This window comes from Nocardia vaccinii NBRC 15922 (genome assembly GCF_001613305.1).
GTDB lineage: Bacteria > Actinomycetota > Actinomycetes > Mycobacteriales > Mycobacteriaceae > Nocardia > Nocardia vaccinii.
This window is the reverse complement of record NZ_BDCC01000053.1, coordinates 115,343-171,237: the sequence shown is the minus strand read 5'-3', so window position 1 is coordinate 171,237 and position 55,895 is coordinate 115,343. Positions and strand designations below refer to the sequence as shown.

At 66.2% G+C, this 55,895-nt stretch carries 60 protein-coding genes (2 of these 60 running past the window's edge); 45 read left to right on the top strand and 15 right to left on the bottom strand.

Going from position 1 to position 55,895, the window contains the following annotated elements; all coding sequences use genetic code 11:
• From pyrG to NV1_RS29575, 14 genes are all read left to right on the top strand, one after another.
• Positions 1–77: the 3' end of a CTP synthase gene (gene pyrG, locus NV1_RS29640; RefSeq protein ID WP_067898609.1), read on the top strand. 1,651 nt of this gene lie to the left of the window's left edge; only the last 77 of its 1,728 coding nucleotides appear in the window; its start codon lies beyond the left edge, outside the window; the stop codon is at positions 75–77.
• 61 nt (positions 78–138) lie between these two features.
• Positions 139–816 carry an NUDIX domain-containing protein gene (locus tag NV1_RS29635; protein ID WP_067898772.1) on the top strand — a complete coding sequence of 226 codons (678 nt, stop codon included), beginning with the start codon at positions 139–141 and terminating at the stop codon, positions 814–816.
• Positions 817–978: 162 nt separating this feature from the next.
• Complete coding sequence (gene xerD, locus NV1_RS29630) at positions 979–1,905, top strand: site-specific tyrosine recombinase XerD (RefSeq protein WP_067898769.1); 927 nt, start codon at positions 979–981, stop codon at positions 1,903–1,905.
• 373 nt (positions 1,906–2,278) lie between these two features.
• Positions 2,279–2,452, top strand: coding sequence for a CsbD family protein (locus NV1_RS29625; protein WP_067898606.1), 174 nt, complete (start codon positions 2,279–2,281; stop codon positions 2,450–2,452).
• 437 nt (positions 2,453–2,889) lie between these two features.
• Positions 2,890–3,492: a hypothetical protein gene (locus NV1_RS29620; RefSeq protein ID WP_067898603.1), complete on the top strand. Its 603-nt coding sequence runs from the start codon at positions 2,890–2,892 to the stop codon at positions 3,490–3,492.
• A gap of 275 nt (positions 3,493–3,767) precedes the next feature.
• Positions 3,768–4,652 carry an SRPBCC family protein gene (locus NV1_RS29615; protein WP_307630432.1) on the top strand — a complete coding sequence of 295 codons (885 nt, stop codon included), beginning with the start codon at positions 3,768–3,770 and terminating at the stop codon, positions 4,650–4,652.
• Positions 4,649–5,056 carry a gas vesicle protein GvpJ gene (gvpJ, locus tag NV1_RS29610; RefSeq protein ID WP_067898600.1) on the top strand — a complete coding sequence of 136 codons (408 nt, stop codon included), beginning with the start codon at positions 4,649–4,651 and terminating at the stop codon, positions 5,054–5,056. Before NV1_RS29615 ends, gvpJ begins: the two co-directional genes overlap by 4 nt.
• Positions 5,056–5,817 (top strand): GvpL/GvpF family gas vesicle protein, encoded by a 762-nt coding sequence (locus tag NV1_RS29605; protein WP_067898596.1) that lies wholly within the window; start codon positions 5,056–5,058, stop codon positions 5,815–5,817. Before gvpJ ends, NV1_RS29605 begins: the two co-directional genes overlap by 1 nt.
• Position 5,818: 1 nt before the next feature.
• Positions 5,819–6,073, top strand: a complete 255-nt coding sequence (locus NV1_RS29600; RefSeq protein ID WP_067898593.1) for a gas vesicle protein GvpG — start codon at positions 5,819–5,821, stop codon at positions 6,071–6,073.
• A 5-nt stretch (positions 6,074–6,078) separates the two neighbouring features.
• A complete protein-coding gene (gvpO, locus tag NV1_RS29595) occupies positions 6,079–6,414 on the top strand; it encodes a gas vesicle protein GvpO (RefSeq protein WP_084525916.1) in 336 nt (111 codons plus the stop codon).
• Entirely contained in the window at positions 6,411–6,797 is a 387-nt protein-coding gene (locus NV1_RS29590) for a gas vesicle protein (protein ID WP_067898590.1), read from the top strand. The genes gvpO and NV1_RS29590 overlap by 4 nt, the downstream gene beginning before the upstream one ends.
• Positions 6,794–7,585, top strand: a complete 792-nt coding sequence (locus NV1_RS29585; protein ID WP_084525902.1) for a GvpL/GvpF family gas vesicle protein — start codon at positions 6,794–6,796, stop codon at positions 7,583–7,585. The genes NV1_RS29590 and NV1_RS29585 overlap by 4 nt, the downstream gene beginning before the upstream one ends.
• A complete protein-coding gene (locus NV1_RS29580; RefSeq protein WP_067898587.1) occupies positions 7,582–7,809 on the top strand; it encodes a gas vesicle protein in 228 nt (75 codons plus the stop codon). The genes NV1_RS29585 and NV1_RS29580 overlap by 4 nt, the downstream gene beginning before the upstream one ends.
• Positions 7,802–8,116: a gas vesicle protein K gene (locus NV1_RS29575; protein WP_067898584.1), complete on the top strand. Its 315-nt coding sequence runs from the start codon at positions 7,802–7,804 to the stop codon at positions 8,114–8,116. The genes NV1_RS29580 and NV1_RS29575 overlap by 8 nt, the downstream gene beginning before the upstream one ends.
• A gap of 784 nt (positions 8,117–8,900) precedes the next feature.
• Here the strand turns inward: NV1_RS29575 and NV1_RS29570 are convergent.
• Both NV1_RS29570 and NV1_RS29565 read right to left on the bottom strand, forming a co-directional pair.
• Positions 8,901–9,593: a response regulator transcription factor gene (locus NV1_RS29570; RefSeq protein WP_067898581.1), complete on the bottom strand. Its 693-nt coding sequence runs from the start codon at positions 9,591–9,593 to the stop codon at positions 8,901–8,903.
• Positions 9,590–10,846 (bottom strand): sensor histidine kinase, encoded by a 1,257-nt coding sequence (locus NV1_RS29565; protein ID WP_067898579.1) that lies wholly within the window; start codon positions 10,844–10,846, stop codon positions 9,590–9,592. Before NV1_RS29565 ends, NV1_RS29570 begins: the two co-directional genes overlap by 4 nt.
• Before the next feature lie 230 nt (positions 10,847–11,076).
• Here NV1_RS29565 and NV1_RS29560 point away from each other — a divergent pair, with 230 nt between their 5' ends.
• Together NV1_RS29560 and NV1_RS29555 are read left to right on the top strand one after the other, a co-directional pair.
• Positions 11,077–11,463: a DUF6223 family protein gene (locus NV1_RS29560; RefSeq protein ID WP_067898576.1), complete on the top strand. Its 387-nt coding sequence runs from the start codon at positions 11,077–11,079 to the stop codon at positions 11,461–11,463.
• Positions 11,464–11,505: 42 nt separating this feature from the next.
• Positions 11,506–11,835, top strand: coding sequence for a multicopper oxidase domain-containing protein (locus NV1_RS29555; RefSeq protein WP_067898572.1), 330 nt, complete (start codon positions 11,506–11,508; stop codon positions 11,833–11,835).
• 41 nt (positions 11,836–11,876) lie between these two features.
• Here NV1_RS29555 and NV1_RS29550 read toward each other — a convergent pair whose 3' ends face one another.
• Together NV1_RS29550 and NV1_RS44700 are read right to left on the bottom strand one after the other, a co-directional pair.
• Positions 11,877–12,482, bottom strand: coding sequence for a hemerythrin domain-containing protein (locus NV1_RS29550; protein WP_067898570.1), 606 nt, complete (start codon positions 12,480–12,482; stop codon positions 11,877–11,879).
• A gap of 311 nt (positions 12,483–12,793) precedes the next feature.
• A complete protein-coding gene (locus NV1_RS44700; protein WP_169813439.1) occupies positions 12,794–13,003 on the bottom strand; it encodes a nuclear transport factor 2 family protein in 210 nt (69 codons plus the stop codon).
• Here NV1_RS44700 and NV1_RS29545 point away from each other — a divergent pair.
• Both NV1_RS29545 and NV1_RS29540 read left to right on the top strand, forming a co-directional pair.
• Positions 12,924–13,718: a haloalkane dehalogenase gene (locus NV1_RS29545; protein ID WP_307630445.1), complete on the top strand. Its 795-nt coding sequence runs from the start codon at positions 12,924–12,926 to the stop codon at positions 13,716–13,718. The two genes, NV1_RS44700 and NV1_RS29545, sit on opposite strands and share 80 nt — an antisense overlap.
• A 152-nt stretch (positions 13,719–13,870) precedes the next feature.
• Positions 13,871–14,242, top strand: coding sequence for a MarR family transcriptional regulator (locus NV1_RS29540; protein WP_218027239.1), 372 nt, complete (start codon positions 13,871–13,873; stop codon positions 14,240–14,242).
• 315 nt (positions 14,243–14,557) lie between these two features.
• Here the strand turns inward: NV1_RS29540 and NV1_RS29535 are convergent, their stop codons facing one another.
• The 3 genes from NV1_RS29535 to NV1_RS29520 all read right to left on the bottom strand — a co-directional run bounded on the left by NV1_RS29535 (position 14,558) and on the right by NV1_RS29520 (position 19,522).
• Positions 14,558–15,391, bottom strand: a complete 834-nt coding sequence (locus tag NV1_RS29535) for an SDR family oxidoreductase (RefSeq protein WP_067898564.1) — start codon at positions 15,389–15,391, stop codon at positions 14,558–14,560.
• Positions 15,392–15,781: 390 nt separating this feature from the next.
• Positions 15,782–16,516, bottom strand: coding sequence for an SDR family oxidoreductase (locus tag NV1_RS29525; RefSeq protein ID WP_067898758.1), 735 nt, complete (start codon positions 16,514–16,516; stop codon positions 15,782–15,784).
• Positions 16,517–16,786: 270 nt separating this feature from the next.
• The gene (locus tag NV1_RS29520; protein WP_067898558.1) at positions 16,787–19,522 is read right to left on the bottom strand and encodes a winged helix-turn-helix domain-containing protein; all 2,736 of its coding nucleotides are present in this window, start codon (positions 19,520–19,522) and stop codon (positions 16,787–16,789) included.
• A gap of 474 nt (positions 19,523–19,996) precedes the next feature.
• On the opposite strand from NV1_RS29520, the gene NV1_RS29515 reads away from it, so the two are divergent.
• The 6 genes from NV1_RS29515 (at position 19,997) to NV1_RS29495 (ending at position 23,506) form a co-directional block, all read left to right on the top strand.
• Positions 19,997–20,236 (top strand): DUF8691 family protein, encoded by a 240-nt coding sequence (locus NV1_RS29515; protein ID WP_067898554.1) that lies wholly within the window; start codon positions 19,997–19,999, stop codon positions 20,234–20,236.
• Positions 20,237–20,319: 83 nt separating this feature from the next.
• Positions 20,320–21,288, top strand: a complete 969-nt coding sequence (locus tag NV1_RS29510; protein WP_067898551.1) for an alpha/beta hydrolase — start codon at positions 20,320–20,322, stop codon at positions 21,286–21,288.
• A complete protein-coding gene (locus tag NV1_RS29505) occupies positions 21,285–22,175 on the top strand; it encodes an alpha/beta fold hydrolase (protein ID WP_067898546.1) in 891 nt (296 codons plus the stop codon). The genes NV1_RS29510 and NV1_RS29505 overlap by 4 nt, the downstream gene beginning before the upstream one ends.
• A 53-nt stretch (positions 22,176–22,228) precedes the next feature.
• The gene (locus NV1_RS29500) at positions 22,229–22,798 is read left to right on the top strand and encodes an anthrone oxygenase family protein (protein ID WP_245713986.1); all 570 of its coding nucleotides are present in this window, start codon (positions 22,229–22,231) and stop codon (positions 22,796–22,798) included.
• Between the two features lie 46 nt (positions 22,799–22,844).
• Positions 22,845–23,099: an MspA family porin gene (locus NV1_RS46005; RefSeq protein WP_084525899.1), complete on the top strand. Its 255-nt coding sequence runs from the start codon at positions 22,845–22,847 to the stop codon at positions 23,097–23,099.
• Complete coding sequence (locus NV1_RS29495; protein WP_067898540.1) at positions 23,096–23,506, top strand: DUF4345 domain-containing protein; 411 nt, start codon at positions 23,096–23,098, stop codon at positions 23,504–23,506. Before NV1_RS46005 ends, NV1_RS29495 begins: the two co-directional genes overlap by 4 nt.
• Here the strand turns inward: NV1_RS29495 and NV1_RS29490 are convergent, their stop codons facing one another.
• Positions 23,507–23,707 (bottom strand): winged helix DNA-binding protein, encoded by a 201-nt coding sequence (locus tag NV1_RS29490; protein ID WP_067898537.1) that lies wholly within the window; start codon positions 23,705–23,707, stop codon positions 23,507–23,509.
• A gap of 61 nt (positions 23,708–23,768) precedes the next feature.
• Here NV1_RS29490 and NV1_RS29485 point away from each other — a divergent pair, with 61 nt between their 5' ends.
• From NV1_RS29485 to der, 8 genes are all read left to right on the top strand, one after another.
• The gene (locus tag NV1_RS29485; RefSeq protein WP_307630421.1) at positions 23,769–24,701 is read left to right on the top strand and encodes an alpha/beta hydrolase; all 933 of its coding nucleotides are present in this window, start codon (positions 23,769–23,771) and stop codon (positions 24,699–24,701) included.
• Positions 24,702–24,987: 286 nt separating this feature from the next.
• Positions 24,988–25,788, top strand: a complete 801-nt coding sequence (locus NV1_RS29480) for an MBL fold metallo-hydrolase (protein ID WP_067898530.1) — start codon at positions 24,988–24,990, stop codon at positions 25,786–25,788.
• A gap of 1,225 nt (positions 25,789–27,013) precedes the next feature.
• Positions 27,014–27,985 carry a ParA family protein gene (locus NV1_RS29475; RefSeq protein WP_169813438.1) on the top strand — a complete coding sequence of 324 codons (972 nt, stop codon included), beginning with the start codon at positions 27,014–27,016 and terminating at the stop codon, positions 27,983–27,985.
• On the top strand, positions 27,982–28,938 hold the full coding sequence (locus tag NV1_RS29470) for a segregation and condensation protein A (RefSeq protein WP_373864669.1): 957 nt from the start codon (positions 27,982–27,984) through the stop codon (positions 28,936–28,938). The genes NV1_RS29475 and NV1_RS29470 overlap by 4 nt, the downstream gene beginning before the upstream one ends.
• Entirely contained in the window at positions 28,935–29,648 is a 714-nt protein-coding gene (gene scpB / locus NV1_RS29465; RefSeq protein WP_084525897.1) for an SMC-Scp complex subunit ScpB, read from the top strand. Before NV1_RS29470 ends, scpB begins: the two co-directional genes overlap by 4 nt.
• A 9-nt stretch (positions 29,649–29,657) precedes the next feature.
• On the top strand, positions 29,658–31,253 hold the full coding sequence (locus tag NV1_RS46625; protein ID WP_084525896.1) for a pseudouridine synthase: 1,596 nt from the start codon (positions 29,658–29,660) through the stop codon (positions 31,251–31,253).
• Between the two features lie 11 nt (positions 31,254–31,264).
• Entirely contained in the window at positions 31,265–31,987 is a 723-nt protein-coding gene (cmk, locus tag NV1_RS29455) for a (d)CMP kinase (protein WP_373864668.1), read from the top strand.
• The gene (gene der / locus NV1_RS29450) at positions 31,984–33,423 is read left to right on the top strand and encodes a ribosome biogenesis GTPase Der (RefSeq protein WP_067898527.1); all 1,440 of its coding nucleotides are present in this window, start codon (positions 31,984–31,986) and stop codon (positions 33,421–33,423) included. Before cmk ends, der begins: the two co-directional genes overlap by 4 nt.
• A 524-nt stretch (positions 33,424–33,947) precedes the next feature.
• Here der and NV1_RS29445 read toward each other — a convergent pair.
• Positions 33,948–34,229, bottom strand: a complete 282-nt coding sequence (locus NV1_RS29445; RefSeq protein ID WP_067898524.1) for a YggT family protein — start codon at positions 34,227–34,229, stop codon at positions 33,948–33,950.
• A 351-nt stretch (positions 34,230–34,580) separates the two neighbouring features.
• Here NV1_RS29445 and NV1_RS29440 point away from each other — a divergent pair, with 351 nt between their 5' ends.
• The 5 genes from NV1_RS29440 to NV1_RS29420 all read left to right on the top strand — a co-directional run bounded on the left by NV1_RS29440 (position 34,581) and on the right by NV1_RS29420 (position 42,378).
• Entirely contained in the window at positions 34,581–36,083 is a 1,503-nt protein-coding gene (locus NV1_RS29440; protein ID WP_067898521.1) for a carboxylesterase/lipase family protein, read from the top strand.
• A 113-nt stretch (positions 36,084–36,196) separates the two neighbouring features.
• Positions 36,197–36,595, top strand: a complete 399-nt coding sequence (locus NV1_RS29435) for a protease inhibitor I42 family protein (RefSeq protein ID WP_067898518.1) — start codon at positions 36,197–36,199, stop codon at positions 36,593–36,595.
• Between the two features lie 233 nt (positions 36,596–36,828).
• Positions 36,829–39,999, top strand: coding sequence for an acetyl-CoA carboxylase family protein (locus NV1_RS29430; protein ID WP_067898515.1), 3,171 nt, complete (start codon positions 36,829–36,831; stop codon positions 39,997–39,999).
• A gap of 196 nt (positions 40,000–40,195) precedes the next feature.
• Entirely contained in the window at positions 40,196–40,801 is a 606-nt protein-coding gene (locus tag NV1_RS29425) for a TetR/AcrR family transcriptional regulator (RefSeq protein WP_067898740.1), read from the top strand.
• Positions 40,802–40,848: 47 nt separating this feature from the next.
• Positions 40,849–42,378 carry a glycoside hydrolase family 5 protein gene (locus tag NV1_RS29420; RefSeq protein ID WP_067898512.1) on the top strand — a complete coding sequence of 510 codons (1,530 nt, stop codon included), beginning with the start codon at positions 40,849–40,851 and terminating at the stop codon, positions 42,376–42,378.
• 209 nt (positions 42,379–42,587) lie between these two features.
• Here NV1_RS29420 and NV1_RS29415 read toward each other — a convergent pair whose 3' ends face one another.
• Positions 42,588–43,292 carry an alpha/beta fold hydrolase gene (locus tag NV1_RS29415; RefSeq protein ID WP_218027236.1) on the bottom strand — a complete coding sequence of 235 codons (705 nt, stop codon included), beginning with the start codon at positions 43,290–43,292 and terminating at the stop codon, positions 42,588–42,590.
• 98 nt (positions 43,293–43,390) lie between these two features.
• Entirely contained in the window at positions 43,391–44,491 is a 1,101-nt protein-coding gene (locus tag NV1_RS29410; RefSeq protein ID WP_245713979.1) for a cytochrome P450 family protein, read from the bottom strand.
• Positions 44,492–44,536: 45 nt separating this feature from the next.
• Between NV1_RS29410 and NV1_RS29405 the strand changes: the two genes are divergently transcribed.
• Positions 44,537–45,241 carry a mycofactocin-coupled SDR family oxidoreductase gene (locus NV1_RS29405; protein ID WP_245713978.1) on the top strand — a complete coding sequence of 235 codons (705 nt, stop codon included), beginning with the start codon at positions 44,537–44,539 and terminating at the stop codon, positions 45,239–45,241.
• A gap of 10 nt (positions 45,242–45,251) precedes the next feature.
• Here the strand turns inward: NV1_RS29405 and NV1_RS29400 are convergent, their stop codons facing one another.
• Positions 45,252–47,303: an MMPL family transporter gene (locus tag NV1_RS29400; RefSeq protein WP_067898509.1), complete on the bottom strand. Its 2,052-nt coding sequence runs from the start codon at positions 47,301–47,303 to the stop codon at positions 45,252–45,254.
• 100 nt (positions 47,304–47,403) lie between these two features.
• Between NV1_RS29400 and NV1_RS29395 the strand changes: the two genes are divergently transcribed.
• Positions 47,404–47,982: a MarR family winged helix-turn-helix transcriptional regulator gene (locus NV1_RS29395; RefSeq protein WP_307630414.1), complete on the top strand. Its 579-nt coding sequence runs from the start codon at positions 47,404–47,406 to the stop codon at positions 47,980–47,982.
• Here NV1_RS29395 and NV1_RS29390 read toward each other — a convergent pair.
• Positions 47,957–48,913: a hypothetical protein gene (locus NV1_RS29390; protein ID WP_067898502.1), complete on the bottom strand. Its 957-nt coding sequence runs from the start codon at positions 48,911–48,913 to the stop codon at positions 47,957–47,959. The genes NV1_RS29395 and NV1_RS29390 overlap by 26 nt on opposite strands.
• Positions 48,914–48,988: 75 nt before the next feature.
• On the opposite strand from NV1_RS29390, the gene NV1_RS29385 reads away from it, so the two are divergent.
• Positions 48,989–49,525, top strand: coding sequence for a hypothetical protein (locus NV1_RS29385; RefSeq protein ID WP_067898498.1), 537 nt, complete (start codon positions 48,989–48,991; stop codon positions 49,523–49,525).
• Between the two features lie 16 nt (positions 49,526–49,541).
• A complete protein-coding gene (locus tag NV1_RS29380; protein WP_373864670.1) occupies positions 49,542–50,024 on the top strand; it encodes a DUF4232 domain-containing protein in 483 nt (160 codons plus the stop codon).
• A 326-nt stretch (positions 50,025–50,350) separates the two neighbouring features.
• Here the strand turns inward: NV1_RS29380 and NV1_RS29375 are convergent, their stop codons facing one another.
• Both NV1_RS29375 and NV1_RS29370 read right to left on the bottom strand, forming a co-directional pair.
• The gene (locus NV1_RS29375) at positions 50,351–51,130 is read right to left on the bottom strand and encodes a helix-turn-helix domain-containing protein (RefSeq protein WP_084525894.1); all 780 of its coding nucleotides are present in this window, start codon (positions 51,128–51,130) and stop codon (positions 50,351–50,353) included.
• Between the two features lie 34 nt (positions 51,131–51,164).
• Complete coding sequence (locus tag NV1_RS29370; RefSeq protein WP_067898489.1) at positions 51,165–51,524, bottom strand: nuclear transport factor 2 family protein; 360 nt, start codon at positions 51,522–51,524, stop codon at positions 51,165–51,167.
• A 313-nt stretch (positions 51,525–51,837) separates the two neighbouring features.
• On the opposite strand from NV1_RS29370, the gene NV1_RS29365 reads away from it, so the two are divergent.
• The 4 genes from NV1_RS29365 to NV1_RS29350 all read left to right on the top strand — a co-directional run.
• The gene (locus NV1_RS29365) at positions 51,838–52,305 is read left to right on the top strand and encodes a GNAT family N-acetyltransferase (RefSeq protein ID WP_067898486.1); all 468 of its coding nucleotides are present in this window, start codon (positions 51,838–51,840) and stop codon (positions 52,303–52,305) included.
• Between the two features lie 18 nt (positions 52,306–52,323).
• Complete coding sequence (locus NV1_RS29360) at positions 52,324–53,145, top strand: hypothetical protein (RefSeq protein WP_067898484.1); 822 nt, start codon at positions 52,324–52,326, stop codon at positions 53,143–53,145.
• 96 nt (positions 53,146–53,241) lie between these two features.
• A complete protein-coding gene (locus tag NV1_RS29355) occupies positions 53,242–55,110 on the top strand; it encodes an SCO2524 family protein (RefSeq protein ID WP_067898726.1) in 1,869 nt (622 codons plus the stop codon).
• A 1-nt stretch (position 55,111) separates the two neighbouring features.
• Positions 55,112–55,895, top strand: the 5' portion of a protein-coding gene (locus tag NV1_RS29350; protein WP_067898723.1) for an SCO2523 family variant P-loop protein. 161 nt of this gene lie beyond the right edge of the window; the window shows 784 of its 945 coding nt (coding positions 1–784); its start codon is at positions 55,112–55,114; its stop codon lies off the right edge, out of view.

The window sequence follows — 55,895 nt, the reverse complement described above, 5'->3', positions numbered from 1 at the left end:
ACAAAGCGGCCGAACGTCTTCCGGTTGACATCGATGGCGATATGGAACTCGGCGAAGCGCAGAGTGTGGCCCGGTGAGCGAACCATCGGCACAGCGGGCGTCGCGCGGGGCGGCGCCGAGCGCCGGCGAGGCGGAGTCATGAGCGAGTCCGCGCAGAGCGCGCCGTCGAACGAGTCCGGGCTTCCGGGGCGCCACGATTTCCATACAGTGTCCAGCCGAATCGTCTACTCGGGGGCGATTCTGGCGCTGCGGCTCGATCAGGTCGAGATGCCGGGCGGGCGGATCGCCGAACGCGAGGTGATCGAACATCACGGCGCCGTCGCGGTCGCCGCGCTGGACGAGAACGGTGATCTGGTGCTGATCGATCAGTATCGGCATCCGATCGGCCGCCGCCTGCTCGAGCTGCCTGCGGGTCTGCTCGACGAACCGGGCGAGGATCCGCTCACCGCGGCGCGGCGGGAGTTGGCGGAGGAGACCGGGCTGGCCGCGCGGAGTTGGTCGGTGCTGGTCGATGTCGCGTTGTCGCCGGGGTTCACCGATGAGTCGCTGCGGGTGTATCTGGCCACCGACCTGTACCGGACCGATCGGCCCGAACCGGAGTTGGAGGAGGCCGATCTGCAACTCGTGCGGATGTCCGTCGAGGATGCCGTGCGCGCCGCGCTGGCCGGTGAGATCGTCAACGCGACCGCCGTGGCGGGCGTGCTGGCGCTGTCCACCGCCCGGGCGTCCGGAATCGAGCTGCGTCCCGCCGATGCGCCCTGGCCAGGTATGCCGACTCGGTTCCTCGACCGCAAGTCCGCCGCCGACAGCGCCTGACCGCGAGTCCGCCGCGAGTTGCCGCTGCGCCTGGCCGAGGTGTGCCGTGCGGGCGAGGCGCGTTCATCCGGTGGAAGCGGTGCAGCGCCCGGTGACGCGGGCACCGCGGGCGCTGAGCGTTTCGGGCGGCCGGATGTCGGACCCTGCTGCAATGATGTGGGCGTGTTGCAGCGGGAGATCGATGCGTATCTCGACCATCTGACGGTCGAGCGCGGGGCCGCGCGCAACACGCTCAGCGCGTACCGGCGTGACCTGGGTCGATACCGAGAGTTCCTGACCCACAGGGGGATTGCGGGCCTGGCCGAGGTGACCGAGAGCGATATCGGCGATTTCACGGTGTCGTTGCGGGCGGGTGCGCACGGATACCCGCCGCTGGCGGCCAGCTCCGCCGCCCGGGGGCTGGTGGCGGTGCGCGGACTGCATCGCTTCGCCGCGGCCGAGGGCATCACCGCCGGAGATGTCGCCCATGCGGTCAAACCGCCCACGCCCGCTCGTCGGCTACCCAAAGCCCTGCCCTACGAACAGGTTTCGCAGCTATTGGAGGCATCGGGCGGTTCCGGTGCGGCCGACGGTGGCCCGCGCGGACTGCGCGATCGGGCGTTGCTCGAGCTGCTGTACTCGACCGGTGCGCGAATCTCCGAGGCGATCGATCTGGATGTGGACGATATCGACACCGCCACCCGCGCTGTCGTGCTGCGCGGCAAGGGCGGTAAACAGCGTATTGTCCCGATCGGCCGCCCCGCCCTGGAGGCGCTGGAGGCCTACCTGGTGCGCGGCCGCCCCGGACTCGCGATGCGCGGCACCGGGAATCCCGCCCTGTTCTGCAATGCCCGCGGCGGCAGACTCTCTCGGCAGAGTGCCTGGCAGGTCCTACAGGACGCCGCCGACCGAGCGGGCATAGGCGCGGCTGTCTCCCCCCACACTCTGCGTCACTCCTTCGCCACCCACCTGCTCGACGGCGGCGCGGACGTGCGCGTCGTCCAGGAACTACTCGGCCACGCCTCGGTCACCACCACCCAGATCTACACCCTGGTCACCGTCAACACCCTCCACGAAGTCTGGGCCACGGCCCACCCCCGCGCCCGATAGCCGTAACTGCGAATCCGCCCCTCGCCGTTGATCATTCGCACTCGGCTGCCCGGCCACTGGCCGGGCCAGGCCGGGCCGAGCGTATCGATGTCCAGTCTTCTTCTCGACTCCGACAAGTTCCGCCAGTGACGTTCGTTCGATACGAGCGTTCACAAGCGCTGAGTCGTCCCCTCGGGGCCGAGTCTTGTCGAATCGGTTTGTCAGGTCGCGATCTGTGGGCCGCTCACGCAATCGACGGTGGTTGCCGGTCTTGGCGCATGCGCCAGGTTCAGCCCGGTGGCGTGCGGATAGTGCTGTTTGCCCGACCGGTGCCGGGGTAGACGGTCACCGGGCCGGTACTGCGGCCCGGACGCACCGGAAGGAGATAGCCATCATGAGTGCTACCGACAAGGTCAAGAACAAGACCGAGGAACTCGGCGGCAAGGCCGAGGAGAAGCTCGGCCAGGCGACGGGCAATGCCGATCGTGAGCAAAGGGGCAAGGACGACCAGGCCAAGGCCAACCTGAAGGCGGCGGGCGAGAAGGTCAAGGACGTCTTCAAGGACTGATCACGGGCCACAGGACCCACAGGGCCGGAGTGCATGGCTGCGCGCCTCGGCCCGGGTGTCCTGGCGCCCGATCGAAATGTGTTTCGCCGGGATATCCATCCCACGCCGCTAACGGCGACGAGACGCACGGTCCGTCCGGCGCTTCCCGTGGTCGGGTGAAAATGTCTGTGCCAGTCCAGTTTCGGCGGCCTGGCCCGGCTCGGCCGACCAGGGATGATCACGTGCGCACGTCCAGGGGTTTGCACACCTGCACAGGCTGTGGTCGTGCTCGTCGGTCGTCGAAAAGTAATCGTTTCCGTCGGCCCGAAAAAGTAGCTGGGTATACGCTGAGGTATGGCCATCGGTAGTGTGGCCCACCCATGAATCAGGGTGTCATCGCTCGACCGACCTCGCGGCAGCGCCGGCGCAGGAGTAGTTGAGCAAGCAAGGAGTGAGCCATGAAGGGTGGCACGAGAATTGCGATAGGGGTGGGCATCGGTTATGTCTTGGGACGCACGCGCAAGATGCGCTTCGCGCTGGCGCTGGTGGGCGCCTCGATGGCGAAACGATCTTCGGGGGTACCCGGGGCGCTACTGGAGCAGGGAACTTCGTTGCTCAAATCCTCGCCTGAATTCGCGCAGCTCACAGACACAGTGCGCGGCGAGTTGATGGGCGCGGTCCGGTCGGCGGCGGTGACCGCCGCAAGCAACCGGATCGATACGCTCAACGCCCGGTTACAGCAGGGCTCGACACTCGTCTCGGACGTTTCCCCGGGTTCCGGCGAGGCCGGCGACGAGGACGCCCGGGACGAGGAAATATCCGCCGACGAGAATCTCGAGCACGAAGACCATTCCGAGACCGAGCGCGGCGAAAGCGACGAGCGGGACCGGGAAAAATCCGCTACGCGAGCAGGTCGGCAGGAAACCGCGCGAACGCGGAAAACGACCTCCCGGGCTCCGGCCCGCAGGGCCGGCTCCGCGGATCGCAGGTCCGCCTCGTCCACCCGGCGCCGTAGCCATTCCGATGCCGACGCACCGCCCGTGCGCCGCACCGGGAGGTGAGGTCGATGTCGAAGATGGTGCAAGACACGGCGAGTGGCGTCGGCAAGGTGGCTTCCCAGACCGTCGGCCAGGCTACCGAGGCCGTCACCCGAGCCGGGGCGAAGGCCCGGAAAGCGGCTCAACCAGCGGACTCGACCGCTTTGCTCCAGCAGTCCGTGCAGAACCTCGCCGGGACTCTGGCCGAGCGGGCAGTCGACCGGTTGTCGCACCGGATGTCGGGAACCGTCGACCGGCTGAACGAATACGCGGGCGGCGACGGGAATCTGCTGGCGGCGGTGACCGGCGTGGAGAAGCTGGCCGACGGTGCCACGCCGCTGCGGGCGGCTGTGAGCGGAGGCGTGAGCAAACTCGGGCACGCGGCCCGGGAGAAGTTCGAGTCGGTCAAAGAGTCGTTGACCAAGGGCAACCGCAAAGGAGGGGGCTCGAACAAGCTCACAATGACCAATATCGTCGAGCACATCGACGTGGGAGTGCCGATCGATTTGGCATACGACCAGTGGACCCAATTCGCGGACTTTCCGAAATTCACGAAGAAGGTCGAACAGGTCGAGCAGATCTCCGATGAGAAACTCAGCTGGACCGGCAAGGTGTTCTGGTCGAGACGGACCTGGGAGTCCACGATTATGGAGCAGGTGCCGTTCGAGCGGATCGTGTGGCGTTCGAAAGGCTCTAAAGGCTACATCGATGGTGCGGTCAGCTTCCACGAGATAACCCCGGACCTCACCCGCATTCTCGTGGTGCTCGCGTATCACCCGCAGGGGGCGTTCGAGAAGACCGCCAATCTGTGGCGCGCCGCAGGACGCCGGTGTCGCCTGGAACTCAAGCACTTTCAACGCCATGTCATGACCGAGGCTGTGCTGCACGGCGACGACATCGTCGGCTGGCACGGCGAGATCCGCGAAGGCGAGGTTGTCGAAGACGACGAGTCGGCGAGACAGCGCGAGGAGCAGCCGGACGGTGGCGACGCGGCGGAGGACGAGCCGTTCGCCAATGAGGAAGCCGATGAAGAAGCCGATGAAGACGCGGAGGACGAGGGCGACGAGAACGAGAGCGATGAGGGCGAGCCGCCGGAGCCGGAGCCGCCGCGGCGCCGAACAGCGGCTCGCCGCACGAGTTCGGCGAACCGTTCGCGACGTGTGAGCCCAGGAGCAAGCCGATGACTATCGAACCCGCGGGAAATGGAGGTGGGACCGGCACGCTGGCGCGGCCGAACTCCTCCAGTCTGGCTGATGTCGTGGATACCATCCTCGACAAGGGCTTGGTCATCGATGCGTTCGCTCGAGTGTCGCTGGTCGGCATCGAACTGTTGACCATCGACGCACGCGTGGTGGTCGCCAGTGTCGACACGTACCTGCGTTTCGCCGAAGCGGTCGATCGGCTCGAGATCGCCAGTAGCGAGCCGAAGGGCCTGACCGACATCGTCGGCGACGTCACCGAAGGCGCGTCGAAGCACAAGGCGAAGGGTGCTCTGGACGCGGCGGGCGAAAAGGTCTCCGACTTCCTCGGCGGCGTGCAGGAGAAGCGAAAGGCAACCCGCAGGTCGCCCGAGCGCGAGGAGGAGTGATGGCCTCCGAGTCGACAGCGGTGTACGTCTACGGGATTGTGCCCGCCGACGTCGAACCCGAGCCACATGCCACCGGGGTCGGCGATCCGCCGGCCGAAGTCGCGGTCGTGCGGCACGGTGAGATCGCCGCGCTGGTCAGCACGCTGGACTCCGATCGGCCACTGGGCGCACCCCGGGACCTCACGGCCCATGCCGAACTGCTGGACGGCTCGGCCGCCGTCGCTCCGGTGCTGCCGCTGCGGTTCGGTGCGGTCATGACCGACACGGACGCGGTGGAGAACGAACTGCTCGCGGCGAACGAGAACGAATTCCGCGCCGCGCTGCACGAACTCGAGGGGCGGGTTCAGTTCGTGATCAGAGGACGCTATATCGAAGACGCTTTCCTGCGGGAACTGCTCGACGAGAATGCCGACGCCGTCCGGCTGAAAGACGAGATCCACAGCAAACCGGAGGATGCCACCCGTAACGCGCGAATCGCGTTGGGCGAACTGGTCGATCAGGCGATCCAGGTCAAGCGAGCCGAGGACACCGCCCGCGTGGTCGCCGAGGTCGAGAAGCTCGACGTGCTGGTCAACCAACGCGAACCCAGTCATGAGGAGGACGCCGTTCACCTGGCGGTACTGGTCGAATCGGCCCGGCGGAAAGAGCTGGAAGACATCGTGGCCGAGTTCATCGCGGACTGGGACGGCCGCGTGGAGCTGGACCTGCTCGGCCCGATGGCGGCCTACGACTTCGTCACGAAGCGCGCCCCCGAGGAGTGATATGGGTTTGCTCTCATCGATCTTCTCGTTGCCCCTCGCGCCGATCCGCGGCGTGATCTGGGTGAGCGAGTTGATCCAGGACCAGGTAGAGCAGCAGCTCTACGACCCTGCGGCGCTGCGCGGTGAGCTGGAGGAAATCGACCGGGCCGAAGCGACCGGTGATCTGTCCGCGCAGGAAGCCGAGCAAGCCCAGCAAGCGGTTCTGGATCGCATGACCCGATCCGAGAAGGGCGGAGCGATAAACCAGAAGGAGTGACCGACGTGGCCCGCAACACCATTTCCGACGATTCCGAAGATGCTCGTGCGTCGGCGGATGAACAGCCCGCCTTGACTGCGGAACAAGCGGCCGCGGTTGCGGTCGAACGCCTGGTGCAACTGACCTCGAAAGACGCCCAGGGAGTCACGAGCGTGGAGCCGACGGAGGATGGCTGGCTCGTGGAGGTCGAGGCACTCGAAGACCGCCGCATCCCCTCCTCGGCGGACATTCTGGCGCTCTATGAGGTGGAGATCGATTTCGACGAAAATCTGCTGGCCTACCGGAGAATCAAACGCTACAGCCGCGGCAGCACCGACATCGGGTCGAGGGAACGACGATGACGGTAGCCGGAGGCGGTTCGTACGCGCCGCAGCCCTATGGCAGTGGGCACCAATCCACGAACCTCGCCGACATTCTGGAACGAGTCCTCGACAAGGGCTTGGTGATCGCCGGTGATATCCAAGTGAATCTCCTCGACATCGAACTGCTCACCATCAAACTGCGGTTGGTGATCGCGTCCCTGGAGACGGCCAAGGCGGTGGGCATCGACTGGTGGGAGAGCGACCCCTGGCTCAACAGCAGGGCTCGCGCGGTGCAACAGCAGAGCCCGGATCTCGAGCTCGAGAACCGCGAACTCCGAGAGCGGATCGCCCAGCTGGAGGCGGCGAGCGAACGCCGGCAACCGCTCGAGCGCGGCCACCAGTCGACGGAAGAGCAATTGTGACCGCAGGTTTCGCGGTCTGGCTGTACGTCGTGGCACCTCGGCACGAGGGGGACGCGGGTCCGGTCGACCTGGCTGGGGTCGCGGGTGAGCCGGTGCGGATGGTCGCGGCGGGAGACCTGGCCGCCGTCGTAGGCTCGGTGCCGCTGGATGTCTTCGGGGAGCAGCCGCTGCGTAGGAACTTCGAGGATCTGGACTGGCTGGCAGCGACAGCGAGGGCACACGACGCGGTCGTATCGGCCGTGGTGGGCCGGGGTCCGGCCGTTCCGCTCCGGCTGGCTACCGTCTTCCACGATGACAACCGGGTGCGTCAGCTGCTCGACGAGCGGCAAGCGGATTTCGCTGCCGCGCTCGAGCTGGTGAGCGCGCGTACCGAGTGGGGCGTACGAGCCTATGGCGATCGTGCCGCTCTCACCGCCGCCGTTGCCGAGGCCCGGGCCGTGGACGAAGGCCGCATGACGCCCGGCGCCGCCTACCTGGCTCGGCGTCGGGCGCAATTGTCCGCGCAGGAGACTGTCGAGCGTGACGCGGCCGAGCGCGCCGAGCAGATTCATGCGTGTTTGGTGCGCCACGCCGCGGCAGGACGGTGTCAGCCGCTGACCGATCCGGCGGTGAGCGGCCGCCGGGACTGGATGGTGCTCAACGGGACATATCTCGTTGACGACGACCGCACCGAGGACTTCGCCGCGACGGTGACGATGCTCGGCTCCGAATTTCCGGGCATACGGCTCGAGCTCACCGGCCCCTGGCCGCCGTACTCGTTCGCGGGTATCCAGCGGGGGGAGCCATGATCCGGGCCGATCGCACCGCCGACACCGAGCGCCGTATCGCCCTGGTCGACCTCCTGGACAGGGTGCTTGCCGGTGGCGTGGTCATTTCCGGTGATATCAAACTCGCCATCGCGGACGTAGACCTGGTCCAGATCTCGTTGCGAGCGCTGATCTCCTCGATCAGCACCCTGTACCCGCCGACCGGATCCGCGACGCCCGCTGTACCGGAACCGTGCGATGACTGAATTCGACGGTATCGCACCGCGGATCGATGCCGATCCGGAATCCGTCGAGCGCGGTCTGGTCACCCTCGTGCTCACTCTGGTGGAGCTCCTACGGCAATTGATGGAGCGACAGGCATTGCGCCGGGTGGATGCGGGCGATCTCACCGAGGTCCAGATCGAACGTATCGGAACCACCCTGATGCTGCTCGAACAACGCATGGACGAACTGCGCGATCATTTCGGGCTCACTCCGGAAGACCTCAACATCGACCTCGGCCCCCTCGGGCCGCTACTGCCGCCCGAGCCAACCGATCGTCCCTTCGAGTGACGCGGAATCCGGCCCTGGTGCCGTCCTGCTCGCACCTGTTCGTCCCGGAACGGCCTATCCGGCAACTCGTTTCGCGAGGGCACGGGGGACCGGCATGGGCGACGATGGCGCTCATCGCCCGCCCGAAACGCAAGCCTTCAGGTATTCGACGGTCCGGACGAACGGTCTGGACAACCGATTTCGCAAGAGCCGTGAACATGGGAAACTCACCGGGTATCCACGGAAGGTGGCCGCTCCCTGGTCCCGGTCGCAGGCGTGAGTCTGCGCATGATTGCCAACACGCCGAAGCCTCGAAGAGGCGCGCCTACGAACTGATTCCGTAAGAACATGGGTAACTCAGCGAGTACGTCCAGAAGAAGATCCGCTACCCAACTGCCGGCCCGAGACATGGGTCTTCGAGCACCCGCCGACACGCTGAAGCCTCGGAGAGGCGGACCTACGAACTGATTTCGTAAGAACATGGGTACCGCCATGTACTCGCATCGAGCCAGCTTGCGATTGGTGCCGTTGTCAAGAGCGTACAGCGTTGGGTGTGGTTGTTACACTTGACATCTGACCTGCGAATACGTTCAAGGCCCGCCCCGTTCCTGCTGTGAAATCGCTTACTGGCGTTGGCGTGTATGAGCGTCGTTGGTTGACGTCAGACATTAAATGGCGGGATTAATCACCAGCGGCGATGGTGGGCAGCAACGACCCGGAGATGCCGTGATCGGGCGGAGTGGATCCGCATCCAACTCCTGGTGGGCGGGCACTGCCGTTGCTGAGGGCGAGTAGTCCGTTGCCCCTACGGGGTGACAAGTCCTGTGCGGTAAGCGATGACGACCAGTTGCGCGCGGTCGCGGGCACCGAGTTTGACCATGGCGCGGCTGACGTGGGTGCGGGCGGTTGCCGGGCTGAGGAAGAGTTCGGCGCCGATCTCGTCGTTGCTCATCCCTTGCCCGACCAACGACAGGACCTGGCGTTCGCGTTCGGTGAGGACCGCGAGCCGGTGTTCGCCGGCCTTGTTCGCCGCCTGACGCACGGTGAACTGGGCGATGAGGCGGCGCGTGATGCGCGGTGCGAGCAGGGCGTCACCCGCGGCGACCACACGAATCCCGTGCAGAAGTTCGGCGGGGCCGCAGTCCTTGAGCAGGAATCCGCTGGCACCGGCTTGCAGGCCTTCGAAGACGTAGGCATCGGTGTCGTAGGTGGTCAGGATCACGATGCGGATGTCGCGCAGCCCGGTCGTGGCGGCGATCTGCCGGGTGGCCTCGATGCCGTCCATCGTGGGCATGCGGATGTCCATGAGTACGACATCCGGGCGCAGCGCACGAGCCTTCTGTACGGCTTCGCCGCCGGTGGCGGCTTCCCCTACCACTGTGATGTCGTCCTCGGTATCCAACAGGAGCCGGAACCCGGACCGCACCAGCTGCTCGTCATCGACGAGCAGGACCTCGATCGGAACAGCGCCGTTCGATGCGCCTGCCACGCTGTTCATCCGCCCGCCATTCCGGTCGCAGGCCACGGCAACCGAGCGGTGACCGCGAACCCGCCGCCCGGCAGTGAGCCAACGTGCAGGTGCCCGCCCAGCAGCTCACAGCGCTCGCGCATCCCGAGGATGCCGCGGCCGTGTGAGCCCAAGCCGGAGAGCCCACTGTCTGCCCGGCTGCGGTCCGTATGGTGAACTGCTCCATCGGTTTTCGAACCCGGCTGCCGACCCGTGTCGGCCACTCGCACCTCTACCGCGTCGGCACGGTAGTTCACCGCGATCGTGACATGAGTCGGTCCGACGTGACGAATCACATTGGTGATCGATTCCTGCACGATTCGATATACCGCATTGCCCACGGCACTGGGTACCGGTGCGGTCGGGACGATGGTTTCGAGGTCGACATCGAGCCCGGCCTCTCGCGCCATGGCAGTGAGGTCCTCGAGCTGCGCGAGACCCTCGGGCGGGACACGGTCGTCGTTGTTCTCGCGCAGAACTCCGAGAATGGCCCGCATCTCCGACAGTGCCCGAGAGCTGGTCTGCTCGATGGCCTTCAGGGTCTGGCCTGCTCGTTCCGGTCGCTTGTCGAGCACGTGCGCGGTGACCCCGGCCTGGACGTTGATGATGGCGATCGCGTGCGCCACTGTGTCGTGGACTTCGCGGGCGATCCGCAGGCGTTCGGCGTCGACCCGGGCGCGGGCCTCGTCCTCACGCGTTCGTTCCGCGAGCTCGGCGCGCTCGAGCGCCTGTGCCGCAATGAATTTCCGCGAGCGGACACTCTCACCGAGGGTGGCACTCATGACCGACACACCGATGCGGAAGTAGACCCAGCCAATGGCGGCCCGGGGTTCGATATCGGCGGCGGAGATCAGCCACACCGCGGTCAGGACGACGATCCCCGCACCCGCCACCTTCAGCGAGCGATACCCGTCGCCGTGGGCAGTGAGGGTGTAGAGAGCCACGAACAGGCCCAGCCATCCGGGCCCGTCAGGGAAGTCGAGAATGTAGTAGATCACGCTGGCCAACGCGGTCACCGCGAACACCGCGACCGGCCAGCGGCGACGTACGAAGACGACCACGCCCGAGGCGATCAGCAGAACGTAGCCGAGATATCCAAGCTCGGACAGCGGGCGCAACACGGCTTCGGGTGTCCCGCTGTTACGCACGAGGGTTCCCTGGACCTGCATGACAGTGATGAACGCCGCCAACAGCACGTCTTGCACCCACACAGGTATGCGGAACAACGTGATGCGATCCGGCATGGTGCGATCATAGGATCTGCCCTGACGATAGACCTGCGGTCAGCTGCGTGAGCTTGTACGTCCAGGAGCGCGAATCCAGGCGAGCCGTCTACGCCGAACGTCGTATCGGGCACCGCCCGTCGACGGATGCCGCCCCGGTTGTGGAACGAGACGATTCTTGCGAGTCCATTGCACGACGGAGACCTCGGTGATCCGACCCGGTCGCCGTTGTTCGACCGAAAGGATCCGCTATGTCAGTCCCTCACCTGTTGGCCGACGCAGCAGTCGCGGTCAAGCCCGCCGTCGGCTACGGCATGACCGCCGCGCGACTCGAGGCCGCTATCACCGCGCTGGTCGGGCTGGCCGGCATCCTCACCGGCGGGCTGGCGCTACGCGTGAGCGGCCGGAACCGATTCGGCAGACGCGCGCCCACCGCGGCTCTGCTGGCGGGACTGATCAGCATGGTCCTCGGAGTGGTGCTGTCGGCTACCGCCAAGGGAGGGCCCGGCACTGGCAACGGGATAGTCGGGGCCTGGCTCGCCGTCGTGTTCGGGCTGATCAGCATGCTCCTGGGCGGGCTGGCCCTGGCCCGCTCCCGCCGAACCAGTCATGGTGCCGGATCCATGCCTATGTCATGACAGCGGCCCGGACATCGGGCGGCACACGGTGCAGCGTTCGACATGAGCACCGCCACATCGGTTTTCGATCTGACCAGAGGCCGCCGCTATCGGTTGCGGTGGCGCAACACGACCGATGACGTCCACCCGATCCACCTGCACCGCAACACCTTCGAGATCACCCACATCGCCGGGACCGCGACCGCGGGGCTGCGCAAGGACGTGGTGATGCTGGGCGGCTATCGGGAGATGACGATCGATGTCCTGGCCGAGCAGGCGGCATCGTCGGACGCGCGTTCAACAACTCGCGGATCTGCGGCTCGACCGCGTCCACGATCGACCGGCGGCCGGTCCGAGGCCACCGCCGGTCGATCGTGCGGGTGGACGAGGTGAAGCGCACACATACGCGGGCAAAGCCGACTATCGCTGGGCCATCATCGCCACAGGGCCTTGCTGTTGTAGCGCCGCCGCAAAACCAGCTGATTGGCTACCGCGACCGGGCCGGGCATCGCCGCCAGGAAACGCTTGCGCTGGTCGGGTGTGGTGTCATCCAGCACCCACGGTATATAGACCGCCGCCCCCGACGGCCCCTGCTTGCGGGCCATCGCACTGCGGAAAGTGTCCCAGTCCTTCGGGGTCAAAACCTCTTGAATGAGTGGGAGCGCGCTGTTCTCTTCGTGCGCCATGTGTTCGCCGAGGATCGTCGACAGCGTGTCGATGCGCTCGGGCAGGTCGGCCGCTCGCCCGGTGAGGCCGTCCTCGACCGCGGCCAATGCCGGATCCAGCGCCGCATGCTCGGCCTCCATCTCGGCCATCAGCGCCAGGTCGTCCGGACGGCCGGACACAGCGGCGATCACCTGGGGCCACAGTGCGGCGTCCTCGACGGTGTGGTGAACATGCAATTGACGGACGAAGTTCGACCACCCGGCTTCGACGCCGGGCGAGTCGGCGTGGCCGGATTCGACGGCTGCGGACAGGCGTCGGAGGTCGCGGCGGAAGGCGTCGTGTGTTGCGTACATGACGGCGAAATCAATAGTCATCACAGGTCTTTCGATAGCGGAACGGGCAGCTGTTCCCGCCCCGTGGCGGATTCACGCAGCGCGACGTCACAGGTTCGGCACCGGGCCGGGGTGTGCGGCTGCCTGGATCGGCGCCGATGCGACGCCGACTGGTGTTTCGGCCCCAATGTCCGTGGGGTACAACGATGCTACTAAGTAATCTCCTTTAGATACAATATGGAAAGCATATCATCATCCGTGATGATCGTCACCTGCGATCGATGACGTCGGCTCCAGACGATCGGCCGGAAGGGCCTCGCGGGCCGGTCCGTCGCGTGACTCTGAAGCTTCGCCTATTCGTCGGTGGGGATATTCGATAGCCACCTGAGCTTGGGGGAACGCTTGCGGAACCGCCGCCAGGACCGCGTCACGCTGTCGGGTCCGGTTGCGCCGAGAGGGCGGCCGCAGAAGTCGGCCGTGAAGATGTCTTTCGCGGCGGCGTGGTTGCCGCTGTCGAACGCCGCATACATGACTCGGGCTACGGCCCTGGCGCTGTCGGTCACGAATCCTCCCGAAGGAAGTAGGCGCAGCTGCGTGGCGCCCGATCTCATCGGGTTCGGTAAGGCGGATAAACCGATCGACCGTTTCGTGTACACGTATCAGGCGCACGTCGACTGGCTGGCACACACCGTCTTCGACCGTCTCGGCCTGCGTGATATCACCATGGTGTGCCAGGACTGGGGCGGTCTGCTGGGGCTGCGTATGCTGGCAGAGCATCGAGATCGGTTTCGTCGCGTGGTCGCCACGAACACCTCGTTTCCGACCGGTGACCAGGATCTCGGCGGCTCCTTTGCCCTGTGGCTGCAGCTCAGTCAGCGTTCGAGTCCCTTCGACATCGGTCAGGTCGTCGACCGCGGGACCGTGAGCGATCTCGATCCGGCGGTTCTGGCGGCCTACAATGCACCGTTTCCCGATGAGTCACATCTGGCGGGCGCCCGCCAATTTCCGCTACTGGTGCCCCTCGCGCCATTCGACGACGCGGCCGCGGCGAACCGCCGGGCGTGGGACATTCTCGAGACGATGCAGACCCCATTCTTGTGCGCTTTCAGCGACAACGATTACGGAGTCGGCGACGGCGCCCGGATGTTTCGTGAGCATATTCCGGGCGCGGCTGGGCAACCACACGTGACGATCGTCAACGCTGGTCACTTTGTGCAGGAAGATCAAGGCCCCGTTCTGGCCGGCACAATTGACGAGTTCATTCGATCGACCCAATGAACCGATTGCCGGAGTCCGCGGGTGACAGATGGGCTCCCCCTCACGCAGTTCCAGATCTATCTGCCCGGCCACGGCGGCGAGCCGATGCTATCAGCGGCTTCGGCTTTGCGTATGATATGTAAACCGTATAAATGTGGGCGAGGTGGCGCAGGATGAATTCAGTAGCAGGCCGGGCTCCGGCGCGTACCAGGCGCAGGTTGACTGCGGACGTGCGGGAAGCGTTGCGTGACTTGAATATTCAGCTGTCACTGCTCAACCGCAGATTCGGTGGCCGGGTCGAGCTCAAGGATATCGATTGGACATGCCTGGATCTGATCAACCGATATGGCCCGCTGTCGCCCTCCTCGCTGGCGCGGCGGGCCGGATTGCATCCCGCAACGATGACGGGAGTCTTGGACCGCTTGCAAAAGGGTGGATGGATCGTGCGAGAGCGCGATCCGGAGTCCTCGGATCGTCGGGCGGTCACCTTGCATGCGGTGCGCGAGCGGAACTCGGAATTGTTTTCGAGTTGTTCTCCGGGATGAACAACCGGGTGGATGAGCTGTGTGCTCGTTATTCCGGTGCCGAGCTCGAGGTGATCGCCGACTTCCTACAACGGACAGGCGTAGCTGGTCGTCAGGCGGCGGAGGAGTTGACCGAGGGCTGACCGCCCGTATGTGCTGCCGGACTCGGTCGCAGGTGCGGCTCGCGGTAGGTGGCGCGGCACGGAATCGGCGATGTGTGCCGCCGATTCCGCGCCGCGCCGCCGAGACGTCGAACCCTATCGTACAAATAACATATGCCTTCCATAACACATCATCTACATATGACATGTCGTGCGCAAGATGGAACGGCTCGGGTTATGACCAGTCGTCCTTGTGGTCGGCTACCCAGGTGGCGAACGAGAGGGCCGGACGGCCGAGGATGTCCTCCACGTTGGTATTCGCTGCGATCGGTCGCTCGATCTCGCGGGCGTATCGAGTCATCAGGGCGTCTACGAACCGCTGGTCGAGTCCGTGCGCGGTCATGCCCGCGGCAGCCATCTCGGCGGGAACCTCGTGAAAACCCAAGGGGCGCTGAAGCGTTTCTCCGATGATGGCGACGAGCTGGTCGATGCGCAGCGACTCGGGGCCGGTAATCGGGAGTTTCCGACCCAGAAGTGAGTCATCGACCATCGCCCGGGCGATCACATCGGCGACATCGCGCTCGTGGATGAGTGGCTCCGCGAACTCGGCGAACGGACCGAACACCGTGTCGCCGTTGGCTACTTGACCGGACCACATCGACAGTGTGTTCATCGCAAACGAACTCGGCCGTATGCTCACCCATGGCATTCCGCTGTCGACGACCGCGCGTTCGACGTCGGTATTGCGGTCGCCGTTGAACCACGAGGGCTGAAGTGACACGTCGTCGTCGGCGTTGATTGCCGACATCACCACCACGCGTCCGACGTGGTGTGCCGCAGCGCGAGCGAGCAGGTCGGCGATGTCGTCCTTGGCTGCGCGCGGATGGACGAACAGAGAATCGACGCCGCGCAGGGCGGAGTCGAGGTCCTCGGGTGTGACGGCGTCGGCGCCGCGGGGCAGGCGCGCGTCGGGTCGACGAGTCATCGCTCTGACCTGCGCTCCGCTCGCGAGCAGGGTGTCGGTGAGTGGTCGGCCGATCACCCCCGTTGCTCCGGTGACGAGATACATGGGCAGCTCCTTCTCTAGTTGGGTCCCGGACGATCCGGCGACTCTCGCACAGCGAGTTCGTCAGAGCCGCTGCGCTTCCAATGCCCAGACCGGCATCAGCATCAGTCCGTCGGCGGTGAATTCGGGGCGGAAGTCGTTCAGGGCGAACTGACTGGCTCGCCGCGATTGATCCGGTCGAAGTCGGCTCCAGCTGATTCGTTGTTCGGTTCTGCGCTGCTGTGGGTCATCTGGGTTGTCCTTTCTCATGAAGCGGCCGACCGGACCTGTCGCGGCGCACGACGTCGTCGGCGTATCGCGCGTCCCGGGGTGAGAACCCTCTCGTGCCGATCCGGATGCAATGGAAAGTCAGTGGGTGCCGAGGAGTTCGATGGCAGTGCGCGACATGGCTTGTCACGCTGTGAGGCCTCCGTCGGCAGCGATGCTCTGACCTGTGACCCATCGAGCGTCATGAGAGGTCAGGAAACCCACGACATCGGCGATGTCCTCCGGCTCACCGAAGCGCCCCAATGGTGTGCGGGCGATCCGCTCCGCCAGCATGTGCTTCATATGTTGCATCGCATCGGTATTCGTCGGTCCCGGCAATACGCTGTTCACGGTGATTCCCCGCGGCCCCACCTCACGGGCGAAAGTTCGAACCAACTGCTCGCCCGCAGCCTTGCTCGCCGAGTACACCGACACGGACGGGTCGCTTGCGCGAGTGGCCGACGACGAGATGTAGACGATTCGGCCGCCGTCGCGCACCCGCCCGGCGGCCTCTCGGAACGCGACGAACGTGGCGTGGGAGTTGGCGGCGAACGACCGCGCGTAGTCCTCGTCGGAGGATCCGGCGATCGGGCCGGCGGCGAACCCATACGCGTTGTGCACGAACACATCCAGACCGCCGTACCATTGTTCGGCAGCGTCGAACAGCAACGCCAGCTGGACCGGATCGGCCACATCCGCCTGCACGGCGGTGGCCTGTCCGCCGGCCCCTTCGATCGTCGAGACGACCTGCCCGGCGGCCTCGGCGTTGCTCTTGTAGTTGACGATGATCCGCGCCCCGTCGGCGGCCAGACGCAGTGCGATCGCCCGGCCGATGCTGCGTCCACTGCCCGTGACAAGGGCGACGCGATCGGTATTCGGCATGCAATTCTCCATGGGTGGTGGATGGAGTTCGGCGATCGGCGTCATCGGTGGTCGGCGGGTCGGCGCAGGAGGAAACGCGGTACCAGAGGCGGGAGGGCTGCTCCTGGCGTCCGTTCTGAGCTGAGCTGCGATGATCTCGAGACGCGACCCGAACCCATCATGTCGGGTCAATAATATATGCATTACATACTTTATCGGTACCGCATGAACGACGCAACCTTGCTGGTTCGGGCGGCGATGCGTCGCCGCGATGCCGACGGAACGCCGTTCCTAGCGAATCAAACCCAGTTGCCGTGCCCGGGCAACAGCCTCGGTGCGGTTGGCGGCGCCGAGCTTGCCGAAGATGTGGGTTAGGTGTTTCTTGACGGTGTCGACACTGACTACCAACTCGTCGGCGATCTGCCGGTTCGATCTGCCTGAGACCAGCAGGTCCACTACGTCGCGCTCACGGGCGGTCAGTTGCTCGACCAGGCCCGGCACCATTGCCGCGGTACTCGACCCGGAACCTTGGACGCCGTGCTGGCTGAGCGCTTGCAATACCTGGGCCAGATATCCGAGGGGCACAACGGGGGCGGCGTGTTCGGCCCGCTGGGCCGCGATCAGTCGGCCGAGCAGGACGCCCATTGGAGCACCCTCGTCGGCGAAGACCCGAACATAGCCTTGCGGGCAGGCGAGTGTGAGCGCATCGGCCAGTGCGTCGACAGCGTTGTTCTCCTCGCCGCGAGCGGCGAGGGCCAGCGCCTGTAGCGCCTGGATCTCGATGATGCTCCCCACACGGCCTTGGGTGGCCGCCGCGGTGAGCATTTTCTCCAAGAGTGCAAGCGCCGGCCCGGGCAAATCTTGCGCGAGCAGCAACCTGGCCAGCACGAGATACTCGGGCTCCCGGGAATAGTCCGGCTCGTCCTCCGCGCTCAGGTCGCGTTCCTTCGTCCAATGGGCCGCCGCGACGATGTCGCCCTGTGCGAGGTGCAACCGCGCCCTTTGCGCTGGAACAGGGTTGAACGGGTCGGCCATAGTTGTGCCCAGCGTGAGCTGCTCGGCCTCGCCGATCGCTTCCATGGCCCCGGCCGGATCACCCTTGGCCTGCCGAATCCACGCCAGCGTCGTCAGCCCCGCGGCCAGCGGCTGAGTGTAGGTCAGCTGCCGGCAGTGTGCGATGCCCTCGGTGACGTCCCGGAGGGCCGCCTCGAGATCGCCCCGCTGGTAGGCCACCTCCGCCGTGCCCACGTATCCCATGCCGGCAGTCGCCAGAGTCGGCACACCACGCGGTGCGGTGATCCCGAGTGCCTGCTGGTACGCGCCGAGTGCTGCGTCCAGGTAGCCTTGGGCGTGCTGCACCTGGCCGAGGTGGTAGTAACCTCGAACGGCCAGGGAACGCTCGTCCGCCCCCTGCCACTGGGCGATGCTCGAGGTGAAAGCCTGCCCGGCTTCTACGAGCCTGCCGCGCAGCCATTCGGCCAAGCCCAGTTGCCACCAGGTCAGGGACTCCAGCATCCACTCGTCCTCGTCGAGTTCGGCTAGGGTCCGCGCGGCGAGCGCGGCCGTTGCCTCGGCGTCGCCGTGCAAATAGGCGAGCCAGGCACGAGCGAGTGCGATGGCTGCGGGGACGTTCGCCAGCCAGCTCGCGGCCCTGCCCACCGATGGCTCGAACGGCGCTTCAGCAGCGTCTGCAGGTATCCGCTGAGCAGCGTCGAGCCGCGGCCCGGCCGCGTCCACGTTGCTACCCACGAGCGCCATCCACGCCTGCGCCAGGCACAGGCGGGGCCGTGACCGGATGACCTCGGCGGGCAGTTCGGAAAGCCAACGATGCACCGTTGCCTGCTCGCCCTGACGGAAGGTCCCGTCAAAGTACCGTTCGATCATTCTCGCAGCCCAGACAGGGTCGTCCGCACGTAATGCGTGGTGTACGGCCTCGTCGGCGAGCTCATGCTCTTCGCACCAGGCTGCCGCGTTTCGGTGCAGGGCCGAGGCATGTCCGGGCTGTTCGTGCTGCAATTGGGCGCGGAGCAGCTCGGCAAACAGATGGTGATAGCGCCACCAGCCGCGTACCTCATCCAGCGGCACGAGGAACAGGCCGGCCAGCTCGATCCCTTCCAGCATCTCCTGGCCATCCGCCCGGCCGGTGACAGCATCGCAGAGCTCCCCGCTGAGGCGCTCGAGAACCGAGGTCTCCAGCAGGAACCCACGCACCTGCTCGCTCAGTTGCTCGAGTACCTCCCCTGCCAGGTAGTCCAGGATATAGCGGTGGCTGCCGCTGAACGCTGCTGCGAATTGGGCGGGATTCGCCTGGCTTCGCAGCGAGAGGCCGGCCAACTGCAGGCCGGCTGCCCATCCCTCGGTGCGGGCGGTAAGCATCGTTACTGCCGCGTCGGGCAAGCCGCCGCCAGTCGCTCCCCGCAGCAGCGCCGCCGCTTCGTCCGGTGCGAAGCGGAGCTCGTCGGCGCGCAGCTCAGCCAGCTGACCCCGGGCCCGCAACCGTGCTAGCGGCAGCGGCGGGTCGGACCGGCTGGCCAGCACCAGCCGCAGACCTGTCGGCAGGTGCTCCACCAGCAACGTCAGGGCGGCGTGAATCGCCTGCGCATCAATCAGGTGATAGTCGTCGAGGACCAGCAATACCTCGTCCTCACCGGACCGGGCGTCCAGCTCATTGATCAGCGCCGTCACCAGTCCTTCGAACGAGGTTGGGGCAGGTGGGCCCAGCAGCGGGCCGACCTGCTCGCCGATTCCCGGGCGCGCCCGATCGAGCGCCGCAACCACGTGCCGCCAAAACCGCGCTGGATCATTGTCTGCCGCATCGAGCGACAGCCAGGCAACCGGCCGTCGGCCACTTCGAGCCCATTCCGCCAGAAAGCCCGTCTTGCCGAATCCTGCCGGGGCGCAGACCAGCACCAGCCCCTGCTCCAGATCTGCGTCGAGCCGATCGACGAGCCGCGGGCGGCGCACGAAGCCCAGGCGTAGCCCGGGCACACGCAATTTGGTGGCTAGCAGCGCATCCTGCTCGGACATGACACCTCGTAACGGGTAAGCCGCGGACGGCTCAGCCATCGGTAACCTGCCGCTCAGCACGTCCAGCGATGGTTAGCTCGGTTGCTGGCTGGGCCGATTGTAATAGCGGGCCAACCATGCGCTCCCGCTGCGGAACCGCCCGGCATGTGCGGCAACCGGAGAATGCTGCGCCGGCCCTGGCACCACTTTCGGGCTGGACGCGTCTTCGAAGATTCCACCTGCATATCCACCTTTGGGTGACGCGCCGGCCGGGGGGCGTTCGTAGCGTATCGGTGACGGAAATGCCCATCAGCAGAAGGAATCGGCAATGGATGCGCTCAGGCTCGATCAGTACACGACCTGTCCCGCGGGCGCCGGGGGAGCGCTCCCGATGCGTAACCCCTTGCCCCATGCCATGGCCGCCGCCCTCCGGCTCCTCGAGCGACAGCGCCGATGCGGCCGGGCATTGGTTCTGCGCCAGGACTGTGAGCGGGTGTGACGGGCTCGGGATGGCCGGCGCATTACGAGATCCGCGTCGATGGCGTCCTCGACGACCGGTGGGCCTGCTGGTTCGGCGGACTGCAGGTCAACGGCGAGGCCACTCAGACCGCCATCTTTGGCCTGATTGCTGATCAACCCGCGTTGCACGGTGTTCTGACCAAAGTCCGTGATCTCGGGCTATGTCTGGTCTCGGTGCGTCGGCTGAGCCCCGACGAGGCCAGGGATGGAACGTAGCAATGAGACGCAACCGGCCATCCCATCGCGAGCTGACAGTCATACCGATCAGCACCCAGCTATATCAGAAAGGACCGCCCCAAATGACCGAACAGGACACATCCGAGTCCGTCGAACGGAAGAAGGTTCGATTCGTCAGCGGCGACACTGTATGTGCCGCCTGGCATTATCGGGGAACCAACGGCGCTTGCGTGATCATGGCCGGCGGGTTCGGGGTACCCAAGGAGCCGGCCACCGACCCGTTCGCGAAACGATTCAACGATGCGGGGTTCGCGGTCCTCGCTTTCGACTACCGCCGCGTCGGTGAGAGCGATGGGCAGCCGCGCCTCGCGTTTTCGGCCAGAAACCAGCTCAACGATTGGCAGGCTGCGATCGACTTCGCCCGGACTCTGCCGGGAGTCGATCCGGCCAAACTCGCAATCTGGGGGTTCTCCGCCACCGGCGGTCACATCTTCCGGGTCGCGGCGCGCAACCCGCAGCTCGGCGCGGCGATCGCGCAGACACCGAACCCCGACGGTCCGGCCCTGAGCCGCAACGCCATGCGCCACCAGAAGCCACTGGCGATGCTACGTTTCACCGGCCTGGGCGTTTTGGATGCCCTCGGTAGTCTCGTAGGGCGTCCGCCACGCTTGGTGCCGCTCGTCGGAGAGCCCGGGACCGTCGCGATGCTCACGACGCCGGACGGAATCGACACCGGACTCGCACTGCGTTCGCACATGTACCCGGACTGGCAGCAGATGATCGCTGCCCGTACCGCGCTTCGCTTCACTCTCTATCAACCCGGCCGCGCCGCGTCCCATGTGCAGTCGCCGCTACTTGTCATGGTCTGTGCCCACGATCAGACGTCGCTCGTCAAGCCATCCGTGAAGGCGGCGAGCCGCGCTCCACGCGGGGAGGTCGTCGAAATATCCGGTAACCACTACGCCCCCTTCTTGGATAAGCACGAGCAGGCCGTCGAAGCGCAGTTATCCTTCCTGCGCCGGCACCTGTTCGATCATCCGGCAGCGGATCATTCCGGCGTCCCCCATGCCTCGCGGAAGCGAACGGTATGAAGCAGATCGAGCTGTCCGCAGGGACTGTCGACTACCAAGACACCGGCGGTGACGGCCCCACAATTGTGCTGCTGCATGGGTTGATGATGGACGCTTCGCTGTGGGACGGACCAATTGCCGAACTGTCCGTCGACCACCGATGTGTGGCGCCGACATTGCCGCTCGGCGCGCATCGGCACGGGATGCACGCCGACGCCGATCTGTCTTTGCCCGCGATAGCCCAGCTGGTCGCGGAATTCCTCGACCGCCTCGACCTGTACGACGTGACCCTCGTCGGCAATGACACCGGCGGCGCGCTTGTCCAGCTACTGATGGGCGATGGCACCGCGCTCGCGCGACAACGCGTGGGGCGGGTCGTACTCGTCTCGTGCGAGGCGTTCGACAACTTCCCTCCCGGGCTGACCGGCAAGCTGCTCATGCTCACTGGAAAGCTCTCGCCAGCGTTGTTCGGGCTCTTCATGCAGCAGATGCGGCTTCGCATCATGCGGCGCAGCCGGCTCGCGTTCGGGTGGCTGACCAAACGCGGAGACGCAACGGTCGCCGGTTGGATGAAGCCGACCTTGACTCAGCCGGAGATCCGTCGCGACGCAGTGCGAATGCTGCGAGCCGCGGCGGCGGATACGAGCTTCTTGCTCGCCTCGGCCGAGTATCTGCCGAGTTTCGATCGCCCCGCCCTTGTGGTTTGGGCGGCCGACGACCGCGTAATGCCACCCGAACACGGCAAACGTCTCGCCGAAGTCCTTCCCCGCGCACAGTTGATCGAGGTAGCAGATAGTTACACGCTCATCCCACTCGACCAACCAGCGAGACTCGCCCGGATCATCCGGGAGTTCGCTGACCTGTTCCGCACAACCGAGCCGCCGCGCGGAACATCCGGGCCAGCGTGAGGTGAACGTGTCGTCGACGCTGGGGCCCGACCGAGTTCCATGTGCCACGAGTGATGCTATTGAATACATATAATATTGAATTCACATTATTTGACCGGCTCGCCGGCATCGGTTGCCCAGTAAGGAGTATCAGCGTCATGGGTCCTGCCGCCAAGGTTGCCCGGTTCGCCGGGCCAGTGTTCGCCGGTCTCTATGCAGGCTCTCTGCTCACCCTGCTTGTCCTCGAATTGGAGTTGCGGCGCTTCGATGGCTCGGTGTACACGCAGGTAGCGCAGATCAATCTCATCGGGATCCCATGGCTTTCCGGTGCAACATTGATTCCCGCGATGCTGTGCGCGACGCTCTCGGTGGTCGTCACGATCCGGCGGCCGGGGGCAGCCAAGTGGTGGGCGCTGTCCGCGTTGATGCTGTTGTTGACCGTGTTCGCTATCTCCTCAGCGATCAACGTTCAGATCACCGCCGCGGAAGGTCGGTGGACCGTCGGGGCGCCCCCAGCGGACTGGGCTGTTCAACGAGATCACTGGCAGGTCGCGCACGCGATCCGCACCATCGCCGCCACCGTCGCATTCGTATGTTTGAATGTGCTCGCGGTCTCGGGCCGTCGACAAACCGATAAGGCATGATGCCGCAACGGCAGAGTAGTGCCGGAATTGGCAGCGGGGGACGCCTATTGGTCTGATCGCGAAGTGGCAAGATCCGGGCGTCGCCGGTAACACGAATTCGAACGGCGACCTGCAGATCACGAAAGTTGCGGAAAGTGTCGACAGGCAGCCGAATCTGGCTGATTTGCCGTTTACGCACGAGGGTTTCGTCAGCTCGACGGCGGCCGCTGATATCACCGGATCCGGTCGGGCGGCGGTGACCCACCTCGGAGACAGCGAACCGGTCCAAGCTCCGGGTTGCGTGAGAAGGAGGCGGTTGTGAAGACCGTATTGCGTTGGTATCTCATCATTTTCGGTATCGCCTGTGCACTGATCGCGTTGGCGCACATCCTGATCGGGCCGGGCACGATCATCGGGGCGAATACCCCGAACGCCACGCTGGACGGCGACATGCGGTTCTCGATGGTGTTGTTCCTCGGCTACGGTATCGCCTGTGTGTGGGCCGCACGGGATCTGCGCCGGCACGCTGGCCTGGTCCACCTGCTGATGCTCGTGTTCTTCGTCGGCGGGCTGGTGCGGTTGCTGACCGTCGCCTACGTCGGGTGGCCGCACTGGTTCTATACCGCCATGATCGTCGTGGAACTGGCCACGCCACTGATCTATACCCCGCTGCTGCAGAAGGTCACGGGGCGTGCGGCACGCGCGGATCTGGCAGAACTGACGCGATAGCTACCGTCTCGATTGCTGAAGCGCAGCCGAATCGGTGTACCCCACCGATGGCGGACCGGCGGCGGCGAGATGGCCGAGGATCCCGAAGTGTGCGGGGTCGAGTCCGAGCGGGGCAAGCCGCGTCGTGAACCTGCGCGAGACGTGATAGCCGATCTGGGACAGCAGGAACATCACTCGATCGTCCAGCAACTGATTCGGCACACATCAGCAGTAGCAAGTTGGTCATAGGTGTCAGAAATGGCTTCGAATCGATTCGATTTCGATGACCACTGCGTCGAGAGAGGTAAAGATGACCACCACAATGAGGCGGACGAAGGTTCGATCCTCCAGCGGCGGCGTGGAATGTGTCGCGTGGCACTATCCGGGTGATAACGGTGCATGCGTTGTCATGGCCGGAGGTCTGGGTGTGACGAAGGAGCCGGCGACGGATCCATTTGCGACTCGATTCCAGGATGCGGGTTTCTCAGTGCTTGCGTTCGACTTTCGGCATATGGGGGAAAGCGATGGCGAACCACGCCAGGTGGTCTATATCGATCGACAGTTGGCCGACTGGCGGGCGGCAATCGAATTCGCGACCACGTTGCCCGAGGTGAACCGGGACAAAATTGCGATCTGGGGCTTTTCCCTCTCGGGCGGCTACATCTTCCGCCTTGCCTCGCGCGACCATCGGCTTGCTGCGGCGATGGCCGTGGCTCCACTGGCCGATGGGCCGGCATCCGGTCGGATCGCCCTGCGTCAGGGGGATACCACGCTGTCGGAACTCAACGGCATGGTGTGGAGAGCCGTCAAGGATGCGAGCGGTGCCCTGCTGGGCCGCGATCCACGGTTGGTGGCACTCAACGGAGAACACGGCACGGCGTCCGCGCTCACCATGCCCGATTCACGCAACGGTGACCGAGCGCTCAACCCTGGCAACAAATATCCGGAATGGCGCCAGGAAGTCGCGGCCCGATCGGCTCTCGCCACCGCTCTGAGCCGGCCGGCGCGTAGTGCACCGCAGATCGAGTGCCCTCTGCTCGTTGTGGCCTTCGACGACGACGGCGTTGCCTACGCCGAGCCGGCGATCCAGGCCGCACATCGAGCACCGCGGGGAGAGCTCGTACGATTCCCGGGCGGCCACTACGCGGCCCTGCTCGACCAATACGAGCCGGCCGTCGCCGCCCAGTTGGAATTCCTGCGCCGGCATCTGGCCTGAATCGCAGACCCTGACTGCCGTCGACAGGTATCGCCACCCGCCGCACATGTGCCACCGAAACCTCGGTGCCGACACAGGGGCCTGTTCAGCGGAGTCGGTGGAAATGCAATCCGATTGCAGCGGTGATGGTTTCCTCGAAGGCTGCCATCGTCGGTAGTCGGTGCAGGATGCGGTAGGTTTCAGGTCGGCAGTCGCTTGTTCGACCTCCGCGCGTAGCTGGTTGACCTGGGTGTCGTATTCCAGGTCGACCTTGCGCAGACCAGATCAATCTCGAGGATTTGTATCGATGAAAGTTCATCATCTCAACTGCGCGACATTTCGTCTGCCCCCGTTTCGACGGCAGCTTGTAGGCCATTGTCTGCTGATCGAGATGGCCGACTACCTGGTGTTGGTGGACTCGGGCTACGGGTTGCAGGCTATCCGTCATTCGAAGCAAGTACTAGGGCTCGGGCGATTCGGGGCGGCCCTGCTAGAGCATGAAACCGCGGTGTGTCAACTGAAGTCACTGGGATACACGGCCGCAGATGTCCGGCACGTCATACTCACCCACCTCGACTTCGACCACGCCGGCGGCATCGCCGACTTCCCTGAGGCAACTGTCCACGTGCACGGCCCCGAATTCCGGGCGGCGATGACATCACGTCGGCTCTATGATCGCTTCCGGTACCGCCAGGCCGAATGGGCATACGGTCCGAAATGGGCCGTGAACGAGGAGGGCTGCGAGCGATGGTTCGGTTTCGAAGCCGTCCGTGACCTCGACGGCCTGCCGCCGGAAATTCTCGTTGTGCCACTATTCGGACACACCAGAGGCCACGCGGGCGTTGCGGTCGACACCGGCCACGGCTGGCTGCTGCACGCGGGTGATTCATTCCTGGCCGGACATGAAATCGATCCACGAAATCCCATATCGTCGGCCCTCACACGGACATACGACCTGATGGGCACCGCTATCCGCAGTGCGCGTCAAGCCAACATCCGTCGCCTGATCCAACTCAACTCCGAACAGCACAGCAACGTCACTATCTTCAGCTCGCATGACCCGGACGCATATGCGCGACTCTCAAATGTCAGGCTTGCAGATCAATAACATCAGTGAGCGGTGGTTCGGATACCGCGTGGCCCGACCGGTCACACGAATGGACCGGAAGCGGGCAGTTCAGCTCCACGGCAACCCTGATCGCTGGCTCCGGCATCAACGTTTCATGCCTCGGCATGGCGGTGCGTTCCACCGCGCAGCGCACGAAGGTATGAACGCGAAGGCATGAAGATGTTCGCCGCAGCTGAATTGCCCACAGGCGAAGTCAGCGAGTACACCTACCCCAAGATCACGCCCAGGCAAATCCAGGACGAACTGCTGGTGTCCGGCCCGGGTTGACTTTTCGGATAGGCCGATCATCGACGTGGGTTCCGAAAGTTTTGATGCGGTTTCCCAGGGTCGGCGTGTTCGGGTCTATCTTTCGGATTTGGTGGTGCAGGTGGCGGCATGTGCAGGAGCGCGCGGGTCGGTCGATGGTTCCGGGCTTCTTTCCGATGGTTGGGCTGGAGGGGTTTGCTTTCGGAATCGGCCTGGTGGGCAGCCGAATTCGCTCTTGAACGCGTGGGCGAACGCGAATTCGGATGCATAGCTGGCCTGTCGGGCAATGACCGGGATCGGGGTGTCGGTGTCGCGTAGTTGCCGGATTGTCATGTATTCAGCGGACTCTGATTTTCCGTCGGCGGCGAGGGCTGGGCGTGAAGTAGGGGCGTTCGCTGACCGACCAGGGCCGCGGCTGGTCGTGCTGGCGTGATTCGATCCGTGTCGGCCAAGGGGCAGGCTCGACGGCAGTGTCGAGGTAGGTCGGTTGGCGCGGGTCCGGTTCGGATGTAGTCGAAGGATCGCACGACGCGCCCGTTCGCGTCGCTGGTCCGTTCGGCGCCCCGATCGACCCGCTCTGCGCCCCGCCCGCACGTCACCCGAATTCTTGACAAATAAATGCCAAATCCCCCCAGGTCACGGCATGGAATCGGCTCATGACCTGCGGTAACTTCTTTTGCATGCACATAGGTAACTCACCGGGGACGCCCGAAAGGTGATCGGTCGTAACCGCCGGCCCGAAGCTCCGAGTCCGCGAGGACCTGACGACACGCTGAAGATTCGGAGAGGCGGGGGGAGCGAGGCGGGGGAGACACGCTGAACTCCCGGAGAGGCGGAAGGGCGGTCTTGTGCTACGAAGCGGTAGCGTCTATGGCAGTGCTTAACGCGGCACCCCCTGATGAAGATCGGCCCCGCAGCGCTGGGCGGGGCAATGCAGGACTTGTAAGGAGCAGCGGATATGACGACAGCCGGTGCGGACGAACCGCATAGGAGAGCTGCGACAGACCCGCTTTCATCCAACCGATCAGGATCGCGGATAGAGCATGCGGCCCGAACATTATGGGAGGCGAAAGATATCGTGGCGGACGGCACGGAAGTGGGACCGACCGGACGCCCGTTGCGCGACATTCCGGAACCGCCGCCGGTGTCCCGCCACGGAGACGCGCTCGTTATCGCGATGTGCAACCAGAAGGGTGGCGTCGGCAAGACCACCTCGACCATCAATCTCGGTGCCGCGCTGGCCGAGTACGGTCGCAAGGTACTGCTGGTGGATCTGGATCCGCAGGGGGCGTTGTCCGCGGGACTCGGCGTCGCGCACCACGATCTGGATCTGACCGTGCACAATCTGCTCGTCGGCGGCCGGGCCGGGGTCGACGATGTCCTGATGTCCACCAAGGTCGACGGGATGGACCTGCTGCCCAGCAACATCGATCTGTCCGCCGCCGAGATCCAGCTGGTCAACGAGGTCGGCCGGGAGCAGACCCTCGGTCGTGCACTGGCGCCGTTGAGCGATCGGTACGACTACGTCCTCATCGATTGCCAGCCGTCGCTGGGTCTGCTCACCGTCAACGCGCTGGCCTGCGCCGATGGTGTGGTCATTCCGATGGAGTGCGAATACTTCTCGCTGCGTGGACTGGCGCTGCTCACCGACACCGTGGACAAGGTGCGGGACCGGCTGAACCAGCGATTGAGCCTGTACGGCATCGTAGTCACCATGTTCGATGCGCGGTTGCTGCATTCGCGGCAGGTGATGGCCCGGGTGGTGGAGGTCTTCGGAGATCTGGTGTACGACACGGTGATCAATCGGACCGTGCGGTTCCCGGACGCGAGTGTGGCCGGTGAGCCGATCACCACATGGGCGCCGAAATCCGGTGGCGCGGAGGCGTATCGGGCGATGGCACGGGAAGTCATCCACCGGTCGGGCCGGTGACCGCGGAACTGCCCACTGTTACGGATCCACCCGCTCTCCCCGACGCGGCCACCCCGAACTCCGAAGACGCCGGGGCCACCGACAATCCGGACAGAACGAACGTATTCCACCTGCGCCTGACCAATTTCGAAGGTCCCTTCGATCTGCTTCTGCAGCTGATCAGCCAGCGGCGGCTCGATGTCACCGAGGTCGCGCTGCACAAGGTGACCGACGAATTCATCGCGTACACCAAGGCGTTGACCTCCACGCTGAATGACCGGGGCGGTGGTGCGGGGGTATGCATAGACACTGACCGCACCTTGCGCGCGGACAAGATTCTCGATCTGACCACCGAATTCCTCGTCGTGGCCGCCACTCTGCTGGATCTGAAGGCCGCGCGTCTGCTGCCCTCGGGTGAGGTCACCGACACCGACGATCTGGAACTGCTCGAGGCGCGCGATCTGTTGTTCGCGCGCCTGCTGCAGTATCGGGCGTTCAAGCAGGTCGCCGAGTTGCTGGGGGAGTTGGAGGCTGCCGCGCTGCGGCGTTATCCGCGGGCGGTGTCGCTGGAGGATCGCTACCTGCAACTTCTGCCGGAGGTTACGCTGGGGGTCGACGCCGCCGGCTTCGCCGATATCGCCGCGGCGGCGTTCCGGCCACGTCCGGTGCCGAGGGTGGGTCTGGACCATCTGCATGCCCACGCGATCTCGGTTGCCGAGCAGGCCGCGATGGTGCTGGAGATGTTGCGAGCACGCGGAGCGGGCAATTGGACGACGTTCCACGAGATCTGTGCCGACTGCGAGGTACCGGTGCAGATCGTCGCGAGATTCCTGGCGCTGTTGGAGCTGTACCGGGGCAAGACGATCGAGTTCGACCAGCCCGATCCGCTGGGGCCCCTGGCGGTCAGCTGGATCGGTGATACGGACGGTGCGCAGACGGCACAGACGGTGACTATCGAAGAGGATTACGGGTGACGGTGACAGCGGGTACCGAGGCGGCCGACGGCGCCGTCGATCGTGCGACCGACGGCGAAGCGGCCGAGGAGCAGTTCGGCGCGCAGTCGCTCGGCGAGGACGAATTCCGCTCGGCGCTCGAGGCGATGCTGCTGGTCGTCGACGCACCGGCATCGGTCGAACTGCTCGCCTCGGCCCTCGGCGACAGTGAGAAACGCGTCACGCGGATACTGCGGGAGATGTCGGCTGAACTGACCGCCAAGGGCAGCGGTATGGATCTGCGATATGCGGGTGACGGCTGGCGTTACTACACCCGGACCGAATACGCGCCGTATGTCGAACGCATGTTGCTGGACGGTGCGCGGTCCAAGCTGACGCGGGCCGCTTTGGAAACTCTGGCCGTTATCGCCTATCGTCAACCGGTTACGCGAGCACGGGTCAGCGCCGTGCGTGGGGTGAATGTCGACGGTGTGATTCGCACCCTGGTCGCCCGCGGGCTCATCGCCGAGTCCGGGGCCGATCCCGACACCAACGGCACCCTGTACGTCACGACCGAGCTGTTTCTGGAACGGATCGGGCTCGCGTCGCTGGCGGATCTCCCGCCGTTGGCGCCCCTGCTGCCGGGCGTCGACCTGATCGATGAGATCAACGAGAGTCTGGATACCGATCCCCGGTACACCAGGCTGAAGAAACCCGCCGAGTCGGATATCGACCTCGGCGCCGAGGATTGACAGGACACAGTGCACACACCCGCTCGCCGAGATGGCACACCGGATCGTAATCGCAACAGGCACGGCCGCGCAGAACGCGCAGCCGACCGTGGGGGATATTCCAAGGGGGATCGTTCGGACCGCGGCGGATACTCGTCCGAACGAGGAACCGGCCGTGGGGGCTATTCGCAGGATCGCGGCACCGGCCGCGGCGGCTACTCGCAGGATCGCGGTGCGGGCCGCGGCGGCTATTCGGACGACCGTGGGTCCGGTCGCGGCGGCTATTCGGACGACCGTGGGTCCGGTCGCGGCGGCTATTCGGCAGAGCGTTCCGGGCGGGGCAGTTCCTCGCAGGAGCGGGGGAGTCGCGGGAATTATTCGCAGGATCGCGGCACCGGACGGGGTGGCTATTCGGACGATCGCGGTGCCGGTCGCGGCGGCTATTCGCAGGACCGTGGCGCCGGTCGCGGCGGCTATTCGCAGGACCGTGGCGGCTATTCGGATCGTGGCGCCGGGCGGGGTGGTTATTCGGACGAGCGTGGAACCGGTCGTGGTTATTCGCCGGACCGTGGTGGTCGTACCGGTAATTCCCAGGATCGGGGCGCCGGTCGCGGTGGCTCCGGGAGTGGCCGCGGCTCGACGCCGGATCGCACCGGCGGCGGCTACTCCCAGGATCGCGGACGCGGCAGCTCCGCGCAGGGCCGTCCGGCCGCGGGCCGGGGTGGTTCGCAGGGCGAGCGCGGGGGATTCGCGGGGCGCGGGCCCACCCCCAACCGCAAGCCGAAGCCCACACCGCAGCGCAAGCAACCGACCGTGCTCAGCTTCGCCAAACCCGCGCGGCACCAGAACGTCGAGGGGGAAGAGCAGCAGGGCCCGAAGCGGCTGCCGTGGGGTGAGGGGGAGCGGCTGCAGAAGGTGCTCGCCAGGGCGGGCGTCGCCTCTCGCCGGGTCGCGGAGGAACTGATCGAGCAGGGCCGCATCGAGGTCGACGGCGTGATCGTGCGCGAACAGGGTTTGCGCATCGATCCCGACACCGCCGTGGTCCGGGTCGACGGCGTGCGGATCGTGGTGCGCGACGAACAGGTCTATCTGGCGCTGAACAAGCCCAAAGGCTTCCAATCGACCATGTCCGACGAATTCAACCGGCCGTGCGTCGGCGATATCGTCGCCGAACGGGTCATGGCCGGACAACGGCTGTTCCACGTCGGGCGGCTCGACGCCGACACCGAGGGTCTGCTGCTGCTCACCAACGACGGCGACCTGGCCCACCGCTTGATGCATCCCTCCTTCGAGGTGTCCAAGACGTATCTGGCGACCGTGGACGGTGAGGTGCAGCGCGAGGTCGCCAAGCGGCTGCGCAAGGGAGTCGAACTCGACGACGGCCCGGCCTCGGTCGACGACTTCCAGGTGCTCGAGGTCGGCGAAGGCCGATCGTTGGTGAAAGTTGTTCTGCACGAGGGTCGTAAGCACATCGTGCGACGGCTGCTGGCCGCGGTCGGGCACCCGGTGACCGCGCTGGTGCGTACACGGATCGGCCCGGTCGCGCTCGGCGACCAACGTCCCGGCACGCTGCGGGTGCTCGGACGCGACGAAATCGGCAAGCTCTACGAGGCGGTGGACCTGTGAACGGTGTGAAGATGTCGATCGAGATTCCGGAACGCATGTCGGGTTCGGGTTCGCTGGTCATCGCGATGGACGGCCCCTCCGGGACCGGCAAATCCAGTGTGTCCAGGCTGCTGGCCACCCGGCTGGGCGCTCGGTATCTCGACACCGGCGCGATGTACCGGGTCGCGACGCTGCACGCCCTGCGCAGCGAGGTCGATCTGGCCGATCCCGCGGCGATCGCGGTGGCGGTGAAGGATCTGCCGCTGCGGATCGGCACCGATCCGAGCCGTGAGGTCATCGAACTCGACGGTGTGGACGTGTCGGGCGAGATTCGCGGCGACGCGGTCACCAAGGCGGTCTCCGCGGTGTCGGCGGTGAGCGAGGTGCGCGAGCAGCTGGTCGCGCTACAACGTGAGATCGCCGCCGGTGCAGGACGAATCGTGGTCGAGGGTCGCGATATCGGCACCGTCGTGCTGCCCGGCGCGGATGCCAAGATCTATCTGACGGCTTCGGCCCCGGCCCGCGCGTACCGGCGCAATCAGCAGAACATCGACGAGGGTCGCGGCGACGACTACGAGGCCGTACTGGCCGATGTGCAACGCCGGGACACCCTGGACTCCACCCGCGCGGTGTCCCCGCTGCGCCCGGCCTCGGACGCGATCATCGTGGACACCAGCGAGCTGACCCGCGAGCAGGTCATCGACGAGTTGTTCCAGGTTGTGGCGCAACACCTTTCCTCGGGAGGAGGGCGATGACCTTTCCGGACTCCGGTGCCGTCGGCTATGTCGCCGACGGGGTATGGAACGACGAAAACGATTGGGAGATCGCCGATCTCGAGGGCGACGTCGAGGGGCACGAGTACGTGCCGATGCCGACCGTGGCCGTCGTCGGCCGCCCGAACGTCGGCAAATCAACTCTGGTGAACCGCATTCTGGGGCGTCGCGAGGCCGTCGTGGAGGACGTTCCGGGCGTCACCCGCGACCGCGTCTCCTATGAGGCGTCGTGGGCCGGGCGGCGATTCCTGGTGCAGGACACCGGCGGCTGGGAGCCCGATGCCAAGGGACTGCAGCAGTCGGTCGCACGTCAGGCCGAACTGGCCATGCGGACCGCCGATGCGATCCTGCTGGTGGTCGACGTGACCACCGGCGCGACCGCTACCGACGAGGCGGCGGTGCGGGTGCTGCGCCGGTCGAAGACGCCCGTTGTGCTGGTCGTGAACAAGGTCGACGGGGAGAAACTCGAGGCGGAGGCGGCTTCGCTGTGGTCGCTCGGACTCGGTGAGCCGCATATGGTCAGCGCCGCGCACGGCCGCGGGACCGGTGATCTGCTGGACGTGGTGCTCGAGGTGTTGCCCGAGACGCCGCGCGAGGACGTCGCCGCGCCCGGTTCCGGTCCACGACGGGTCGCACTGGTCGGCAAACCGAACGTGGGCAAGTCCAGTCTGCTGAACAAGCTGGCCGGTGACGAGCGTTCGGTGGTACACGATGTGGCGGGCACGACCGTGGATCCGGTCGATTCGCTGGTCGAGTTGGGCGGTAAGCCTTGGCGTTTCGTCGATACCGCGGGTTTGCGCCGCAAGGTGGCCAATGCCAGCGGCACCGAGTTCTACGCCGCGCTGCGCACGAAGTCGGCGATCGAGGCCGCCGAGGTCGCGGTCATGCTGATCGACGCCTCGCAGCCGATCACCGAACAGGATCTGCGGGTGATCAGCATGGTCGCCGATGCCGGGCGGGCACTGGTGCTTGCCTACAACAAGTGGGATCTGGTCGACGAGGATCGCCGCGAACAGCTCGAGCGTGAGATCGACCGGGATATGGTGCAGGTGCCGTGGGCGCAGCGGGTCAACATCTCCGCGCATACCGGCCGCGCGGTGCAGAAACTCGTTCCCGCCATGGAAACCGCCCTGGAGTCGTGGGACAAGCGCATCCCGACCGGTCGCCTGAACACCTGGCTCAAGGAGGTCGTCGCGGCCACCCCGCCGCCGATGCGCGGCGGCCGACTGCCGCGCGTGCTGTTCGTCACCCAGGCGACCACGCGACCGCCGACGTTCGTGCTGTTCACCACCGGATTCCTGGAGGCCGGGTACCGCCGGTTCCTGGAGCGCCGGCTTCGTGAGGAATTCGGTTTCGACGGCTCGCCCGTGCGGATCTCGGTCCGCGTCCGCGAGAAGCGGGACCGCAAGAAGAAGTAGATCCATCTCCGATGGGCCGGGAATCTGGTCCACCGGAGCGTCTCACATCCGCGCCCCTTGGATAGATCCGCGCACGTTCCGTGGATCGGCAAGGGGTGCGGATTCATATTCGAGGTGCGGTGCTGCCGGAGAGTGTGGGGCTCTGCAACAACGTCGCTTTGGAACATGTTCATACTTAATTATGCGCATTGATACATGAAACTCACACGATTGCATCGCGCGATCCGGACATGCTGCCGGTGAAAGCGCCCGGACGAGGCTGGGGATGGCCGGTTTCCCGGACAGGGCGGGTAGCGGCGGGGTACCTTCAAACCGCTTGTTGCACAGTCGAATAAGGGATTCATATGTGGAGTATTGCGGTCCTTGCCGTGCTCAGCGCGGTGGCCATCGGTTTCGCGTTCGTGAAGTCGTTCCCGGAGAAGTGAATACGCCGGGGGAACGCCGGGCCGGTCCCGGGTGCAGGGGCTACTCGACTGGGTGGCAGGAATTCTCGCGACACCACCGCTGACCGGACAAGACCGCGGTCAGAGGCTGAAGGCGATCGAGCGCAGGAGGATCGCCGCGATGAACACCAGCGTGAACGCCAAGTCGATAGACATACCGCCGGCCCGGATCGGCGGCAGTACGCGCCGCACCGGCGCGATGATCGGCTCGGTGCAGGAATGGGCGATCCGCCGTCCCTTCATCAGCCATTCCGCACTGGGTGAGGTGCTGAGCATCTGGATCCAGTCCAGCACCATGCGCGCGAGCAGCACGAGGATGAACAGCGTCAGCACGTACCCGATGAGGGCTCCGATGAGGGCCATGACGAACTCCTTCGTGGTCGCGGGCCTGCTTACCGGGTCAACGCCCGGCATCGGCCGAAAGTGTCCGCTTTGCGCTGTTCTCAGATGACTATCAGACTCGCACGTTCCTGTGATCGTGTCGAGGATGCCTGTTCGGCATAGCCCGAGACCAGCGGGCCGCTGCCACGAGCCGGGTGGCATTCAGGGACCGAGCAGCAACTCGAGCAGACGCTGACTCTCGTACAGGAGCATGAACAAGCTGTAGTAAATCGGGACCACCCGAGCATTGTGCCCGTTGACGCTGCACATCGTGCAGCGAACCCGGGATCGGACTCCGGCGAGGCAGAATGCAGACGACTGAGGAGGTTCGCTGTGGAAACCATCGTGTCCGTGACGGGCGGCAAGGTTCGCGGGGTCACCCGGGACGGGATCGCCACCTTTCTGGGGATTCCTTACGCGGCGGCGCCGGTCGGGCCCGCGCGATTCGAACTGCCTGCCCGGGCGCCGGACTGGGACGGCGTGCGAGATGCGCTCGAATACGGCGCGACGTGTGCGCAATCGCCGTATCCCGCGCCCATTCACGCGCTGCTGGGCAGTGACGGCATTCCCGGCGACGAGTACCTGAATGTGAACGTCTGGACTCCCGATGCGGGCGGGTCCGGGCTGCCGGTGCTGGTGTGGATCCACGGTGGCGCATTCGTGCGCGGGTCCAATGCGCGCGCGATCTACGACGGCGGATCCTTCGCGCGTGACGGTGTGGTGACGGTATCGATCAACTATCGCCTGGGTGTCTCCGGGTTCGCCGCGATACCGGACGCACCGCTGAATCGCGGTCTGCACGATCAGGTGTTCGCGCTGCGGTGGGTGCAGGAGAACATCGCGGCATTCGGCGGAGATCCCGGCAATGTCACCGTTTTCGGGGAATCCGCGGGCGGGATGAGTATCGCCGCGCTGATCGCCTCGCCGCTGACCGACGGGTTGTTCCGTCGCGCGATCATCCAGAGCGGCAACGGGATCGGGATCGCACGCGCCGAGGACGCGCGGCGGGTGGCCGCGGTGCTGGCGGACAAGGCCGGTATCGCACCGAGCGCGGCGGCGTTCGGTGAGCTGGGGCCGGATCGGTTGCGGGCCGCACAGGACGCGATGGCGCTGGAGCTGATGCAGGATCCGGATCCGGCGCGCTGGGGGGAGACCGTGATCAGCCGCGGATTGGGCGTGATGAGCCTGTTCCCGGTGATCGATGGCGAGTTGATCGAGGATCTGTCCAGCACCGCCCTTGCCGCGCAACCGGATCGGGCCGTGCCACTGCTGATCGGATGCACCGCGGAGGAGTTCCGCTTCTTCACCGTGCCCGCCGGGCTGGCCGCGGCCATCACCGACCGGACGCTGCCGATGGTGCTGCACCGTTACGGTCTGGACACCGCGCTGGCTCAGATCTACGCGGACAATCGGCCCGATGCCTCGGCCGCGGACGTATTCAACGCGATCGTCACCGATGTGGCATTCCGGGAGGATTCGGTGCGTATCGCCGAAGCCGTTGCGGCGGCCGGTGAACCGGCGTACATGTACGAATTCGGTTGGCGTTCGGGCACCGAGGGCCTGGGCGCCTGCCATGTGCTCGAGGTGCCGTTCGTCTTCGACCGCCTGGACGCCGCGCCGAGTTTGACCGGTCCGAATCCGCCGCAGGCGCTGGCCGATCGGGTGCATCGGGCGTGGGTGGATTTCGCCACGCACGGCGATCCCGGCTGGGCACGGTTCAGTGCCGGTCATCGCGCGGTGCGGATCTTCGACGACCCCGATCCGGCGGTGCGGTTGGATCCGCGCGCCGATGAACTGGCGGCGGTACGGGCCTGGCGTGAGGCTCAACCGAGCTGACGGAACCGGCTGCCGGGGAACGCATTTCGCGCACAAATGAGGTTCGGCCGAGATCGCCGGTAAGGTGGGCGCCTCGACAGTGTGAAAGGAATGCGGTGCGTACACCTTTACGGATGGTTGTCCTCGGTCTGGCCCTCGCGGCCGGAGGTGCGAATGCGGTGGCGGTGGCGGTTGCCATCCCCACCGCCTCGCCGGTGGACGAGCCGGTCATCGTCGGAACCGACGGGGACGGGCAGAGCCGGACCCTGTCCGTCGGACAGGAGTTGGCGGTGGCATTGCCGGACAATCCGTCCTCGGGCTATGTCTGGCAGCTGAGCCCGATCGATCAGGGCGTGCTGCACCAGGAGGGCACGCCACAGTTCCGTTCGAACAACCCCATTCCGGGCGCGGCGGGTACCAGTGTGTGGACCTTCACCGCCGCGGGACGCGGCCACACCACCCTGCGTCTGATCTCGGTGCGGGCGGGATCGGCTCCCGCGCAGACGTTCACCGAGAACATCACGGTCGGCTAGTCTTCCGTTGCTGAATTCCATTGTGTGATAATGGGATTCGATGACAACGAGACAGGCCGAATGTCATCGGACCGTGCCGGGTGTCGATGGGTGAACACCCGGCACGGTTGCGGGGGGGGGGGCGAGTGTCGAGGCGCGATCAGTGCGCCCAGGTGGTCGGCGGGGGCCGCGCCGCATCCCGAGGAAGATCACCCCGGGCCGCGAGCCGGGCGCGGGGATGCGAGGCTGAGGGCATGCGTGTTGCGGTGGCCAACAGGGGCGAGGTCGCGGTCCGGATCGTGCGGACCGCCCGGGAGTGCGGATATTCGACGCTGGTGATGCACACCGCCGAGGAATCCGCCGGACTGCCCGCGCGCCTGGCCGACGAGGCGGTCGCACTGCCCGGTGGCGGGGCCGCGGCGTATCTGGACATCGCCGCGGTGGTATCCGCGGCGGGCCGCGGCGGAGCGCTGGTTCATCCCGGATACGGATTCCTCAGTGAGAGTGCTGATTTCGCGGCCGCATGCGCGGCGGCCGGACTCGTCTTCGTAGGCCCTTCGCCGGAGGTGTTGCGGATCTTCGGGGACAAGGTCGCGGCTCGGGCGGCGGCAGAGGCGACCGGAACGGCGGTGCTGCCCGCCACCTCGGCCGATGCCGGGCTCGACGGAATCGCCGCTCTGCTGGCCGAGCATCCGGGTGGGGTGATGCTCAAGGCGGCCGCGGGTGGCGGCGGGCGCGGGATGCGTTCGGTGCGTGAGCCCGGCGAGCTGGCCGAGGCATATGAACGGTGTCGTGCCGAGGCGCTGGCCGGATTCGGTGACGACACCGTCTACGCCGAAGCCCTGATGACCGGTGCACGGCATGTCGAGGTGCAGATCGTGGCCGACGGGCGGCACGCGGTCGCTCTCGGTGACCGGGACTGCAGTGTGCAGCGCCGTCGTCAGAAGCTGCTCGAAGTGGCACCCGCGCCGAATCTGCCTGCGGCACTGCGGGAACGACTGCATCGCGATGCGGCCGCGATCGCGGAGTCGGTGCGATGCCGCGGGGTGATCACGGTCGAATTCCTGGTTCGCGGCACACAGGCGTGGTTCCTCGAGGTGAATCCGCGTCTGCAGGTGGAACATACGGTCACCGAGGAGGTGAGCGGGGTCGATCTGGTCGCGACCGGGTTCCGGCTCGCGCTCGGGCAGCAGCTGGCCGATCTGGACCTGCCCGAGGCCGCGCCGCGCGGATTCGCGGTGCAGGCCCGGGTGAATGCCGAGATCGTCGGTGCGAGTGGCGATCTGCTGCCCGGTACCGGAACTCTGACCCAGTTCGGCGCACCCACCGGTGCGGGAGTGCGGGTGGACACCGCAGCGTATCCGGGGATGCGGCAGAGTGCGCTGTTCGATTCGCTACTTGCCAAGATCATCACCCGGGGGACATCGTATTCCGCTGCGCTGCAACGGTGTTCGGATGCACTGGCCGAGACGGTCATCGCCGGCGTGGACACCAACGTCGCGGTGTTGCGTGCCGCACTGGACGAGTTGCCCCGCGACGAGTCGGTGGATACCGCCTGGTTCGAGCGCAATCTCGGCCGATTGCTCTCCCGCGCAGCCGATTACGCGCCGCAACCGGAGGTGCGTGCGGCTGTGACGAGCGTGGTGGAGGTCGTGCTCGAGGAGGACGAGCAGGCGCTGCGCAGCCCGATGGGAGCGACCGTGGTGAGCCTGGCCGCGCCCGGTTCGGTCCTGCCCGCCGGTGCGGAAGTAGTCGTGCTGGAGGCGATGAAGATGCAGCACGTGGTTCGCGCGGACGCCCCTTTGCGGGTGCTGCGGCAGCTGGTCGCGCCCGGTGACGTCGTCGATCCGCACGCGATGCTGTTGAGCTGGACCGAGGCCGACCACGACGGCGAGGATGTCGCAGCCGCGGTGGTGGACCTGAACGCCGAGCGGGCCGACCTCGCCGAGGTGCGGGCCCGGCACGAGAACACTCGCGACGCGGTGCGGTCCGCGGCCGTTGCCAAACGGCACAAGCTCGGCCGGCGCACGGCCCGGGAGAACATCGCCGATCTGGTCGATGCGGACAGCTTCGTGGAATACGGCGCGCTCACCGTCGCCGCGCAGCGGGCCCGGCGCAGTGCCGAGGACCTCATCGCCAACACTCCGGCCGACGGCCTCGTCGCCGGGGTCGCCACTGTCGACGCGGGCCGATTCGGGGTGGATCGGGCGCGGGTGGTGGTGATGTCGTACGACTACACGGTGCTGGCGGGCACCCAGGGCGTGCGCAATCACGCCAAGACCGACCGCATGCTGCATCTCGCGCACGAGCAGCGGCTACCGGTGGTGTTTTTCACCGAGGGTGGCGGCGGGCGGCCCGGCGACACCGACCACGGCGGCATCTCGATGCTGGACGTCACCACCTTCCGCGTGATGGGTGAGCTGTCCGGAAAGGTTCCGCTGATCGGCATCGTGTCCGGTCGCTGTTTCGCCGGGAACGCCGCGCTGCTGGGGATGTGCGATGTCGTGATCGCCACACCCGACGCCAACATCGGCATGGGCGGTCCTGCCATGATCGAGGGCGGCGGGCTCGGGGTCCACGCGCCGGAGGACATCGGGCCGATCGCGGTGCAGCGTCGCAACGGGGTCGTCCATCTGGCCGCCGCCGACGAGGCCGAAGCGGTTGATCTGGCTCGCCGGTATCTGGCGTACTTCCAGGGGGCCGTGGCCGGCTGGGAGGCGCCCGATCCGCGGTCGGCGCGGCATGTGGTGCCGGAGAACCGGTTGCGCGCCTTCGAAATTCGCTCCGTGATCGAGGCCGTCGCGGATTGCGGATCGGTGCTCGAATTGCGCCGCGACTGGGGCGTCGGAGTGGTCACCGCACTGGCTCGTTTCGAGGGACGCCCGTTCGGCCTGATCGCCAACGACTGCCACCATCTCGGCGGCGCGATCGATGCACCGGCCGCCGATAAGCTCGGCGCCTTCCTGCGGCTGTGCCAGGCCCACGGACTGCCGATCGTATCCTTCTGCGACACACCGGGGTTCATGGTCGGACCGGAGGCGGAGAAGGACGCCACCGTCACCCGGTTCAGCCGGCTGTTCATCGATGCGGCCGCACTCACCGTCCCCTTCGGCACCGTCATCGTCCGCAAGGGTTACGGCCTGGGCGCACAAGCCATGGCCGCGGGCTCCTTTCGGGCTCCCCGCTTCGTGATCGCCTGGCCCACCGGGGAAATCGGAGGTATGGGACTGGAAGGCGCGGTCCGCCTGGGCTTCGCCAAGGAACTGGCCGCCATCGAAGATCCCGCGGCCCGGCAATCCGCCTTCGACCACCTCGTAGCCGCCGCCTACGAAAGCGGCAGAGCTCTGACCGCGGCCACCGTCGGCGAGCTGGACGACGTCATCGACCCGGCCGATACTCGTCGCTGGATTGCCACCCTACGCTGAGGAGACCGCTGTCAGGATGCGGTAACGGTGGTCTATCCGGTCCACGACTTCGGTCTTCTCGTCGAACAGCCGACGCGGTTATGCGCGAAAGCGGCTGTGGGTGATCGTTTCCGGGCGGATCGGGGGTTTTCCGGGGCGGGGGAAGCCGCTACGATCGCTACCTACTAAGTACTTAGTAGGTAACGGAGGATGCGTGATGAGTGGGACCGCGGTCGTGGGTGGTGGGCGAGTGCGGCGGGCGGATCGCCGGGGCCAGATCTTGGCCGAGGCGATCCGGATCATCGGGCAGCGAGGGTATTACGGGTTCAGCGTTCAGGAGCTCGCCGATGAGTGTGGGCTCACCGTGGCGGGGGTGCTGCATCATGTCGGGACCAAGGAGAAGTTGCTGGTCGCGTTGCTGCAGGAGCGGGATCGACGCGATACGGAGGCGGTGATCGAGCAACTCGGGCAGGAGCCCGGGCGGACGCCGACCGTCGCCGATGCTCGGCAGGCGCTGCGTACCGTGGTGGCGCGCAACGTGACTCAGCCGGAGATCGTCCGGCTGCACACGATGTTGCGCAGTGAATCCCTGTATCGCGAACATCCGGCCCACGAGTACTTCCGGGATCGTGAGACACGGGTGCTCGATGCCTTCACACGGCTTGTCGAGGGGCTCGGGCTGCCGGACGCACCGCGCTCTGTCGCACGCCATCTCATCGCGGCCATGACCGGGCTCGAAGAACAGTGGCTGCGTTGTCCCGACGATATGGATCTGGTCGCCGAGTGGGATCGAGCCGCGGCGCGGATCCTGTTGGCCCGATGACTTCCGCTCGACGGTATCCCGCGATCGCATTCAGAAGAGGAGAACGTATGCGATTCCACGACTTTCGTCCCGGCAGACACCGGGACGCGTCCACTCGGCCGGGGCTGCGGCGCCCCTGGGTGGTCGCGCTGCTGCTGATGGTGCTGGCGGTGGCGGCCGTGCCGCCCAGCGCGTCGGCGGAACCCCCTCGCCCGCCCGCTCGGGCGGGTAAATGGCTGGTCGACGAGCAGGGGCGGGTCATCTCGGTGCACGGGGTGAATCTGGTGCGCAAGACCGCGCCCTACTATCCGGCCAACTTCGGTGCGGCGGACGCCGCGCTGCTGGCCGGCGAGGGATTCGACGCCGCCCGAATCGGTTTCATCTGGGAGGCGGTGGAACCGCGGCCGGGGGTGTACGACGACGCCTACATCCACCGGATCGTCGCGCTCAACGATCTGCTCGCCGCGCACGGTATCCGCACACTCGTCGATTTCCATCAGGACGGCTGGAGCCGCTCTGCGGGCATCCCCCAACTGGGCAACGGCAGTGGTGACGGCGCTCCGCAGTGGGCCACCCTCGGTGCGGACCCGCGCAACGCCCAGGACGACTTCCAGGCGTTCTGGAACGACAAGCCGGCCGCCGATGGGGTCGGCATCCAAACGCATTTCATCCACGCCTGGCAGCATGTGATCCGGTTTCTGAACGCCGGCCCGGGTCGTGCGAACATCGTCGGACTGGACCCGTTCAACGAGCCGTATGCGGGCAGCGGCTACTCCTGTCAGGCGTTCGTCGCCGCGTGCCCGGCGTTCGAGCAGGGTGCGCTGACGCAGTTCTACCGGCGGGTGACCACCGCGCTACGCGGCGCCGGTGACACCCACGTGATCTTCCCCGAATCCGATCCGACCATCGATGGCAGCACCGCGCTCGCGGCGCCGGCGGATTCGGCTGTGGGCCACAACTTCCACGTCTACTGCTTCCCGCTGCTGGGTGCGGGAATCATCGGCGCGCCCACGCCGCCGGGCTTCGACGTGGTCTGCCCGCCGCAGGAGAATCAGGCGGTAGCCGTGAACGCCGCGCGGGTCGACCGCGCCGACGAGCCGGGATTCCTGTCCGAATTCGGCGCCACCGATGTGAACACCGACAACGCCCGGCTCGTCGACCTGGCCGATGAGCACTTCTGGTCGTGGACCTACTGGGCCTACTACGTGTATCACCCGCAGGATCCGGCTAACTCCGACAACCAGGGCCTTCTGGTCGACGAGAGCAAACCCGCCTCCCAGGCCAACGCCAAACAGGCCAAACTCGACGCGCTGGCCGTGCCGTGGGCGCCTGCGATCGCGGGCACACCCTCGAAGTATCACTTCGATCGCGCCACTTCGGCTGTGACGCTGACCTATTCGACCGCTGCTCCGGCTGGGACGCACCTCGCCTCCGGCGCCCGGACGGAGATCTTCGTGCCTGCCCGGCACTATCCGCGCGGCTACGATCTCAGGGTGGACGGAGGAACCGTGGTCTCCGCGCCCGGGGCCCAGGTCGTCAAGATCGCAGCCACTTCCGGTGCGGCCCATGATGTTTCGGTGACCATCACGCGCCGCTGAGGTCGCCTGCCGACAGGGCGGCGGCCCGCTGCCGCTGCCGCTCGATTGTTACCGAGGCTGTTGCCGCCCAAGGTGATTCAATCGGCTCGCGGTGATGCGACGCACCTTTCGGCGGCCCCGGATAATTCGTTCCTGTTCGGTGTCGGCTGCGGGGAGCCGAACAGGTGCGGCTGCGGGGACCGGCTCCTTGCGAAAGGCGAGCGGCCGAATCAGATCATGGCCAAGAGCGCGCGGACCGCATCGGCCACCGCGGCCGGATCCTCGTGGATGGGGGTGTGGCCGGTGTCCAGGAGGCGGAATTGGGCGTTCGGTAGGGCGGCGGCGAGATCGCGGCCGTGGCCGGGGTCGCGGGCGCGGTCGTGGCGGCCGTGTAACACCATGGCGGGCTGGGGGATTCGGGTCAGATCGGCGGTCAGGTCGAGGTCTCGTTGACTGGTCAGGACGTCGAGGACCGCTTGCCGATCGATGGCCGCGGACCAGGTCAGCAGCTCGGCGCGCAGGCGCGGAGCGGGCGGGGTGTGGAACGAGCGGTCCAGGACCGCCGCGCGCAGGTCCTCGCCCCAATCGTTCCGGACGCGGGCGAGGATGGCGTCCACGTCACCGTGGCCGCGCATCTGGGCGCCGGTGTCGGCCAGCACCAGTCCGCGCACCACCGACGGATGGTTGACCGCGAGGTGCAGCGTGATCGCTCCGCCCGTGGAGTGACCGCACACCAGCACCGGCTCGGGATAGGTGCGCTCGATGTAGCGGGCCACTCGTGCGGAGATCGACGGAATATCCCACGGACCGGGCTCGGTCAGCCAGGAATACGGATCCACCTGCGGCCGCCCGGCCAATTCCCCGGCCAACGGGTCGAACACGATGGGAGAGCACAGCGTCCCCGGTAGCGCCACCATGGTCACCGTCTCGCTCATGGCCGGGAGTTTACCGACCACGGACCGAGCGGCCGTTCCCATGCAGCGCCACTGTCCGGAAAGCCGAGCGGCCCAGCGCTTTTCGGCCGCGAACGAGTTCAGGGTAGATGTAGCGGCGGGCAGGCGGGGAAGGTTACCGGGAGATCGGCGAGGGTGCGATGCAGTGGTCCCGGACGCCAGGTCAGCGCGTCGGCCGGAACCGCGAGCCGGATATCGGGCAGGAAGTCGAGCAGTTGCTCGATCGCGGCCTCGGCGATCGGGTAGGCGATATGCCGTGCCGGACAGCTGTGCGTGCCTACGCCCCAGGCCAGGTGCGAGCGGTTTCCAGTGTGATAGCCGCCGCCGATGGCGGGATCGTTGTTGCAGCCGGCCAGGCTGATCACCACCGGCTGGTGCGCGGGTAACCAGACACCGTCGATGAGCATGGGATGCCGCGGATAGGTGACGCTCGCGTTGGGTAGCGGCGGATCCTCGAACAGGACCTGATCCAGAGCGTCCCGGGTCAGTAGTGCGCCGCCGAGCAGCCCGTCGGCGAATCTGTCGTCGGTCATGATCAGGCGCAGCGCGTTGATCACCAGGCTCTGCATCGGACCCATCCCCACGCCGTAGACCGCGAGCACCTGGTGCAGCATCTCGAGTTCGTCGAATTGCGCGGGGTGCTGCGCCATCCGGGTGGTGATGTCGTCACCGGGGTGATTCCGCTTGAGCTGCACCAGTTCCTGTACCGCCTCGGCGAACAGCCGATTGCCTTCCTCGGCGTCGGCATCGGCATCGAAGACCGCGGCGCTGGCCGCGGCGGCCTTCCGGCTGATCTCCGGTGGACACCCCAGCAGCGAGTTGACGATCTCGAAGGACAGCGGCGTGGCGTACTGGCTGACCAGATCGGCCGAGCCGTCGGAACAGAACGAGTTGATCAGCGAAACGGCCGTTCGCTCCACGAAGCCGCGCAGCGCGGTGACATTCACCGCGTCCAGAGCGGCGGTCGTGGCGCCGCGATAGCGCGCGTGTTCGGCGCCGGCGGTGCGCGGTGCGGCGGGGCGATACTGCAACACCGGAAGGACCGGGCAATCGTGCGGAACGTTCCGCTCCCAGGTCCGGGGATCGGACGGAAAATGCTCGGGGTCGTTGAGAATTCGCAGCGCGGTGCGATATCCCACGACCAGCGTCGCCGGGATGCCGGGAGCGAGTTCCACGGGCACCAGCGAGAGGGGGCGGATGTCATCGCCATCGATACGACCAGGTCGGTGGACAGCGTCCCGTATTCGCTGTCCGGCGCGGAGGATCTGGCCGAAACGGTGCGCGCGGTCGAGGCCACCGGCCGTCGGATCGTGGCCCGGGATGCGGACGTACGCGATTATGCGGCCGTGGCCGACGCGGTCGGGGTGGGGGTGAGTGCGTTCGGACGACTCGATATCGTCGTGGCCAATGCGGGCATTTCCAGTCCGGCACCGACATTGGAGATGAGCGAGCAGGTCTGGCAGGACATGATCGATATCAACCTGACCGGAGTCTGGAAGTCGTTGAAGGCCTCGGTTCCGCATATCATCGAGGGCGGACGCGGCGGTGCGGTGGTCATCACGAGTTCCCTGGCGGCCATGCACGCCAACGAGAACACGGCGCACTATTCGGCCGCGAAGGCCGGTCTGGTCATGCTGATGAAGGTGATGGCGAAAGAGCTTGCCTCACACGATATCCGGGTGAACACCATCCATCCGACCACCGTGGCCACGGAGATGATTCTCAACGACGCCACCTACCGGTTGTTCCGGCCGGATCTGGAGAATCCGGGGCGAGCCGATTTCGAGGAGGCCGCGCGCACCCTGAATCGGCTGCCGGTCGCGGCGCTGGAGCCCGGGGACATCACCGACACCGTGCTGCACCTGGTGTCCGACGACGCGAAATTCGTCACCGGCACAACGCAATTGATCGATGCCGGTGGCGCGCTGTGAGCTACGCGGCTCACGCTCGGGTGTTCGAAAGCGCTCCGGGCCACCAGATTTGCCTGCCGATCAGGGCGAACAGTGCGGGGATGGCCACCGTGCGCACGACGAATGTGTCGAGCAGAATTCCGACGCCCACCACGATGCCCAGCTGGGTCAGCGTGATCAGCGGGAGGATTCCGAGGACGGCGAAGACGGCGGCCAATACGATTCCGGCACTGGTGATCACACCTCCCGTGGCGGACACGGCGCGGACGATACCGCCGGTCACCCCGTGGCCCGGGGTCTCCTCGCGGGCGCGGGTGACCAGGAAGATGGTGTAGTCCACCCCCAGCGCCACCAGGAATAGGAAGGCGAACAGCGGCACATTGGTATCGAGCGCCGGAAACCCGAAAACGTATGTGCTGAGCAGACTTCCGATACCGAGCGCGGCCAGTGCGCTGATCACGGTGACCGCCACCAGCAGGATCGCGGCCGGTACCGCCCGCAGCAGCATCAGCAGGACGAGCAGCACCACCGCCAGGATGAGCGGCATGATCAGATACTGATCACGCCGGGCGGCATCGCGGGTGTCGAGGGCGACCGCATCGGATCCGCCGACCAGCGCCCCGGCATCGGGTATGGATGCCAGCGCCGTGCGCAGACGAGTCACCGAGGCGAAAGCCGGATCGGAGGCCGGAGCCGCATTCAGCACCACCGACCAGCGGGTCAGTCCGTTCGCCGAGCCCGGAACCGGTGTCGCCCGGACGACGCCCGCGGTGGAATCCAGCACGGATTGCACCTGCGACGCGGCTCCGGTGCGCGCCAGCACGATCGTGGGATCGCTCGCGCCGGAGGAGAAATGCTCGCTCACCGCACGCAGCCCGTCGACCGATTCGGCATGGACGCGGAACTGTTCCGACTGGGCGAGCCCCACATGGGTGAACGGCAGCGCACCGGCACAGGCGGCCGCGGCGATCAGGAAGACGCACACCACCGCCCTGGGACGGCGCACCACCTTCTCCGCGACGGCATGCCATGCGCCGGAGGCTGCCGTGTCATGTCCGTCTTCGCGAGGAATGAAGGGCCAGAACACCTTCCGCCCGAACAACGCCAATGCCGGGGGCAGGGTGAGCAGGACGAAGATCGCGGCGACCAGCAGCCCCAGGGCTCCGAAGGCGCCCAGGCCGCGGGTATTGGGCAGCAATGCCAGCAGCAGCGTCAGTAGGGCCAGCACCACGGTCAGGTTGCTGGCCACGATCGCGGGCCCGGCCCGCCGCACCGCGATCCGCAGGGCCGCGCGATGGTCTGCGGTGCGATACAACTCGTCGCGATACCGGGACACGAGCAGTAGCGCGTAGTTCGTACCCGCACCGAACACCAGGACGCTGGTGATTCCCGAGGTCGAGCCGTCGAACGTCAGACCGCTCACCTGGGCCAGGGCGTTCGCGGCCGCGGTCGCGACACGGTCGGCGACCGCGACGACCGCCAGCGGGATCAGCCACAGCACAGGGGAGCGGTACGTGCCGATCAGCAGCACCATCACCACGGCGGCGGTGACCGCGAGCAGCAGGGTATTCGCGCCGGAGAAGGAATTGGCGATATCCGCCCCGAACGCCGGCCCGCCGGTGATCCACAGGCGCAGGTCGGCCGGTGCGCCGTCGCGCACCGCGGTGCGCAATTCATCGATCCGATCGGTGAGCGCGAATCCGTTCAGGTCCGCGGGAATCGAGGCCTGCCCGAGGGCGGCACGCTTATCCGGCGACAGTTGCAGGTCCGGCCCGGCCGCACCGGCGCGCATGCGGGACAGGGCCGCACCGGCGTGCATCCGATCATCAGGGGTCAGCACCGCGCCGTCGGCGCGGGTGACGATCAGGACCGCCGCCGCGGAATCGCCGCCGGGGAATTCCCGCAGCAGGCGTTGTACCTGCGCGGATTCGGCGTTGTCCGGCAACGAGTTCGGCGCCGAACCGCTCGAGCCGCCGCCGCCCGAGAGTCCCAGCACCGCGCCCGCGACGATCAACGCGGCCAGGAGGGCGAGCCATCCTCTGCGTCCGGAGACGATCCGTGCGTATCTGTCCCAGCCACCCATACCAAGACTATTTCAGAAACTGAAACAATCTGCAAAGCCGACAGGCTCGGACGATTACGCTGTGTGCACCGTGCACGCCGACGACGGAAGGGAGTTCGGGGTGGCAGAGGGCATCGAGGTGGCAGCGGACTCGGCAGATGTGACACGCGATGGGCTCGAGGCGGCCATCGCTCGAGATATCCGAGCGCTCACTGCGGTATCGGACCAGATCTCCCATCTGTTCGCGCACTCGAACAATCTGCGCCCCAACGACTTCCGCGCCCTCATGTACATCGCGACGGCCGATGCGGAGGGATCGCCGCTCACCGCGGGCGGGCTCGGCGCTCTGCTGGGCCTGTCCCCGGCCGCGATCACCTATCTCGTCGAGCGGCTGATCGAGTCCGGGCATATCGAACGTGAACCCGACGAGCTGGACAAGCGCCGCGTCCTGCTGCATTACAGCGGGTACGGCATGACCGTGGCGGCGGGATTCTTCACGCCCGTCAGCCTGCGAACCCGCAGCGCGATGGCCGATATGCCCGACGCCGATCTCCGCACCACCCACCGCGTGCTGACCGCCATCGTCGGCGCGCTACGCGAGCACAGCGCCGCGGCCGGATCGGGTCCGGACGGTCCGGATCAGGGGCGGCAGGACCAGATGCGCGGTGGTGGCGCTACTGCGAGACGGGATGGGTGGTGAGCACATCGATGCGGATGTCGTCGTTACGCGGAATGATGAAGACGCGGTCGCGGCCCGGCTGCCAGTGCTCCGGAATCACGAAGTAGGCGTCGGCGGAGCGATCGAGCAGGCGGATGCCGCTATAGTAGTGGTGGTACTTCTCGCCGGAGACGGTGAGCTCGTTGGTTTGTACGCCGCTGCCGTCGATGCCGAGCCGGTCGACGCTCAGCAGCAGGAGCCGGGGTCTGGTGCCGAATCCGGATCCGACCAGTGCCCGAGCCGCGCCGGTGCCCTGCCGGTCCGCGTAGTTTCCGACCCACCACATCGCGCCGACGAATCCGATCACGAACAGCGAAACCAGGATTACCGCCGCAGTCGCCGAGAATTGTTGCCCAGGGCTGGGTTCGGTGGCAGGGCAGCCGGGATTCGGTGCGGCCGACGTTGTCTCCGACGCGTTCGCGGTCCGCAGGACGGTGGCGTAGCAGAGCAGCGCGCTGCCGATCATCAACGCCGCAGGCACGACATCGGGCCCGTATGGCACCACCTTCGACAGGATCGGCCACGGGACGATATTGCCCGCGATCACCAGCGGCGCCGCGAGCATCACCACGCCCACCGTGACGATCGCCCCGAACCAGACGCGCAGCGCAAGGTGCGCGTGCCGGGTCGCGCGGGCGATCGCCGCCGGTAGCCGTCGCAGTGCCAGCGCGAGGATCAGAGCCGTGAACGCGACGACGATCGGCCAGCAGGACGGGAGGATCGATCGGCGCACCAGGCTCGCCGTGGACAGACCCAGCATGTCCGAATCGACCCCGAAGTACCCGTAATAGGCGCGCGTATACACCGAACCGAAGTAGTACAGGATCGGGACGAGCACCGCCGCCTGCGATGCCGCCACACCCGTCATCGTCAACGCCGACCGCAGCGGCGACCCCTGCTCCGGCCTGGTCACCGGTGCACGCTCGAACTCGTCGGGATCGGGGTCTGTGAACTGCTCGAAGTCGTCGACGGAGGCGTCGTTGCCGGCGTGGTGGTTGTCGTCGACGTATCGGGCGGGGATTCCGCGGGCGGCAAGGTCGACAGCGTCGGCGGCCCCTGCGTCGGTACCGGGGTGACCGGTGCGGGTGTCGCGGTGAACAGCGGAGTGCGCGGGACCACACGTGCGGGCCCGCTGGGACCGTATTCCGACGAAACCTCGGCAGCCGGCCCGGATGTGACCGAACCCGAAGGATTCATCGTCACCGCGGGCGGCGTGCCCGGCACATTGCCGTCGAAGCTGCAGGACGCGATCAGCCCCACGAACGCCAGTTCGGTGACGAATACTGCTGTGCCGGAGAAGATCTGCTCTCGCCCCCTCGGATACTCCTGTGTCCGTCAGGAGATTCTGTCACAGTGGCCCCCATCGCACGTGACCTTTCCGGCTGTCGCCCCGGATCGTGGTAGACAGGGTGCGGCACGGACGTCCTGGCGCAGTGTCGCGGCCCCGTGCGCCCATCGACCATCGCGCGAGCGGAAGCTCCTGGGGTGGAACATTATTCGAGAGGAGCAGGATGAGGACGGGTAACGCGATCAGTCGGACGATGCTCGCGGCGAGCGCCTTCGCGGCGGTGGTCTCGACCGGGATGCTTCCAGCGGCGACCAGTTCGGCCGGGCTCCCGGCGTGCGCGGCGTCCCAGTTCGATCTGCGCATCCAGAAGCCCAAGGTGGACGATCCGCAGCGTCCCCATCAATTCGATGTGGTCCTGACCAACAAGGGGGCGGCGTGCACTACCCAGGGCTTCCCCGGAGTCGACCTCACCGGCCCGAAGGACCCGACCTACGGGACCACGTATTCGCTTCCCCGGCAAGCCGTTTCCGCACAACCGCTGACGATCCAGCCCAAGAACGCGGTCGCGGCCATCCTGACCTATCAGCCCGGTAACTGGGTGCCTGCCACACTCGTCGTGACGCCCCCGGACACGACCACCCAGCTGCGTGTGCCGTGGCCGTCCGGCATGGGCGTGACCCGCCAGGACGGTGCGAGCCACCCCGGTACGTACATCGGAGCGCTCGCGCCCCTGTGAGCCCGGCCTGTTCCACGCCGATTACACAGGAACCACTCCGCGTGACCACCTCGGTCCGAGCCAGGAGCCAGGCTTCCCCGCTCCGGGCCCCGCACGCCGTCGCCTGAGGGGCTGCCGCGCTCGCCCGCAGGATGGCATATGCGATGTCGCGTCGGCCGGGGCGACGTACGACGACACCGCCCGAGTATTCCGCCGGGACGGAGTGTTACTCGAACGCGTGCCGCCGCCGGAAGGCGAACCGGTCGTGCCTCGGCGGGTGGCCGCGTGGAGTACGCCGTCGACCCGGCCGGGCCGCGAGCCGCATTTCGCGGGCTGCAGCGTCGGTGCTATCCGGTGAGGAATGCGGCGGTTTCCGGGTCGGCGGGCAGGAAGGTTTCCAGGGCCAGTTCGGAGACGGTGATATCGGTGGGGGTGTTGAAGGTGGCGATGATGGAGATGAAAGCCAGTGTGCGGCCATCGTTTTCCAGCAGCAGCGGCAGGGCGGGGGCGGCGGAGATCGGGGCCAGCTCCTCGCCGCAGTTCGGCGGCGGGGGATAGGACTCGACCTCGTCGTAGAGTGCGCGCAGCGGGGTGGAGCGGGTGAGAGCCAGTTGGCGTTGCATCTGGTGCAGCAGATGAGCGCGCCACTGGGCGTAATTGCGGATGCGCGGGGCCATGCCGTCGGGATGCAGGGTCAAGCGCATCGCGTTGGGGCTTTCCAACAGTTCCGGAGCGACGCCTGAAAGTAGCAGCCCCACACCGTTGTTCGACGCCACCACATCGTAACCGCCGTCCACGATCAGGGCCGGGAACGGTTCGTGCGCGGTGACCAGACGCGCCAGATTGCTGCGCAGCTCGCGCAATTGCGGATCCTCCAGGGAGTGCTCCGGGAAATGTGGTGCGTATCCCGCGGCGATCAGCAGCGTATTGCGTTCGCGCACCGGAACATCCAGGTGATCGGCCAGGCGCAGCACCATTTCGCGGCTGGGGCGCGAACGCCCGGTCTCGATGAAACTGATGTGCCGGGCCGAGGAGTCGGCCGCGAGCGCGAGGTCCAGCTGGCTCAACCGCCTGCGGTTGCGCCACTCGCGCAGTAGCGGGCCGACTCTCGGCGGGGCGGTGGTCATGGTGTGACCGTACCGCGCGGCAGGGCTCATCCGATCACGCCGGGACGCGATCGAGGAAGCCGAGCACGCTGCTGATCCGTCCGTCGGTGTCCAGCACGACGACGTCCGAGCCGGCCACCGGTGCGCTCCCGTCGGGAGCGACCAGTTCCCAGCTGAACCGCGCGGTGTCGTGGTGACCGTCCACGACGCCGAGCGGGCGGAAGACGAAACCCGGAAACTGTTCGTGCACACCGGCAATGGCCGCGGCCAGCTGCTCGTGGCCGCGGACCTCGGTCAGCGGATCGGTGTAGGCTCCATCCTCGATCCACGCCTTCGCCACCGCATCGGCCAGCTCCGCAGCGGTGGCATTCCACGCCGCGAAGTACCGCTGGGCCGCATCGTCATAGGTACTCATATCGAATTCTCCTTCTCCGAGGTCGTGAACCGAACGAACACAACCCTGCCGGAGAAGACGACGACGTGCGATTACGCGGGAGGTAATGCGGCGTTCTCCGTGCCCGTTCGCGGTCCGTGCCGAAGTCGTAGTTCGTGATCGGCCGAACTCGTGGTGACATGCGGCTGCTGTGGGACGATAAAGGGATTACACGCCGAGTACACTGCGGCTGCGACCTGGTGGGTCCCACGACGTCGTGGTCGAGCGTGTGATCGGTGTGGGAACGAGTTCTACGCTGGAATCAAACGGCTTAGGCCCTTGGAGTAGGGAGCTGATGAACAACACGCGCGTACCGGAGCCCGTGTATCGCCCGGCCTGCCTCGCTGACCTCGATCAGATCATGGCTATCGAGGGAGCGATCTTTCCCGAGACCCCGCAGTACTACATACTACGTCAGCTGTTCGAGGTACACGGGTCCGATTGGCTGGTGGCCGAATTGGACGATGCGATAATCGGTTATGCGTTGATCATGGCGAAGGATGGACGTGCGCTGTTATCGACCTTCGCCGTGGTGGAACCCCAGCAAGGCCACGGATACGGTCGTGAGCTGCTCACCCGCGCTATGGAGCACTGCCGGGACATCGGGATCGACACCATGTGGCTGACTGTGCGACCGGCCAACTTTCGTGCCGCGAGAATGTTCAAGGAAGCCGGGTTCGTTTACCGGAAGTCCGAAGACAACGACAACTACTTCGGTCCGGGAGTTGCGCGCGACGTCATGGAGTGCAAGCTGCCGAGGTGAGTGCATAGACTCGCGCCCATGGCCGATCTACCCCCTTGGCTCGCGTCGATTTCGACCTGGATCGGAAGGCAGGCAACCGATTACGCGTCGAAGGTGGACCAACCCGGGCGCGACGAGCGGGAACTGCTGGAAACCTTCGAAGGGTATGTCGACGACCTGCTGGATGAGTTCGATCCGCCCCGCGCACGCCGGCACGCCGGCACTCTGGTTTTCGCCGACTTGTACGACCGTGCGCGGCGGCCATCGCTGGATGAGCAGGGCTGGCAAGTGCCCAGTGCGGTGCTGGCCGCGCTGATCGCCGCCGAGGTCGAGTTTCGCGGCCCGCTTCGTCTGAGCGCCCGGCAGAACGTACTGCTGGCTATCGAGTACGAGCGGCGTGGCGCCCAGCTGCGAGGATTCGGACTCGCACGGCACGCGGCACTGGCCTACCAGCGCGCGGTGGCGCTGTACCGGATCGCCGAGGATGCCAACGCTGCGGATCGCTGCGGTCTGCAGTTGGCGCGAGCGCGCACCGGGGCACTGCCGGTCGGTGTGCGTCGGCTGGTCAGATACTTCTCGGATGCTCTGTGCGGCTATGGGTATCGGCCGTTCCTGCTACTCGGCTGGGTGATCGTACAACTGGTGGTCTTCTCGACGATCGGCATCGGAATCGTCGGATCTCACGCATACGGGGACACCCTGTACATGTCGGTGACGAGCTTCCTGAATCCGGCGGGCCTCGGAGACATCGCGCAGTTGGATGGCGCCACCGGACCGCTGTTCGCGGTCGAAACGTGGTTCGGCACGGTCTCCATGTCGGTCTTCTTCGCGTTGCTGGTGCGAAAGTGGTTCCGGATGTGAAGCGCCGCAGGCGGGTTGGTTGGATGCGGCTACTCTGGGCATGTATCAACCCGTCGGCGCGGATATCCGCGATGAGCGGTGAAGGGGCTGCAGTCGATGAGAATCCAGCCACGGCGACAGATTCTGAACGTGTGGAGTTCGCTGCTGGCATCGTGCTACCAGGACGGCGTGTGGATCTGGGGCGGCAAGGCGGGCTCCAATTCCATCAGCGACGCTGAGCAACTCCTGTGCATTCTGTACCCGGCCACCCAGATCGAGAGCTTCGCGTTGCACGACCCCGACCGGATGGCGGACGACGTCCGGGAGGCGTTGAGCCCATTGGGACGTCGTATCGGAATGCGGATCGTCGACGTGCTGGATGACTACCTCCAGCGGTACGAGCGGGACGGTCGGCCGATCTTCTCGGCGGATTCCTATCTGCGGTACATCGCCGGGGCGGAACCTTCGGAGTCGCAGCGAGCACTCGACGTCGTCGACTCTTACTCGAGGTCTCTGACGTTGTGTCTGGCCGGCCTGCAGTTCCTCGGCTCCCTGCGTGGGGTTGGCATCCGGCGAGCCGAGCGGCTGGAGGAGACGGTCGAGTCGGTGCAGGCGCGCCTCAATCGGCGGTTGACCGCGGCAATGGTCGGACTGGTACGCAGTTTCGTGGTCCGGTCCGTGGACCCGGCCACCGCGGAGGGCCGGGCGATGCTCAGCATGTTCAACCAGACCGACTCCGAGCCCGAAGCGGTGGTCGCCGGAGTGGCCCGCAGGCTCGAACGGGTGCGCAAGCGCTTGCGCCGGGACGTCACACTCACCAAGACTCCGGACAGCGATCTCGAGGATGAGGGCCTGCTGTTCGAATGTGGTTGGAGCTGGGGGGTCGTGCGTGACGCGCGGCAGATCGACTTCGTCGACATACCGTTGTCCTCGTCGAAGGGGCACGCCGTCGGGCGCCCGTACCTGTACTTCACGATTGTGGCGCTCGACGGTATCAACGACCTCACTCAGCCGCGCACCCGGGAACTCGATCTGCTCGATTTCGAACAGCGCCGACTTGCCGACGCGCTGCAATTGCGATGGGACTTGGCGCAGCGCTATTGGTCGACGATGGCCCGTTACGGGAGCGGGCGGTGGCCGCTCGAGGACATCCCCTGGCGCACTGCCGACGGCGAGGAATCGGACTACTTCAGTCTCTGCGTATCCGCGCTGTTGATCCAGGACCTCGTTGCCCGGGTTGCCAGCGACGACGACCTCACCAGGGCCACACCGATTTTCGACGAACTGGCCCGCCGCGGCCGAGTGACCAGCCGGCTGACCGTGAACGACCCTGCCCGGGGTCTGCACGTTCCGGGGGTTGCGGTGCCGTTGGAGGGCAGTGAGGTTGTCGACGATGGTCCGAAACTGTTTTGGATCGTTTCCGATTACGCGCCGATGTTGCTGAAGAGAACCTTGCAGGCAGCGCAGTTGTCGGGCACGCTCACCACTCGCGATCAGTTGCTGGAACTGGCACAGGCGACGATGAGTCATTTGGAACGAAGGGCCTTTCGGACCGGGCCGTCCAAAGGATTGTGGGACGATGCGGATCGGTATCTCGCCGCGGAGTCCGCAGGCAGCGAGTCGGTCGGATACTCGTCCGTCGAGACCGATGCGCCCTCCTGGTATTTCACCGACCGGATCATCGAATGCCTGGTCGCCGCCGAGAGGGCGTACCGTGACCCGCCGCTGCGGTCGCCCACCTCGGCTTCTCGCTCGCTCGACCTGCTCAACGAGGCGGACCACCTGCTCAATCAGCGGTTTCTCGAGCTCAGCGGAAAAGACCACACGCCGAACAGGTGGACATTGGAAAAGATAGAGAAGAAGCTGCTGCGCGCCAGGGCGCTCGTCGACGAGCGCCCTGGCACCGCGCACAGCCTGTGCGCCGACGCTCTGCGCGAACTGGACGAACTCGATTTCGCCACTCGTGACGCGACGCGAGGTGAGTGAATTGGGTTATCGTGATCCCGTACTCGTCTTTTCCACATCGGACAAAGGCGGCGCCGGTCGCTCCGTTACGAGCTGCAATATCGCTTACAGACTCAGCATTCAGGGGTGGAATATCGCCTATCTCGATTTCGATTTCGGGTCGCCGACCGCCGGCGCCATGTTCGAGATCGACCGGATGGACCGAGGTACCACGGATGGCAACGGTCTGCACAGATTCCTGACCGGAAACAAGTCCATCCCCGCGCAGTACGATATTCGATCGGAAACGAAGCGTGCAGATCTTCGCGCCCCGCGTAATCCCTATCGGCTCACGTTGTATCCCGGCGATCGCGGCGGTGGTGCGTTCGGTGTGACCGCCGATGTGGTGAAGCGTTGCGTGGAATTACTGGTGATCTGCAGGCAGGAATTCGATGTCACCTTCATCGATCTGAGCGCCGGTCGATCGGCGGCACTGGAAATCGTGCTCAGTGCCATGGCCGCTGGTTCGTTGCGCGACGCGGTGGCGCGGTGGCTGGTATTCCATCGCTGGACCCGTCAGCATATCCTCGCGGCGAGTGGTCTGGTACACGGTCCGAATGGCCTGCTGGAAAACAGCGCGAAACTCGGCTATGACTCGGAGCGGCTGCTCGATTCGATGCGATACGTTCGTACCGCGGTGCCCTCGACCAATGACGTGCTGCCAGGAGCGAGCGCGAGCGGCGCGCAGTGGGCGTGGCTCCGGAAACAGAACGAGGCGTTGGATCAGCTTGCCCAGGCGAATCGGATGGGCGTGAGCGTGACCCTCG

What these genes read in the sequence shown, in the direction of transcription:
- NV1_RS29555 (WP_067898572.1), top strand. Translation starts at nt 11,506, where the DNA reads ATGAGCACCGCCACATCGGTTTTCGATCTGACCAGAGGCCGCCGCTAT.
- NV1_RS29365 (WP_067898486.1), top strand. Translation starts at nt 51,838, where the DNA reads ATGAACAACACGCGCGTACCGGAGCCCGTGTATCGCCCGGCCTGCCTC.
- NV1_RS29435 (WP_067898518.1), top strand. Translation starts at nt 36,197, where the DNA reads ATGGTTGTCCTCGGTCTGGCCCTCGCGGCCGGAGGTGCGAATGCGGTG.
- NV1_RS29510 (WP_067898551.1), top strand. Translation starts at nt 20,320, where the DNA reads ATGACCGAACAGGACACATCCGAGTCCGTCGAACGGAAGAAGGTTCGA.
- NV1_RS29355 (WP_067898726.1), top strand. Translation starts at nt 53,242, where the DNA reads ATGAGAATCCAGCCACGGCGACAGATTCTGAACGTGTGGAGTTCGCTG.
- NV1_RS29360 (WP_067898484.1), top strand. Translation starts at nt 52,324, where the DNA reads ATGGCCGATCTACCCCCTTGGCTCGCGTCGATTTCGACCTGGATCGGA.
- NV1_RS29620 (WP_067898603.1), top strand. Translation starts at nt 2,890, where the DNA reads ATGAAGGGTGGCACGAGAATTGCGATAGGGGTGGGCATCGGTTATGTC.
- NV1_RS29600 (WP_067898593.1), top strand. Translation starts at nt 5,819, where the DNA reads ATGGGTTTGCTCTCATCGATCTTCTCGTTGCCCCTCGCGCCGATCCGC.
- NV1_RS29590 (WP_067898590.1), top strand. Translation starts at nt 6,411, where the DNA reads ATGACGGTAGCCGGAGGCGGTTCGTACGCGCCGCAGCCCTATGGCAGT.
- NV1_RS29625 (WP_067898606.1), top strand. Translation starts at nt 2,279, where the DNA reads ATGAGTGCTACCGACAAGGTCAAGAACAAGACCGAGGAACTCGGCGGC.
- NV1_RS29380 (WP_373864670.1), top strand. Translation starts at nt 49,542, where the DNA reads ATGCTCGCGGCGAGCGCCTTCGCGGCGGTGGTCTCGACCGGGATGCTT.
- NV1_RS29525 (WP_067898758.1), bottom strand. Translation starts at nt 16,516, where the DNA reads ATGCCGAATACCGATCGCGTCGCCCTTGTCACGGGCAGTGGACGCAGC.
- NV1_RS29570 (WP_067898581.1), bottom strand. Translation starts at nt 9,593, where the DNA reads ATGAACAGCGTGGCAGGCGCATCGAACGGCGCTGTTCCGATCGAGGTC.
- NV1_RS29605 (WP_067898596.1), top strand. Translation starts at nt 5,056, where the DNA reads ATGGCCTCCGAGTCGACAGCGGTGTACGTCTACGGGATTGTGCCCGCC.
- gvpJ (WP_067898600.1), top strand. Translation starts at nt 4,649, where the DNA reads ATGACTATCGAACCCGCGGGAAATGGAGGTGGGACCGGCACGCTGGCG.
- NV1_RS29485 (WP_307630421.1), top strand. Translation starts at nt 23,769, where the DNA reads ATGACCACTGCGTCGAGAGAGGTAAAGATGACCACCACAATGAGGCGG.
- NV1_RS29480 (WP_067898530.1), top strand. Translation starts at nt 24,988, where the DNA reads ATGAAAGTTCATCATCTCAACTGCGCGACATTTCGTCTGCCCCCGTTT.
- NV1_RS29560 (WP_067898576.1), top strand. Translation starts at nt 11,077, where the DNA reads ATGTCAGTCCCTCACCTGTTGGCCGACGCAGCAGTCGCGGTCAAGCCC.
- NV1_RS29575 (WP_067898584.1), top strand. Translation starts at nt 7,802, where the DNA reads ATGACTGAATTCGACGGTATCGCACCGCGGATCGATGCCGATCCGGAA.
- NV1_RS29415 (WP_218027236.1), bottom strand. Translation starts at nt 43,292, where the DNA reads ATGAGCGAGACGGTGACCATGGTGGCGCTACCGGGGACGCTGTGCTCT.
- NV1_RS29425 (WP_067898740.1), top strand. Translation starts at nt 40,196, where the DNA reads ATGAGTGGGACCGCGGTCGTGGGTGGTGGGCGAGTGCGGCGGGCGGAT.
- NV1_RS29535 (WP_067898564.1), bottom strand. Translation starts at nt 15,391, where the DNA reads ATGTATCTCGTCACCGGAGCAACGGGGGTGATCGGCCGACCACTCACC.
- NV1_RS29375 (WP_084525894.1), bottom strand. Translation starts at nt 51,130, where the DNA reads ATGACCACCGCCCCGCCGAGAGTCGGCCCGCTACTGCGCGAGTGGCGC.
- NV1_RS29475 (WP_169813438.1), top strand. Translation starts at nt 27,014, where the DNA reads ATGACGACAGCCGGTGCGGACGAACCGCATAGGAGAGCTGCGACAGAC.
- NV1_RS29505 (WP_067898546.1), top strand. Translation starts at nt 21,285, where the DNA reads ATGAAGCAGATCGAGCTGTCCGCAGGGACTGTCGACTACCAAGACACC.
- NV1_RS29370 (WP_067898489.1), bottom strand. Translation starts at nt 51,524, where the DNA reads ATGAGTACCTATGACGATGCGGCCCAGCGGTACTTCGCGGCGTGGAAT.
- NV1_RS29520 (WP_067898558.1), bottom strand. Translation starts at nt 19,522, where the DNA reads ATGTCCGAGCAGGATGCGCTGCTAGCCACCAAATTGCGTGTGCCCGGG.
- NV1_RS29635 (WP_067898772.1), top strand. Translation starts at nt 139, where the DNA reads ATGAGCGAGTCCGCGCAGAGCGCGCCGTCGAACGAGTCCGGGCTTCCG.
- NV1_RS29580 (WP_067898587.1), top strand. Translation starts at nt 7,582, where the DNA reads ATGATCCGGGCCGATCGCACCGCCGACACCGAGCGCCGTATCGCCCTG.
- NV1_RS29565 (WP_067898579.1), bottom strand. Translation starts at nt 10,846, where the DNA reads ATGCCGGATCGCATCACGTTGTTCCGCATACCTGTGTGGGTGCAAGAC.
- NV1_RS29500 (WP_245713986.1), top strand. Translation starts at nt 22,229, where the DNA reads ATGCTATTGAATACATATAATATTGAATTCACATTATTTGACCGGCTC.
- NV1_RS29400 (WP_067898509.1), bottom strand. Translation starts at nt 47,303, where the DNA reads ATGGGTGGCTGGGACAGATACGCACGGATCGTCTCCGGACGCAGAGGA.
- NV1_RS29540 (WP_218027239.1), top strand. Translation starts at nt 13,871, where the DNA reads ATGAATTCAGTAGCAGGCCGGGCTCCGGCGCGTACCAGGCGCAGGTTG.
- NV1_RS29545 (WP_307630445.1), top strand. Translation starts at nt 12,924, where the DNA reads ATGTCTTTCGCGGCGGCGTGGTTGCCGCTGTCGAACGCCGCATACATG.
- NV1_RS29430 (WP_067898515.1), top strand. Translation starts at nt 36,829, where the DNA reads ATGCGTGTTGCGGTGGCCAACAGGGGCGAGGTCGCGGTCCGGATCGTG.
- NV1_RS29420 (WP_067898512.1), top strand. Translation starts at nt 40,849, where the DNA reads ATGCGATTCCACGACTTTCGTCCCGGCAGACACCGGGACGCGTCCACT.
- NV1_RS29445 (WP_067898524.1), bottom strand. Translation starts at nt 34,229, where the DNA reads ATGGCCCTCATCGGAGCCCTCATCGGGTACGTGCTGACGCTGTTCATC.
- der (WP_067898527.1), top strand. Translation starts at nt 31,984, where the DNA reads ATGACCTTTCCGGACTCCGGTGCCGTCGGCTATGTCGCCGACGGGGTA.
- cmk (WP_373864668.1), top strand. Translation starts at nt 31,265, where the DNA reads ATGTCGATCGAGATTCCGGAACGCATGTCGGGTTCGGGTTCGCTGGTC.
- NV1_RS29550 (WP_067898570.1), bottom strand. Translation starts at nt 12,482, where the DNA reads ATGACTATTGATTTCGCCGTCATGTACGCAACACACGACGCCTTCCGC.